Raw genomic sequence first — 57,671 nt, forward strand, 5'->3', positions numbered from 1 at the left:
AAAAGACTCTGGTGTTTCAGTACCCGACGACATTGCAGTAGCGGGTTTTGACAACATTCCCCTCGCCCCTTTTACCAACCCCCCGCTGACCACTGTCAGACAAAACACCAAACTTGCCGGTGAGTTGCTGGTAGATGCGTTGGTGAATCAAATTGAAGGTAAACCCTGCAACAGCCATCTCATTGATGCTGAAATCATCGTGCGCCAGAGTTGCGGCGAAAAATAAGAAGATACAATCAAACTACGGCAGCATCGTGACTGCCGTAGTCTTTTAGCGTCAAGCTTCCCGCACCCGCAACGTTAACAGACCGGCTATCGCCATACTTACTCCGGCAATCAATAATGCATAGATGGGTTCACCACCGAAAATTCGGGTGATCATAAAGCCTAAAATGCTGGCAGCAACCAATTGTGGCAAGGTAATAAAGAAGTTAAAGATCCCCATAAATATACCCATTTTATTTTGTGGCAATGAGTTTGCCAGCAAGGTATAGGGGATCGACAATATCGACGCCCAGGCAAAGCCAATTCCTATCATGGAGTAAATCAGATAGTCGGGGTTATCGATAAACATAAAAGAGATGAAGCCAATTGCGCCAAGGTTCAGGTTGATTAGGTGAGTAACTCGTAAATTAGTGAACCTGACCAGGAGCGGAATTACCACTGCAGCCAGCGCTGCAAAGGCAAATTGACCACCAAATAACACCCCTACCCAGTTGGCTCCATCGTTATAAGCTGTTGAGGCGGTATCACTGGTATTAAAATGGTGAGAAGTCACTGCGGCAGTAGTATAGATCCACATTGCAAACAAAGGGAACCAACTAAAGAACTGTACCCACGCCAGTTGTTTCATGGTGTCAGGCATATTAAACAAATCATCCATCATGGTTTTAAAGCCATTTTCAGTGCTGCCTTTTTTGGTCAACATCCCGGCAATAAGTTGCAGAACACCAAAAGAAGCCACTACCCCGGCCAGAATAAACAATTGTTTGTCCAGCGACGCCTTAAAAATCTGAATCACTGCCGTCATAATAATCCCGGCAAAAAGCCAGGCAAGACCACCCTGGGTATAGGCCAGCGCGGAGCGACTGACATGCGGTTTAATTTGTACTGCGTGCTCTATACCGCGTTTTTCTTCTTCTTCCGCCTCAGCCGCAGCAAATTCATCCAGTTCCTGCGGGCTGTACTCTTTGGTAGACCAGATAGTCCAGGCCACAGCAAGAAAGAAGGCCAACGCACCAAAATAAAATGAAAACTTAACCGAGTCCGGCACTACACCTGGCTCGGCAGTGTTGCTGACGTCCAGCCAGTTAGCCAAAATCCAGGGCATGGCCGATGCTATTGTACCGCCGATACCAATGAAAAAACTTTGCATGGAAAAACCGGTAGCCCGCTGATGCTTCGGCAACATATCACCAACAAATGCTCTGAAAGGCTCCATAGAAACATTGATGGCCGCATCCATGATCCACAACATACCGGCAGCCATCCACAGGTAAGGTGAGTTAGGCATGATGAGCAGTGCCAGGCTGGCAGAAATCGCCCCTATCAGGAAAAAGGGGCGACGCCGACCAAAGCGATTCCAGGTATTGTCACTCATGTGACCGATAATCGGCTGGACCACCAAACCGGTAATCGGTGCCGCAATCCATAAAATAGCGAGGCTATTGTAGTCAGCCCCCAGGGTCTCAAATATCCGGCTGACGTTGGCATTTTGCAAAGCAAAGCCCATTTGAATCCCCAGAAATCCAAAACACATATTAAATATCTGGAAAAAGTTAAGTTCCGGCTTAGCTTTGTTCATGCCTTTCCCTTTCGTTTCATTCTGTTTTAGTTATTTGATTAAAAGTAACACACCCCTCTGAATTTGCATTGCTAAAACAGAGGGATTTAGCAGGTGATTTATTTCTGAGCCTTAAACCTGATTGCCACACCTCCACTTTTCGCCATGCGTAATGTTAACTTTTGTCCTGCTCTGACTGGTTTGCGATAAATTTCCATCTCATAAGGATTGTTTAACCAGTCAGCCCTGGCACCATCCTGGTAGACCTGCATTTCGTATAAGCGATTCTTGTCCAGAAAATCGGTGCTGATCTCCACGACACGGGCATTTTCATCGGTCAGGCCACCTAAGTACCAGTCTTCAGCGCCTCGTTCCTTACGGGCAAACACCACGTAGTCGCCCACCTCACCGGCCAACGCCATACTATGCGACCAATCTGTGGGCACATCCAGAATAAACCGGAAGGCAGGCATATTGCTTTCATAGTGCCTTGGTAAATCGGCCGCCATTTGAATAGGACTGTACAACACAACATACAGAGCTAATTGCTTTGCCAGTGTAGTCTGCACCCGGTTTTCAGCATGCAAACCATAGGGTGCAAGATTAAAGATACCAGGGGTAAAATCCATCGGTCCAGATAACATTCGGGTGTATGGTAATACCGCAGTATGTTCGGGTGGATTAGGTGGCGATCCCCAGGCGTTAAATTCCTGGCCTCGCGCTCCCTCTCTGGAAATCCAGTTGGGGTAAGTTCGACGCAGTCCGGTATCTTTAATTGGCTCATGAGTATTGATGCTGATTTTGCGTTTAGCAGCTTCTAAAATTGAGTGAAGATATTCGTTTGCCATAAACTGACCGTCGTGCCATTCGTGTCGCACAACACCATTGTCGTCCACGCGTTTTATGTCACCACCATCTGCCACATACCCCGTCTTGATTTGTCGAACGCCCATTTTTTCATACAAATCGTAAGCGTCTTGTATTTGATTGCGGTAATTACTGACACTGCCAGAGGTTTCGTGATGCCCGACTAACCTGACACCTTTTTGCTGTGCATATTGCGCCAGCGCCGGTAAGTCAAAATCGGGATATGGCTGTGTAAAACTGAACACATCCCCATTGTGAAACCAACTGCCGTCCCATCCTTCATTCCAGCCCTCGACTAACACCCCATCGAAATTGTATTTCGCAGCAAAGTCGATATAGCGTTTGGTTTCTTCGGTTGTCGCACCGTGTTTATCGCCCGATCCCCAGGTTTTTTCGTTGACGTGCATTGCCCACCAAATCCCAACATATTTGCCCGGTTCAACCCAGGATACATCCCCTAACTTATTGGGCTCATTGAGGTTTAAGATTAGGTCGGAGTTTAATAATCCGGTGGCATCATCTGCCACCTGGATGGTTCGCCATGAGGATTTAAAGGGCGCACTGGTTTTAACCTTAATACCGTCATACCAGGGTGTCAGGTCGGTTTTTAAGGTGGTGCCGCGTCGGCGGTCTAACGTAAATGCCGCATAGTCCACCAGAGCTGCTTCGTGAATGGCCACATGAGTTCCCGCCGGCGTTTTTAGCGTAAAGGGGGTGTGAACTCTGTCAATCTCACTGAGTTGTGTTGTTTCGTAGATATACTCATACCGGTTCCAGCCTCTTGCCGGAATCCACCAGGTGGTCGCATCAGTTGCAAAAGCAAATTCAGTTTCTTCATCAACGATTTCTACCTGCGCAATATTTTTATGTGGTGAGACTTCATAGCGAAATCCAATCCCATCATCAAATACCCGAAAGCGCACAATAAATTCATAACCTTGTGGATTTTCAAACTCTATGGCTAATTCATTGTAATGGGATCTGATGTACTGCTTTTCGCCCCAGGGTTGCTCCCAGGTGTCGTTTTGTGTTTCTGTCCAGGACGCCGATATTTTAAAATCAGGACCAAATTCCGGTAAGGTTTTAAAGTTCAAACCCAATCTGGAAGCATTCAGAATGGTTTCCTGACCAAAATGAACACTGTATTGGGGGTTGTCATTATCGTCTGTAACGGTCACCGCCAATCGTTTATCCGGTGAACTCACCGTCAATGTTTCAGCATAGGCACTGATCGTTGATAAACCGGTTAGGGCAATGGAGACTGCAGACAGAGTAAATAAACGCGATGATCTGGTGTTGAACATATCTATTCCTGGTTTCTGATCCTGATTCAGGTTCCACTTCGCGGAACAATGAATTAACCTTAATTTAACAGGATTCTAAACAGCTATTCAGGGTTTAACCACTTACATACGTATGCAAACTTTCCATATTTGGCGAAGACACTACGAAAAAGCAGCAATCCTGTTGCGGCAACGGAGAAATTCACTAGAATAAAAAATAATCATGCAGAATCAATATGTTGTTTTATTCAATGGCGGTTAAATTGGGACAAAATTTATCGCAAAATGTGCGTTCAACTGGCAAGCGAATGTTACCCGCCATAATATTCCTGATCTTGCCCTTTTTTGCTCAACCGGAACCCCAGGTAATCAGCATCGCATCCAGCCTGGATGACTATGACATCAGTACCTATCTCGATGAATTTAAACAACAATCCGGGATAGATTATGAGTTTGTCGCGTTGGATACAGCGGATCTAAAAATGGAATTAATCATCCGCGCTGACACCAAAACATTGCCCGATGCGGTGCTGGTACCGGGAGATTTATTGGGGCTGGAAATGGTTAATTTCAGCGAAATCCCACAAAGCTGACTCAGTCCCGCCCTGTCCAGTAAAAGCTTACTACATAGCCGTGTTAAAAATCGGTTAATGGGTATCCCGTTTATCGCCGGCAATCACTTGCTTTTGTATTACAACAAACGTCTGGTATCTGAACCGGCATTAAACTGGCAACAATTAAGTGCTCAAAAAAACACAATACCGACAGGGGCTGATCTGATTGCCTGGAGTTACAATGAAATGTATTGGTTTATTCCGTTTCTGGGGGCATTTGAGGCACTCCCTTATGAAAACGGAAACGTCAATTTAAACGCTCAGGGTACTGCTACCGCTCTGGATTTTTATCGGGGCCTTGCGACATCCGGCATAGTGGCACCGGAATGTCATTATCAATGCAGTTTCGATAAATTCGTTGCCGGTGAGGTCGCTTACATGATCAACGGCAGTTGGGCGCTAAACGGATTTACCAAAGCGCTGGGCAATGATCTGGGTATTGCGCAATTGCCGCAAATCCAGGGAAAGGTTATGAAGCCCTACTCTTCAGTTTTTGCTCTGGCCTTTCCGGGCAATTCCGCAAGTTCAGAAAAACAGGACGCACTAAAGCAGTTAGCGATGTTTTTACAATCTGACCAGATTCAACGCCGAATCTGGGATGAGTACCAGTTTTTACCCGCCAACAGCAGTATTCAGAAGCAAATTCAGTTGCAGAGTAACGACAACATCAGCCAGTTTATTATGCAACTGGACAATGCCAGCCCATTGCCCACCGATCCGGAAATGTCGATTATCTGGGAAGCGTTGGTTATGGGCTTTAATCGTCATCAGGGTGGTGCATTAAATGCCAGCCAGGCTTCGGAATATATGCAATACGTAGCAGAAAAAACGCGGCGAGAATTATATTGAAGCATCAAAAGCCCTCGATTCACAAAATGCTGCTGTTTTCAGTAACGACAATTATCGCCGTTCCGCTGCTGATTTCCTATGGTTACTTCTTACGGGATTCCTACCAGTCGGGAATGGAAAAAGCCCAGTTTTCGGTGCAAAAGGAACTGGACCGTGAAGCCTATGAATTACGTAGCGCTTTATTTCAACTGCAATATCAGGTTGCCTCATTCACCCGAAATAAAGCCATTGGGGAGCTGGCGGTAAATATATTGTTTGCCCAATTTGCGCAAAAGCAAATGCAACGGTTAGTTGAAGATAATTCTTTTGTTCGTGCTGCGTTTATCACCGATGGCTCCCCATTTATTATCGATGGCTATCCCAACAGCACTTACAGAATAAATGCCTCAGGGATTAAGGAGATAACCCAGGACATCATGGATAATGGTCAGGAGATGGAATTGCCCTTGCTGTTAACTGTCAGCAATGAGCTGCTGGGTGAGCCAGATTCTGCTGCTAATCACACCCGGTTGTTCTTTGTCATGCCATTAAAAAAAGAAACCGGATCAATAGTTAACCCCTATCGAGTCACATCGGCGTTTTTCGTGGAAATCGATCTCAATACCGCAGAAGCATTATTTGATTCGCCAAACACACAGTCCACCTTGTATTTTGGTTCAACGGTGGTATTGCAGCACGGCGCGCTTCCTGCTGGAAAACTGGTCAGTGCCGGTCAGACTATTTTTGGCAGTAATCTGGATTTTCATAAAGGCAGTGAACTGACCCTACAAATCTCGTTATCGCAGCAGTCCTTTTTGCAGCGGTTTCAGGAAAATGTATTTTATACCTTGCTGTTTACCATACTGGTCATCGCTATCTCTGTGGCTTTGATAATGCGCCTGTCTAATCGGGTAAAATATCCGCTGGTGGAGCTTACCCGTACCGCGAATAAGTTTGACCAGGGCGATTATCAACCCTATTTGAAAGATCAGGAGTTTGTCGAATTTGAACAGGCGATCAATGCCATGAACAGCATGGCTGCCACAATAAGCCGACAAATCAGCAGCCTGAAAGAAGCCAAGCTCACCGCCGAGAAGTCAGAACAAATCAAAACGCAATTTTTGGCCAATATGAGTCATGAGATCAGAACGCCCATGAATGGCGTTTTAGGATTGCTGGAAATTTTAGACAACAAGGTCAGCGACAAAGAACACAAACAGTTGGTACAGCGCATCACTGAATCAGCTAAGACCTTACTGACAATTGTCAATGACATACTGGACCTCTCGAAACTGGAAGCCGGAAAGCTACAAATAGAATCAATACACTTCAATGTAAAGCAACTCCTGCTCAATGTCGTCAGAACCTTTAACCACACAGCCAAAAGTAAAGATATAAAGCTGACCTTGCGCAGTAAGGATATCAGCCAGGACTGGTGGCAGGCTGACCCCACGCGAATCACCCAGATTCTCAACAATCTGGTATCCAATGCCCTGAAATTCACCGAACAGGGCTCTGTGAGTATTGCCGTAGAAGAGCTGAACCAAAACGACAACCTGTTTTTGCGATTTATTATTACGGATACCGGTATCGGGCTGAGCGACGAGCAGCGTTTGCGGCTGTTTAACAAGTTTGAACAGGCCGATAACTCCACTACTCGCAAATATGGCGGCACGGGCCTGGGACTGTCGATATGTAAATCGTTAGTGGAAATGATGCAGGGTGAAGTATCAGTGCAAAGCACACCAGGCCAGGGCAGCGAATTTAGCTTCACGGTGCAGGTGGAAAAAGGCGAAGCTCAACTGGCGGAAACAGAAGCAGCAGATGCCCCGGACTTTAGCAGCTTCAACGTACTGGTGGCCGAAGATAACCCCATCAACAAAGATATTTTGCGCTACCTGTTGAGCGAAACCGGCATCAACGCGGTATTCGTCGACAATGGAGAGAAAGCCGTCGACGCAGCTAAGCAATTAAGCCCTGATGTGATTTTAATGGACGTGCAAATGCCCGTCATGAGTGGCCGGGACGCCGTCATCGCCATCAGAAACGCAGGCCTGACTATGCCCATCATTATGCAAACAGCCAACGTAATGACCGAAGAGGTGAATTCTTATATCCAGGCCGGTGCTCAGGCTCATGTCGGTAAGCCAATCGATAAGCGAACCCTGTATAAAACCCTGTCCCAGTATTTACGGACGCCCCAAAATTAACAGATACCGGTCAGCGCCGTTTCAACACCACTATGGTTGTTCTAACTCTTCCACATAGCGTTTTGGCGTCTTATCAAACTCAGCTTTAAAACAGCTTGAAAAGTAAGACGGTGAATTAAAGCCAACATCGTAAGCGACTTCGGTAACCTGGCGTCCTGCCAGCAACAAATCCCGACTTTTTTGCAATCTGTACTTGCGCAGATATTCAGAAAAGTTGTAATCCACCAAAGCGGACAGCTTGCGGTTGAGTTGTCTTTCACTCATCGCTAACTGACTGGCGGCCTGGGTACGAGTGAAATGCTCATCCTTGAAATGCTGTTCAACAACTTTTTCAAAACGATGAAAAAACTCCTTGTCGCGTTTACTCTGAAAACTAATGGCCTCCTGATTTTTCGTGGCTAAACTGTTGTGAAGTTCAGAGGTATGCTTTTTACGTAAAATATCCCTAATGGTAAGCAACCTGGAAATTCTCAGTTTAAGCTCTTTTAATTTGAAGGGCTTCGTCAGGTAGTCATCAACATGCTCTTCCCAGCCTCTCATTCGGCTGAGATCATCCCCTTTCGCAGTCAGTAAAATGATAGGAATATGAGACGTTGCCATGTCAGAGCGAATTGCATTGGACAATTCGTAACCGTCCATTACCGGCATCAGGATATCCGACAGAATGAGATCCGGAATATTATCCTGGGCTTTTTTGAGTCCCAGCTCACCATTTTCAGCGACGTCTAATTCATACTCCTCAGAAAGTGATTCAACGATAAAATTTCGCAAATCGGGGTTATCTTCTACCACCAGAATTTTGAACTTTTCACTATTGTTTTCACTGCTGTTCTGCTGCTTGTCTCCTGTAATGGCTGAATCCATTGACTGAGGTGAGGTGACATTAAGTTCTGAGTCCAGAACCTGAACCTGTGACACCTGGGTTACGGCTTCGTCTTGAGCGACATTGTTTTGAAAGCTCACTGTGAAAGTGGTCCCTTCGCCCAACTCAGATTGCACGGCAATAACACCATCATTGCTTTCGACGATTTGTTTAACCAGTGCCAATCCAATGCCACTACCTGGTATATTTTCACCAGCATCGAAACGCGTAAATCGCTGAAACAACAGCTCCTGATTTTCCTCGCTAATTCCCTTACCATTGTCACTGATAATTAAATTAACCCGTTGCTCATCCTGATTCGCAGAAACACTTATTTCAGTACCAAATCCGCTGTACTTAATGGCATTTGAGATCAGATTCGACACAACCAATTCCAGTGTATCTTCGATAAGCTTTAGCCGGACAGGTGCTATGTCATTGATGATCAGTTGCTGTTGATTGTGTTCCAGTAAACTGGAAAATGAGGACGCAATTACCTCTACGGAGGCTTTAAGGTCATAGACCTGTCTGGGTAACGAGCTGCTGGTTTCAAATTTGGCCAGTTCTAAAATTTGATCAACCAGACCTTGCAGACGAGCCGTATTTCGGCGCATCACGGCCACATGATTTAACGATACCGGCTCTTTTAGTTTTTCTGCGATTGCATCCAAAGGCCCGGAAATCAGAGCCAGAGGCGTTCTGAACTCGTGGGAAACATTGGCGAAAAAAGTCTGTTTTTGCTGTAACAATTTTGAAATCGTATTGGTTCGCTCCCGGACTTTCTCGGTTAATTGCTCGTTAATTTCCAGTAGCTTTTTGTTGCGATACCAGGAAATAAAGTAAATCAGCGAAACTAACAAAACCAGATAAGCGATATAGGCCCAGACAGTTTTCCACCAGGGCGGGGTCACATTTATGGTTAAAGAGGTGGTAGGTTGAATTGCATTGCTTCTTGGATCAACAATTCTGGCCTGAAACTGATATTCGCCGGGCGGCAACGTAGTATAAGAAGTACTATGTTTATTGACTTCAAGCTGTTCCCACTCATCACTTAAGCCTATCAGACGGGTTTCGTATTTTAATCGCCCTTCTTCAAAAATATTATTGTGGCTCAGATGTATTTGCAGGACTATATTGTCATAGGGAATGTTCAATGCGCTGTTGAGCGTTTCCTTACTGTTGGGTGATACACCTTTGTGATCACTTAATATGTAACTTAACTTAGTTATTGTGGTCTCAGTTTTTGAACGCCGTTTTAGCTCAAAAAATGCCTTCGCTTCTCTCGTGTCAATTCTTACAATGCCTTTGTTTCCTGGTAAAATAATTTCCTCATTATTTAACATTAAGGAAACGTCTGAAGAGAACTCGGTACTAAATATACCTTCGGATTCTGTAATTTTAGACAGGTCCTGTGACTCCAGGTCATACAAAAATAGTCCTCTGCTTGACGCTATCCATAAATTGTTAAATGTATCAACTTCAGCTGTTCGAACATTTCTGATTTCTGTAGTACCGGGATGGAACTCTTGATATGACATAGATTCAAGATCAAATAGGAAGGCTTTGTTTCGCCGTACACAGATTAAAAACAAATCTTGGCGAAGTTGCTCAATGCAATCCATAAACGCATTTTCAAGTGGAGATGGAGCATTGATTATTGAATTCTGCCTTAAGTCGTAAATGAATACTCCGTTATAAGCAGTTAATATTAAGACCTGTTCATTTTCCATTTCGAGCATTTCTATGACAACTATATCGTCAATCACTTTGCTAAACTGGGTGTCAAAACTCCCTATATAAACCCCTTTTTCCTGGCCAAAATCTGTACCTAACAGATAATTTCCATTTTTTAATTTCAATATTTCTGAATAGTTAGTTTGAGGTGTCGAAGGCAATCCTGTGACTTCAATACTTTCATCAAGAATAGTGCCTGTCTCATCTAAAACAAAAAGACCTTTTTCATAGGTACTTACCAGAAATTTATTATTGTAGTATTCAACAAAATAAGTGTAACCGGCACCTTCTAAAAAAAGATGTACTTCATTAGAAGTAACGTCAAAGGTGAACAAACTATTATCATCTGCTATAAAAAACTGCTCTCCAACTTTTTCTAAGAATGAAATAGTCGAAGTTCGAATATCGTCACCAGTAAAATATGAAACAAAACTATGCTCATAAGGCAACATATAAATCCCAAATTCTCCGGCCCCTACTAGTATGTATCGCTTATTATCCGCAAAACTAATGGTATTTACGTCCCCAAACCTGCTATCGAGCAATAACGGAAACAAATGCTCAGGCCTTTTTAATTGATCGTGCGAAACATCATATTGATGCAGCCCATGCGCAGAAAATGAAATAAGGTAATCGGATGTACTAAGGGGAAATACTGTATTTACATCTTCATCCCAAATTAAACCGTTCACTTTTTTACTCAGTTTTTTGAGTTTTTTTGATGACATTTCTATAACATATGCACCGTTTGTGCCGGCGACTAATGCCTCACCATTATAACCAATAGTAATGGCATTAACCTGTTCAGGCTTAGTGGAAACAGCATCAAGCTTAAATTTGCTAATGTCGAGCCGATAAACCCCCTCTCCCCAGGTTCCAATTAAAAAAGAATTTGATTTCTCAAATGCTAATGTGTTTACGCTTATTTTCTTTAATCCCCTTTCATGCAAATTTATCAGCTCTTTGTCCTGAATATTGAATAAAAAAAGTGTATCGTTGCAGGCAATTAGTAGTTGGTCGGTAATATCATTCTTCGCAATATCAGAGCAATTAAGGTGTGGTAAATACGTGATGTCCTGTAACATACCGTGTTGCATGGTAACCGGATTTACATAGAATACGCCTCCACCAATTATCGATGTCCAAACAGTACCCCTGGAGTCTATTGCTATCCCTGAAACCTGGTTAGCAACGGTGTAACCATTATAAGAATTAAATATTCGCCTTTCGCCGGGTTTTAACATTACCAATCCGTTGGTTGTCCCAACCCAAAAAGTAGAATCATGTTCAATAATATTCATTGGAGTCATACCAATTTCATCAACAGAATCAATTGGTTGAAAATGCATTTCTATGGAGGCAAGAGCACTAAACTGAACGGGAGTCAAAATCAAGAGCAACACTCGGGCAAAAGTCAATGTCTCTATATTGCTATTAATGTTCTTAAATTTTAAAGAATCAAAGCCAATGTTGTTGCTTAATAGAGATTCAACAAACAAATAGGAGAAATTTAGAAATGAAACTGACAGTTGAAGTACAAGCACTAACACAACCTAAACACTTATCCCAAGTAATTTTTACGGCGTTATTATGTACCATAGCCATGTGTACAATTTTAGGCAAGGCTAACTTAGGAAAAATATACCTTACAGATGTAAAGCAGGAATCTCCCAGCAAATGTAGGGACAAGAGAGAAAAGTGTGATATTAGTGCAGACGACATCTTAGGAAGTCTAATTTGGCTAAGTTGATTCTCCGGGTTTATATATTTGTGTTTAGCTTTCTTTTTGCGACAAAGTATAAAAGCAGCCATGACACTAACAATTGGCCCCCAAGTATCCAGTCAAACTGCCAGTACTGCAGTTGAGCGATGTGAATATGCAATAGCACATCCATAATCAGGCCCAAGGTGATCAGGGGCTTGATGGCTTTCAGGGGCCAGAATCGTTGCTTTTCCCGCAGGGAAAAACGCGCGGTTAACAGCACAAAACTCACTAACGCCGGAAGGCCAATGACAAGGTGGATATAAAGTAAGAAAAGCTTCGGATAGAAGATCCCAAGCAGTGTTTCGGTGTTACTGCCGTAGCTGGAAGACAGCGCGATGATAATGTAGCCGCGCAGCAAATAAACAATTGAAAAGTATAATATTTTTGGTGGTTTTAAATACCCATCTTTATCGTAATAATGCTCAGGATAAATAGTGAAATTTCGATTTTCTTTGGACAAAATATTAATGTCCTAACACATTTGCAGGATTAACTTTTGCAGCTTTAAAAGCGGGATATAATGTCGCTAAAACACTTAAAATTAATGCCGTAAAGATGGTCACTAATACATCTTTTAAATTCAACATTGATGGCAAGAAATCTATAAAATAGACATCATCCGACAATATTTGAAAACCAAACAAAGTTTCAAAGAAACTTGCGATCCCGGTTAAATTATTCGCAGCCAAAACGCCAACAATGCTGCCCAGGGTCACCCCGATCAAGCCATTAATGATACCCTGCCACATAAACGTAGCGATAATAAGTTGGTTACTGCCCCCCATGGTTTTCAGCATCGCGATCTCGGCCTGTCGCTCGTTAACCGCCATTACCAATGAAGATACAATGTTAAAACAGGCAACAGCGATCACCAGGGTCAGTGCGATATACACAACAAAGCGCACCAGTTGAATGTCCTGATATAAATGTCCCTGCGTTCGGGTCCAGTCGCTCATGTAGGCATGCTGATTAAGTCTATGCCCTAACTCTCTGGTCTTTGCGGGAGCAATAAAGGGATCGTGGTAGGTTAACTGAATCCCCATTGCGCCGGTACTCACATCCAGGGTATTTGCCGCCGTATTCAGATGCATATAGCCTACGAAGCTATCCAGCTCCCCGCCCAGATGAATTTCACCCAGTAAAGTCAGCCAAATGGCATCTGGTGAAGACAGCTTCCCGGCACCGGTTTTCGGCAATAACACCTGAACCTGATCACCGATTCTCAGATTGAGCTTTTTAATGATACTACGTCCCAGGATAAGGCCTTGTTGATTAACCTGAAATTGTGCCCACTGTGATGCTTCAACCTTATCGGGTAGTGCTGAGTGCTTTGCCAACTTCGGTGATATTGCAGTTAACTCTACCGCTTTGTTTGCCTTTCCTTTTTGCACCAGGCCCGTGGCGGTAATGTAAGGCTGAACCAGTTTTACATTGGGATCTTTGCTGAAGACGTCGACCATGGTTTCCCAGTCGTTCATTCCCTGTGGGCTGACTGCAAACAACTCCCCATGGGGAATATAGGCTAACAAGCTGTTTTTTAGCTCCTTTTCAAAACCATTCATGACTGACAACATAATGATCAGCACGGCGCATCCGAGCCCAATGCCTACTGTGGAAGACGCTGAAATAAAGGAGGTAAACCCGCTTTGCTTTTTACTCCGCCTGAAACGCGACGCCAGTAACAGTGGAAGTGACGTCATGGTTTGTCCCCGGTCAAAACACCGTGTTTGAGTAACAGGGTTCTGTCCAGTTTGGCCGCCAAACTTTTATCGTGAGTTACCACGACAAAACTGGTGGAAATGGTTGTTTTCAACGACACCAATAGCTGGTAAATGCTCTCCCCCGCCGCATCGTCGAGGTTGCCTGTGGGTTCATCTGCCAGCACCAACTGAGGTTCCATCACTAAAGCCCGTGCGATAGCAACCCTTTGCCGTTCACCGCCTGATAAGGCCGATGGTTTATGTTCTAAACGCTCAGACAGGCCGACTTTTTCCAGTAAAATTTTCGCTTTTGCCTGCGCCTCAGACTTGCTCATCCTGGCAATCAGACACGGCATGGCGACATTTTCCAGTGCGGTAAATTCAGGAAGTAAGTGGTGCTGTTGATAAACAAAACCCAGGCGTTTGTTGCGAAACTGAGCCTGCTGCTTTTCTGTGAACTGGAAAATATCCTGATCCTGAAAAATAACCTGGCCTTGTGTTGGTTGATCTAATGCGCCAAGAATATGTAACAAGGTACTTTTTCCTGAGCCGGATGCACCGACAATGGCCACCTGCTCCGCCTTGTTGATAGTAAAATTCACATCTTTTAAAACCTGGACGTCACGATCGCCATCGACATAGGTTTTACTGATGTGTTGGCATTGCAATAAACTACTCATAACGTCTTATGTGTCCTGTTGTTTCGGTGACCATGAACAAATCGGCTCATTCGTAACGCAATGCGTTGGCGGGATTAACCTTTAACGCACGCCACGCCGGAATAATTGAGGCCAGTATGCACAAGCCTAATGACGTACCAATCAGCACGCTGATTTGGGTAACATCCATAACAATGGGTAACTCTCCCTCCGGCAGGAAGTTCACTATAGGTAAATTTAACCAATGTATGATGTTATTGATTTGACTGGTTATCAAAATGCCCAGCACCGCTCCGATGAGGGTTCCTTTGACACCGTTGTATATACCATTGACCAGGAAAATCTGCATCACTTGCCAGCGGTTCATACCCTGGGTACGTAAAATTGCGATGTCGCCCTGTTTTTCATTCACCACCATTACCAGTGCCGAAACAATATTAAACGCCGCCACCGCCACAATCAGTAATAACATGATCAACATCATGTTTTTTTCCATCTTAACCGCATCAAACAAAGCACCCTGGCGCTCACGCCAGTCTGTCCACTGCAAATCAAATTGTGTTAATACCTCCCTGACTGAGAGATACTGAAATGGGTCCTGCATAAATAAGCGGGTATTTGTGATGTCATCCGGCTTTTTGCGTTGCAATCTGGCAAGGTCGGTCAGGTTTATGAGCGCCACTTTGTCGTCTAACTCAGAACCCACATCAAAAATACCGCTGATAGTAAACTTGCGTTGTGCCGGAATACGGCCCAAAGGGGTATAAACAGACGAACCTGCAATAATGACCCGAACCTCATCACCGACGGTTAAATTCAGGCGCATTGCCAAAAGTCGCCCAACCACAATGTTGTAGTCACCGGCCACCAACGTATTCAGATTCCCCTGCACCATGTTGAGTTGAAATTGTTGCGCTTGTTTTAAGGCACTGCCATCCAGCCCCTGGATATAAACTGGTTTCAAACCTTCCTGAGCCTGAATGACGGCTTCGTTTTCACTGTAGGGCGCATCGCTAATGATCCAGGGCTGCAAGGCATCGCGTGCCTTATCGGGTAGTTGCCCTTCAACGATAAAATGCGGAGCCAGGCCTAAAATCCGGTCTTTGAGTTGTTGTTCGAAGCCGTTCATCACTGAACTGGTGACAATGAGTGCCAGTAAGCCCAACGCGATACCCGCCACTGAAAACGCATTGATAAAGGCGATAAACTGATTGCTCTTTCGGCTATTGCTGTAGCGAAAGCCAATAAATACTGACGCGGGTAGTGACATCCATTTTACCTGGTGTAAGTCTTCAATTGCGCTATACCGGAGGCTTAACGCGCTGTGCTCAATTAGCCACTAAAATAAGGGTTTTGTATTAAAAATAAAGGCTCTTGCGAGCCTTTATTTCAATTTCTGTCATTTAGACTTTTTGGCGGCGGGCTTTTTGGGTTCATCAATCACCCATTTATTGTCCTTAAACCAGGCTGTCCACCCGGTCGCTTTACCCTTGTCATTTTCGGAAGAAACATATTGTTGCTTCGTTTTACGACTAAACCTTACCAGAGTCTTGTTGCCCTCGTTATCCTGTGTGGGAGCATCCGCCAGATAACGCAACTTCTCCGGCAGTCTGTCTTTAAAACGCAACAACTCTTCCACCAGTGGCGCCCGTGTCTCTCTCGACTTAGGGAAGTTATGTGCGGCTAAAAAGATGCCGGAGGCGCCGTCTCTGAGCACAAAATGGGCATCAGATTTAGTACAGGGTAATTCAGGTAAATCCACCGGATCGGATTTCGGCGGAGCCACTTCACCATTTTTCAATAGCTTACGGGTGTTGCCACAGGTTTCATTGGTACACTTGAAATACTTACCAAAACGACCTGTTTTTAACTCCATCGGGGCTTCACAGCGATCGCAATCAATAACCGGACCGTCGTAACCTTTGATTTTAAAGTTGCCCTGCTCTACTTCGTATCCGGTACAGGTCGGGCTGTTGCCGCATATGTGCAGCTTGCGCTTTTCGTCGATAACATAACTGTCCATTGACGTACCGCAAACGTGGCAACGGTGGCGCTTTCTCAACACCTGAGCTTCTGCCTCGTCCTCTTTGTCCAGATCCACAACTTCATCGGCAGAAGTCAGGTTCATGGTATTGGTACAGCGCTCTTTGGGCGGCAGGTTATAACCCGAGCAGCCCAGAAACTGACCGGTTGATGAGGTGCGGATCATCATTTCGCGATCACACTTATCACACTTAATGTCAGTTTCAACTGATTTATTGCTGCTCATTCCGCCTTCTTCGGCAGGCAACTCAGCGGCTAACAACTTTTTATAGAAACCACCGTAAAACTCATCCAGTACATCTTTCCATTTGAGTTTGCCTTCGGCAATTTCATCCAGATGTTGTTCCATGTTCGCGGTAAAATCATAGCTCATCAGATCATTGAATTTTTCCAGTAATCTGTCGCTGACAATTTCCCCCATTTTTTCCGCATAAAAGCGACGTTGCTCGAGGCGTACGTAGCCGCGATCCTGAATGGTAGAAATAATACTGGCGTAAGTAGACGGTCTGCCAATACCCCGCTTTTCCAGCTCCTTAACCAGGCTGGCTTCACTGAAGCGCGCTGGTGGTTTGGTAAAGTGCTGTTTCGGGTCCAGTTTCAGTAAATTGAGAACTTCGCCTTCCTTAACATTGGGTAAGTTGTTGTCTTCTTCGCCTTTGCGCTTTATCTGCTCCTGAACACGGGTCCAACCATCAAATTTTAATACCCGGCCTTTGGCGGTTAAATCAAAGTCACCCGCTTTTACCGTGATCGTCGTGGCGTCGTATTTGGCAGGTGTCATCTGACAGGCCACAAACTGTTTCCAAATCAACTCATAAAGCCGCTGAGCGTCTTTTTCCATATCATTGAGGAATGCCCCCAACTTATCAACGTTCGTTGGTCTGATAGCTTCGTGGGCTTCCTGAGCGCCTTCTTTGCTACCATAAAAGTTAGGTTTCTCCGGTAAATAGGCGTCACCGAACTGAGATTCGATATAGCCACGGGCACTATTCAATGCCTCAGCACTCAAGTTGGTTGAGTCAGTTCTCATATAGGTAATGTGGCCAGCTTCGTACAATCGCTGTGCCATCATCATGGTCTTTTTCACCCCAAAGCCCAGCTTAGTACTGGCAGCCTGTTGCAATGTAGACGTAATAAAAGGAGCGCCTGGACGACTACTGGTAGGTCTGGACTCGCGACTGACCACTTCATATTTAGCTTTTTCCAGCAGCGCTAAAGCACTGTCTGTTTGCGCTTTATTAACCGGTTTAAAGGTTTTGCCATGCTGTTTTGCCACCATCATTCTGAATGGTGTGTTAGCCTGATTGTTCACATCAGCGTGAACATCCCAATATTCTTCAGGAATGAAGGCTTTGATTTCCCGCTCGCGTTCAACCACCAGACGCACAGCAACCGACTGCACCCGTCCGGCTGAAAGCCCTCTGGAAACTTTTTTCCACAACAGAGGTGACAACATAAAGCCCACGACTCTGTCTAAAAAGCGTCTGGCTTGTTGTGCATTAACCCGGGCGGTATTGACTTCGCCCGGTGTTTCAAAGGCTTCTTTTATGGCATTTTTGGTAATTTCATTAAACACCACCCGATGAAAGGTTTTGTTTTTATTACCAATAATGTTCTGCAAGTGCCAGGCAATTGCCTCTCCTTCTCTATCCAAATCCGTTGCGAGATAGATATGGTCAGCATCTTTAGCAAGCTTTTTTAATTCATTAACGACTTTTTCTTTACCCGCCATAATTTCATAGTGGGCTTCCCAGTAATTTTGCGGATCCACTCCCATGCGATCCACCAATTTTTGATATTCGTAATGCTGCAAATATTGTTGCTTTGCATCTTCACTAAATTCTTTCAGTTCTTTTGCCGGTTTTTTGGGCGGAACTTTGCCTAATGCTTTCGTTGGCAGATCTCTGACATGCCCGACGCTGGATTTTACGATGAAATCCTTACCCAAATATTTATTTATTGTCTTTGCCTTGGCTGGCGACTCCACAATAACGAGCGATTTTGCCATATTATACGTTCTAACCTTTACCTGACTGGTATTCACAACGACCAGTGGAACATTACATTCATGCTGTTATTAAAATTTCCTATTTTTAGGTATATCTGCAAAGTGAATAGAAAACAAGATTTTCTTCATAGTTATCTCATTCATGCTCTGCAGCCCTTTAAAAATAAGGTCTTCAAGATTGGCACAAGCATTAAAACACGTATAATGGCGACGCGATGAAAGAACTCAAGGCGAATTCTTCAACTCTTTAGAGGAAACTAATGAAGCAATACGAAGTCAATTTTGATGGTCTGGTTGGGCCAACTCATAACTACGGGGGGTTGTCCTTTGGCAACGTAGCCTCTTCCAGCAATGCCCAGGCGACAAGTAATCCTAAAGAAGCGGCAAAACAAGGTCTGGTTAAAATGAAGGCGCTGGCCGACCTTGGCATGCAACAAGGGGTGTTAGCACCACAAGAGCGACCCAATGTGCATGCTTTAAGAAGAATTGGTTTTAGCGGCACCGACGCAGACGTGCTGCAAAAAGCGGCAAAACAAGCGCCTCATATTTTACAATCAGTGTGCTCTGCTTCCAGTATGTGGACAGCGAATGCCGCCACAGTTTCCCCCGGCGCAGACACTGCGGATGGCAAGGTACATTTTACACCGGCTAATTTAACCAACAAATTTCATCGCTCTTTGGAGCCAATGATCACCGGACGGATTTTACAAGGCACATTTCAGAATCCAAAATACTTCCAGCACCATATGCATTTGCCCGACAACGATCACTTCGGTGACGAGGGCGCCGCTAACCATACCCGCCTGTGCGCAGATTATGGCCGCTCAGGTGTAGAGCTGTTTGTTTATGGTAAAGAAGCCTTTGATGTTTCAAAGCCTGCCCCCCAAAAGTACCCCGCTCGCCAAACCTTAGAGGCATCTCAGGCCATTGCGCGGTTACACGGACTGAGCGAAGAAAATGCGGTGTTTATGCAGCAGAACCCGGCGGTAATCGATCAGGGTGTGTTCCACAATGATGTAATTTCGGTTGGTAATCAAAATGTACTCTTCTATCACGAAGATGCGTTTATGGACACAGAATCGAAATTTGCCGAAATTCGCGACAAGTTCAACGGTGATGACCTACATTTTATCAAAGTTGCTCGTGACGATGTCAGCGTACTGGAAGCGGTAAAAACCTATCTGTTCAACACCCAAATACTCACTTTACCGAATGGTGAAATGGCGATTATTGCCCCTACAGAATGTCAGGAAAGTGAGTCTGTAAGTCGCTACCTGGATAAGTTAGTTACACTGGGAACACCGATAAAACAGGTGAAATATTTTGATGTTAAGCAGAGTATGCGTAACGGCGGTGGCCCTGCCTGTTTGCGCCTTAGAGTAGCATTGACCGAAGACGAACTGGCGGCGGTAAATCAACACACGCTGATCAATGATGGCTTGTTCGCCCGATTAAACACCTGGGTTGAAAAGCACTATCGAGACCAACTGTCTGTAGCTGACCTGGCCGATCCGCAATTGCTCAACGAGTCGCGCTCTGCACTGGATGAGTTAACGCAAATTCTGAAAATTGGCTCGGTTTACACCTTCCAGCAGGCGTAACACAGACTGACTTTACGAAGGGAGCGATAAGCTCCCTTTATTATTATTAATAATCAGAAATTAAAACTGAATCGCATCAACAATCGCCCGTGACACTTCACCGGCGGCACTCAACGTTGATTCAGGCTCATCGGCATCAGTTCCGGAGTGTTTGGTACTGACAAAGGGCGCTACTTCGGCAATATCCCCGGAAGTGATGTTTAGGTGTTTAGCAAACATCTCCACGGCCATTACAGCTTCATCAGGTGACAAACCGTCAGGTTCAGGGGTCCCGGTGGCACTCACGTATTCTGCACCAATCGCATCAATATCAAAGGTCAGGTAAATCTCGTCGATACCTTCCTGTTTAAAGTGCTCAATAGTTTCCGACGCGATGGCTTCTATACCCCGATTTTTAACATCATAATTCCAGTACTGTTTAACACCGTATTTTTCCTGCCAGTGCTCTTTCGGTTTACCGCTGGAGCGAATGCCAATTTGTACAACGTGGAAGGGCCGATCCAGGTCGTTGAGAATGTGATAAGTCCAGGAGCCGAAGCAGATGTCGATACCCAACCGCTGTTGCAGTAAATCCGTATGGGCATCAAAGTGAATGATACCCACTTTCTTACCCAGTTTTTTTTGTTGTTCAATATAGGCTTTGGTTAGCGGATAGCTGATGGAATGATCACCGCCTAAGGCGAAAAAACGCGCCCCCTGATTGAGTTCATAGGCACAGCGCACAACCTCATAGGCGATGGATAACGGGCTCACTGCCAGCTCAAGGTGCTCGTTGTCATAGAGTGCCGAGCGGCAGCTACGTACAGTGGCAGAATTCAAATATTTATCCATGAGCAAGTGTGGAATAACCCGAATATCGCCAATATCGTAGGTGATACTGTTTTTACTCATTCTGTCGTACAGGGCTTGTCGCACAAATAGCGGCCCCCAATTGGCACCGCGTAAAATGCCACCACCGGTGTCATGGCAAATACCGAACACCAGGGGTTTATCTACCTTGTAGTAACAATATTCCTGTAACTTTTTTCGCCAGGCTTTGTTAGCATCGTCGCCGGTGACGCCATACAAACGCTGGTGCAATACTTCTTTTTTGTCTTTCGCAGTTTGGACGGTAAATACCCCATTTCCCGGTGCACAAAGGTAATGATTGAGTTTTTCTTCAGGCGTTAATGACACAAAACAGTCCTCGCGATCTTGATAGTATATCTTCTACCAAGAATAGCACTGAGCGCATTATTTGCGTAAAAGCCAGTGATGAAAAAGGCGACCTGGGGTCGCCTTTAACGTTACTACAACGTATTGGTGCAGGAGTTACCTGAGCCAAAATCATTGTCATTAGGCGGCGTACTTTCAATGGTGGCATCTTCTGCGGAAACCCCCAGGGTGTGGAACAGACTGCTTCGATTTTCAGAGCCTGCCACCGGGGTGCTGGCAACAATTTTTATGGTTGCCCAGGCGCCGAAATTCTTCGGATATCTGAAACTAAATCGCGCCTGACCATTTTGATCCGTAATTACGTTGCCATCAATGGCACCCACATTACCCGGATCTATCTCACCATTGCCATTGGTATCTTCGCCGCTGTCTAAGATAGCGTCATCATCAATGTCCTCGTTAGAACAGGCAGCAGTATAAACAGCAACCCAATATTCAAACGCATCAGCGTTGGGGAATGGTTCCCAGTAGCCTTTGTAATAAGCCGGTCTTCTGACCTGATAATTAGCATCACCAGGTTCGGCGTTGGGGTCTAATAATTCGGTGTATTTTACCGGTGTACCGGAAATCGTAAGTTCCACATTAGGAACCGGGTTTGAGTTTGCATCCGTCACAAACAAGGTAAATTCTTTTTCATAGCTATCTCCTGTCGGTGACAGAATTTCATTACCGGTGCCAATAGAGATAAATAAAGCGCGATTAGCAACAGCAATATTGGTGGAGGCCGCTATCCCCGAGGTATCTTCGGTTGCCGTAATCACGATGGCATCTTCACTGGTTACCGTATTAGAGGTAAATACTGTGGATGCCAGGCCATTACTGTCAGTTACCGCAGCGGGAGGAAACAAACTCCCGCCACTGACATCTTCAGCAGTAAATCCCACAGTAACACCTTTCACCAGGTTACCGATGGGATCCCGCAACACCGCCGTAATGGTACTTTTTTGGCCACCCGGGCCGATAGAGTTGGGACTGGCAGAAACGATAATAGAGGCCACTTCGGTGGCAATGAACTCCACTTCAATACGCGCAGAAACTTCTCCATCATCCGAATCGGTGCCACGCGCACTGATGATTGCCGGGCCAGCAGTATTGGAACTGGCGGTAAAGGTAACCTGGCCATTTTCATCCGTAACGGCTGCATTAGTACTCAGGGTGCCGCGGGTGGTGGTTAATACTATGTCCCCTCCCTGATAAGGGGTATTGTCTTTTAACCAACTAATGGTGATGCTTTCCTGCGTATTTAGCGGCACATCTTCTACCGTAGCTCTGGCAAAACTAAACTCGTCCTCCTGAACAATAATACTCTGTGATGCGCTGGCATTCAGCGCCGTTGCGGTAATCACATCAGTGCCAGACAGCAGAGCATTGTAAGTCAGCGTAATTAAACCCGTTTCATCGGTTACCGGGCTGGTATCAGACAGGGCTCCTTCTACTTGCGAAGACAAACTAACCTGCTGATTTGGAATACCGTTACCATCAGAATCTGCCACTATGATGCTGATATCACCGGTGTCATTAAGAATCACCGAGGTCGGAGCATTAATATTCACGACGGTCCCGGTAACATCAACCGTTAACGTGCGGCTCAGGCCACCGGCCCTGGCGGTTAAGGTAATGGTGCGGTTCTCCGGGTTATTCTGTGAGGTCAATCTGGCCCTTGCAGTACCATCAGCCTGTGTCGTGCCCTGTATGATACTGAGTTCACCCGAATTAGAAGAAAACGAGACATCAATGCCCTCCATCAATATGTTGTCTTCATCTTTTACCAATGCGATAAGTTCTACCTCATCAGAACCACTGGAGGCCAGTAATAAGGAGCTGGTGAAAAAGTCCAGGGTCGCAGGCTGCTCTTCTACCACCTGCCCATCACCGGCTGAATTGAATCCGATATCTTCCTGCTCTGCAGTGTTAAGCGTTGCTATAACCACTCCGGACCCCGCCACCTGACCAACCCGTAAATTGATAGTGGCAACACCAGAGTCTTCCGTTAGTGCCGTGGCACTGGCAGGATCAAAAAAAGCCAGAGCGTCATTTGACAGCGAAAATGTCACCAACTCATCGGAAATTGGCGCGCCTGTCTGGTCGGTCACTGAGACTTCAACCCGCAATGGGTTAGCAGATGCCAGATCGTTATCCTCTTCGCCTGATACGGTATTGAGCAATCGCATGCTGATGTTTTTGCCGGTTACACTGGCATCGCCCAGTGAGCTAAAACCGATTTGCGCGCTTTCTCCTGTTTGCAATTCAGCCGTAACCAGCCCATCTCCCTGAATAGAACCAACCAATAATCCGATACTGGACACCCCTTGTGCATTTGTTAAAGCCGTGCCATTTTCCGGAGAGAAGCTTGCCAGTCCGGCCTGGTTAAATGAAAAGGTGACTAATTCGTCATCGGCGGGATTGCCATCGGCATCGGTCACAGTTGCAGTGATCGAAAGTGGTGTTGTCAGGCTTAATTGGTTACTGGCGGTGCCGGTTTCCGCCTCCTGAATTGTCAACTGGACGGACAAGGAGGTAGTATCTGGATCGGTTGGATTATCGTTATTATCACGACTTAAGCCGCCACCACCGCCACCACACGCGGTTAGCGTAAACAAAGCCAACAAGGTTAAAATGTGTTTGGACCAGATAGCCATCAGAAGATCCCTTATCGTTTTTATACTGAGCACGCGACTTCCCCACTTTTAAATTTTTTTATTCAGCTTCGCAAACAATCTTGTTACGCTTGTCCCAAATAATAAATAAAGCAAATTCTATGGAACAAACTAACAAAAAATATAGCCTCACTGCCCGAGTTTTTATCGGCATGATAGCCGGAATATTGACCGGGTTTTTCTTACAGTTACTGTTTGATGATAGCGGAGATTTTACCTTTAGCCTACTTGGCTTGGAATTTTCAACGTATGGATTTTTCGTAGAAGGTATTTTCAACATTATTGGTCAAATCTTTATCGCCAGTTTAAGAATGTTGGTTGTGCCTTTGGTGTTGGTTTCATTGATTTGCGGAACATCAAATCTCAGTGATCCTTCTCAATTGGGCAGACTGGGCGGTAAATCAATTGGTTTGTACGTTGTTACCACAGCGATTGCCATTACCATAGCGATTAGCATGGCGCTGATTGTCTCTCCTGGTGACGGCGTAGAACTCTCTGCAGACACCACCTTTACAGCCAATGATGCCCCGTCACTGCCTCAGGTCATCATCAATATGTTCCCCACCAACCCCATCAGTGCAATGGCTGACGGTAACATGTTGCAAATCATTGTTTTTGCGCTGTTGTTTGGTATTGCGATGTCGATGGCCGGTAAAGCGGGTGAGCGTTTGTCTGTTATCATGAATGACCTGAACGAAGTCATCATGAAGCTGGTTACCATTTTGATGAACCTCGCCCCCATTGGCGTATTCGCTTTAATGGCAAAACTGTTCTCCACCATTGGCTTCGATACGATATTGGCCCTGTTTAAATACTTTTTCCTGGTACTGGCCGTTTTAGCTATTCACGCCATGGTGGTGTACCCGCTATTACTCAAAGCCTTAACCGGATTGAACCCCGCTATGCTTCTCAGAAAAATGCGTGAAACCGCCCTGTTTGCATTTTCCACCTCAAGCAGCAGCGCGACATTGCCGGTAACCCTGGAAACCGCCCGCAACAAGTTGGGCGTACACAACTCGGTTTCTTCCTTTACTATCCCGCTGGGTTCTACCATCAACATGGATGGTACCGCCATTATGCAAGGTGTCGCTACGGTGTTTATCGCCCAGGTATTTAGCGTTGATTTGACGATCTCAGACTATCTGATGGTTATTCTTACAGCGACATTAGCGTCAATCGGTACTGCCGGTGTCCCAGGAGTTGGTTTGATTATGCTGGCAATGGTGTTGCAGCAGGTTGGACTGCCCGTTGAAGGTATAGCGCTGATCATTGGTGTGGATCGGTTACTGGATATGACACGTACCGCCGTCAATGTAACGGGAGATTGTACTGTTGCCTGTATCGTCGCAAAATCAGAAAACAAACTGGCCGAAGAGGTATTTAATAACCCCGATGCAGATAATGACAACGAAGAAATCGACATGAAGTCTTATCACAAACTGGGTAACGACTAAATCAGCCACGCCCCATTAAAAAAGCCAGTCATCGACTGGCTTTTTTATTTGTGCTGCTACCTATCGAAACACCGACTGGCGCCAATTCCCCAATTCGGTCAGGGTATTTTTCATGGTCATGCTGGCCGCATCGGCCAGTTTGTCCGCCAGTTTTTTGCGCGGTTTATATTTAATCGAGAAGATCTCTTTATCTTTAACCTGCGCCAGCAGGTAGTCATCAGAGGTCTGAATTTCGTCCACCAAATCCAGCTCAAGCGCTTTTTTACCTATCCAATGTTCACCTGTTGCCACTTTGTCAATATCAACAACACTGCGAAACTCCTGGATATGTGACTTAAAATAATGATGAATCTCTTCTAACTCAGCCTTAAATTTAACTCTGGCTTCATCAGTGTTTTCACCAAACATCGTCAGAGTGCGTTTAAACTCACCAGCTGTGTGTTGCTCCCACTCAACGTTATTGTTTTTCAGTACTTTGTTAAAGTTAGGCATTTGGGCGATAACGCCAATGGAGCCAATATAAGCAAACGGCGCCGAGATAATTTTATCTGCAACACATGCCATCAGGTAACCGCCACTGGCCGCCACTTTATCAACCGCTATGGTTAACTTAAGGCCACGGTTTTTAATGCGAGCCAGTTGCGACGCAGCCAAACCGTATCCGTGTACCGCACCACCCGGTGATTCAAGCCTGACTAACACTTCATCGCTGTCGGCCGCGACAGTCAGTAGTGCGGTAACTTCCTGACGCAAACTGTCCACTTCTTTTGCATCCATTGAGCCGTTAAAATCTAAAACGTAAAGCTTCGCCTCAATTTCACCTTCTTTGGACTTTTTATCCTTTTCTTTGCTCAGTTTTTTCTGCGCTTTTTCCCAGCTTTTAAACTGCTCTTTGCTGAATACCGTTGCCTTTGCTTTATATTCCAACTCCTCAAGTTTGTCGGATATAGAACTGATATCCAGCTCGCCTTTGTCCTGTTTTTGCTTTGATGCGATTGAGACAAGTCCGCCGAATGCAAACAACAAGGCCATAACAATAGTAACGGCTTTTAGTAAAAACATGCCGTATTCGCTTAAAAATTCCAATTAACTCTCCTGCTGGTTGGGAATGCGTGTTTTATCCGTATATGGGGGTGTTTATACTAATACCAATTTCGCAGAGAAACTACTACTTAACCCATACCACAGATAGTAAAAGGCCGGCATGACAGCCGGCCTGTATCAGCTTAAATCGCCTTAACTTTTGCTTTTGTGAAAGGCGCTGTTAATACGACGCATCAAAAAGTTGCGATGTATCTTTGTGGCCTGATCACCGCGTTTGAGGTTTAACTCATCCACAATCTGCTCAAGTTCGTAGGTCGCTACTGCCTGTGCAAAATGCGGATAGGCACTCTTGGCCTCAAGACCTGATATATTCAGCAGGCGATCGACATAAGCTACCTGCAGATTCTGACGGAAGCTGTTGACACTACCTTTCATATCGTCCTCAAAGATTGCGTCAGTTAAATCGGCAAACACGACTTCTAACGGGTAATCGTTGCCGTATAACGCGGTATCAACGATGCGCTCAACGGTGTTTTTATGCATCACATGAGCAAGAACCCCTTGTTGCGCTTTCAATACCATTTCGTGTACTTTTGGATCTTCGTTTTTGCCGAAGTTCTCAAAGTCACGTCGTTGTTTTTGCATCTGGTCATAAAGGGGTTGCATACCGTCAAAGGCATTAGGTGCAAACAGGTTGTCTCTTAGTGAAGACATCGCTGCTTTTTGAGTCACGGCTGGGGTTGGAGTAAAAGGCTTGGTGGCCCCTTCCTGCCCAACCATAGCACGATCCACATAAACCCCGCCGATGTAACGTGAGGTGACATTTGCCTGGCGTGAAAATTCAGTGAAAACAGCATTAACTCCCACAACCAGATCATTATAGGAATCTCCTGGGTTTAACGCTTTCTCAGTCATTTTTCCCCAGGTATCCCGGATTAGCTCAAAGCGATCTTTGGCGTAAGCAACAACATCCCCTGACATATCAAAAATGTTAACTCTGGGATCAATATGTCTGCCCGGTGCGCGCATATCATCGGCATCGTTACCAAATGCCAGTTCCGGCTGTGTCGAACGATTGAGAATTTCGGTTAATCGGGCTTCTTCCGCAGCAGCATCGTCAAGTGCTTCGGAATAACCATATTCAATAACCCAGTCATCATAGGGTCCTGGTTTCTCCGTGTAAAAATCCCCCTGCTCTTTACCCGGAGGGGCGAAGTTTACCGACGGATAATCCATCACTGAACCCGCTAATATGCCCTGAGTAACACTTTCGTCATGCACCACATCGTTGTCGTGCAGTTGCGTGGCACGCATATTGTGGTTCAACCCCAACGTATGTCCGACTTCGTGCAAAATCAGGTAATACATGGTTTGCTTTAACATCTTGTCTTTTTCAATATCACCCATGCCCTGGGCCATCGCCGTTGCCTGACCAAACAACAGGTTAGCATTCATGGCATGGCCTAAAGAGCAATGTAAACCCTCTTGCTCAATATCCACAGTGTCTGTTTCTGAATAACCATCACTCAGGAAATTAGCCTGAATCCAACGGCCTTTCATAAAGGTGTATTCCAACATGATATCAGCGGCAATAATTTCGCCGGTGTAAGGGTTCGCAATACTCGGTCCATAGCCACCAAAAGGCGGTCTTGGCGAACTGGTCCAGCGCAACACATTGTAGCGAATGTCATCGGCACTCCATTCAGCATCATCTGGCTGAACTTTTACTTCAATAGCATTGCTGATACCGGCTTTTTCAAACGCAGAATTCCAGGCCAATGTGGCATTTTTAATGGTCTCACGCCACTCCATTGGTGTGGTATTTTCAATCCACCAGGTGATCGGTTTAACCGGGTCAGAAACTTTTGCGCCAGGGTTTTTCTTTTGCAGATCCCAGCGATTAATCACATCGCGATAATTGGCGGTGCGATCTGAGGTCATATCATCGAATTGTTGCAGGAAATATCCCACCCGAGGGTCGTCTCGTCGTGGTTTAAAGTCATTATCGGGAAGCTGCACAAAGGAATGTTGCAATTGCACAGACACATAGCGCGGATCGGCAAGTTCATTATTACCGGCATTTTTAGGATTAGCGTCCTCAAAAACATATTCTACGATCATGTCGGTATTTTCTGGAAAGTTGTTAATTTCCAGAATGCGCGATTTACCACCGGTAAACTTACCCAATTTAAAGCGCTTAGAATCTTTATCTGCAGCCGGGTTAGGCCAGGGCGATACCTTGTGAATGCTTTCGTTGAGTACTAGGTCAGCCAAAGAAACGGCATACTTGCCCTCCTCGTCCATTTCAATTTTTGTTGATACCAGTACTGCTGAGCTGATGTTTGCATCTGCCGCACGACTGATGGCATTACTTTGATCAAAGTAGTAACGTGGGTTTAGCGCAACGACATCGATGCGATCAAAGTACTTACGAAATTCGATCAATTTGCCATCGCGATAGGCCCCTTTAAAGTGACCAGCGTCAAGGGCACCATTGACCGTATGCGCCATGTAAAGAATGGGCTTGTTTAACATATCATCAGTAATTACAACAAACCCAGAGCCGTCTTTTTCGTCGCGATAAACATCCATTAACCCCGGAAATGCTGCTTTTTCTGCCAGCTTTTCAGTCATGGACTTTTCTTTTTTCTCTTCCGCCGCTACTTTGTCTGCGCTTTCAGATTCTGCGGGAGCGGCTTCACTTTCCTGCATCAATAAGAGTTTGTGCTGTTCGCTTTCTGCGGCCTGAGCATTAATTGCGACTGATATTGCAGCAGCCAGCAAAGTAATTCGAATGTTCCTCATATCTCATCCTGTCGTTTTATTATTGGGTATTAGTTGTATTGCCATTAAATGACAAAAGCAGCAGAGTTTATATCAAAAATGCAGAGGAATTGCTTTTAGAAATGCTTCGTTACGAATTAACGAGGTAAAGACGGGACGCTATGCCTTGTCGGTTATTTGTCGGTACTTTTGTGCGGTACACGCCAATCCTGAATCACACCGACGTCAGGAGCCAGTAACCGCCAATGACCCAGGGCTAAACTGATTTCAACCCGCCCTGAGGTCACAAGATTAACCGGTTTACCTTTGCCCGGACATAGCCAGTCAATCAGGTCGTTAAATCCGGGATTGTGGCCAAACAGGTATAGCCGTGTAATATCATCGCTCAGCTCACGCAGAATCGCGACCAGATTGTCCCGACTTGCTTCAATTAATCGCGGTTCCATACGCAAACACTGATAATCCCAGCGTTGTGCCTGAAAGTAACATACTGCAGTTGACCAGGCCCTGACAGCGGGAGAACAAAGCACCATGTCAGGTGCCTGCTGACTGTGGCTGGCCATTTCAGGTGCCTGCATCAGGCCGCGCTGATTGAGTGGTCGATAACAATCCTCGGTGGCGTATTTCCAACTGGATTTGGCGTGTCGACACAATATCAGTGTTTTCATACTTTATACCAACTCCATTAAATGCCAGTTAGTGCGATGGTGTTTGTCTGAATATCGATGCCACAAACTGGGCGACTAATGCGGCGATCACTTCAGGCTCTCTGTTCAACTTTAATTGCGCTTTCAGGCCCATAATTTGCGCCTGAATAATGATTGCCAAACCTTTAGCCTGTGCGGAGATTTCTTCCGGGCTTTTCCCAAGCTCCGCCAATACCAACTCTGTTTGCTGCTGCAATTCATCACGCACTTCCAACAATGCGTTTCTGGCATAGCTTACTAAATCCGGTTGGCGGGTTTCTAATTCATTCACGGTTTTCACCAAAAAACACAGATCCGAGGGTGCGCTGTTGTCAGTGAAAATAGCCAGCGAAATGGTTTTTGTTAAACCTTCAATCGCAGTATCAGACCCGGCCATAGTAGTCTTCATTTTTAACAGCCATTGCTTTTTATAGCACTCAAGTGTTCTGAGGTATAAGGTGTCTTTGTCTCCGAAAGCCCCATAAATACTGCCCGGCCTCATGTCCATGGCATGCTGCAACTGCCTCATTGTTGTTGCACCATAGCCGTTCATCCAAAACAACTGCGTTGCCTTTTCGATGGCAGTGTCAATATTCACCCGAGTCATATCTGTTTCCAATCAAATTTGAACATTTGTTCAAATTTACCTTGAACAAGCGTTCAATTTCAAATAAATTTAAATGGTAAATTCATTACAGAGGACTAACAAAGATGACTGATTTCACTCTCCACACTCTGGAAAGCGCACCAGAAGCAGCAAAACCTTTACTCAAAAAAAGCCAACAAGACTTCGGCATGATCCCAAATCTGCATGCCGTAATGGCTGAATCACCAGAAGCCTTAGAGGCCTATCAGCAATTGCACCGGTTGTTTACTCAAAGTTCATTGAATAAAGATGAGCTGACGGTCGTCTGGCAAACCATTAACCGCGCCCATAATTGTCATTATTGTTTGCCGGCTCATAGCCTTGTGGCGCAAATGATGGGCGTTAACAGCGAGCTAAACGACGACGTGAAAAATGGCAAAGTACTGGCAAATGCGAAACTCGAAACTTTGCGAGTAACCACGCTGGCGATGGTGGAGCAACGCGGTAATTTAAGTGCAGAGCAAACAGAAGCCTTTTATCAAGCGGGTTATTCTAATCAGGACATGTTGGCCATTATTTTAGGCATGGCGCAAAAGGTAATGAGCAATTTTACCAATCACATCGCCAATACGCCGGTGGACGACGCATTTAAAAAGTACATTTAATTCCATATTTTTAATATATCAAAGTTGCAATAATAAAGTTATTGCAACTTTTCTGTTCCTGATCCCAACTCAAAAATAGGAAAATATTCAATAGTTTGTAATTTCCTTTTTATATTCAACTGCGCAAATTTTAAAAATATGACGGTTCATACTGGTACAAATTAGATTTTATACAATACTGAAAAGACTAATTTGAAATAACGTTTTGCACCACTATGCTTAACCAACTGACTGTAAAAACAAAACTCCTTTCACTTTGTGTCATTCCCTTATTCGCTTTTGTATTCATGAGCTTGTTTATGATCGGTATCATGGAAACACTGATTCGCGGCATCGACAGTCTTTATGATGATCGCATAGTTCCACTAAAACAAATAAAAGTAGTTTCGGATAATTACGCGGTAAATATTGTCGATCATTACCACAAATATCGCGCGGGTTTAATCGATAAAAACAAACTACTTAGCGATATAAAACAATTTAGAAAAACCGCCGATGAAAACTGGCAAAAATACCTGCAAACAAAATTGACCAGTGAAGAAAAAAGGCTCACTGAAGTGTCTGCCAGAGAGTTGCAAAATGTCGTTCGATTGATTGAATCCTACGAGCGAAATATTCAGACCTCGGCAAACAATCCATTGCAGGGAGATAATTTTGTTAAAGAGCTCTATTCCGTATTTGATCCTTTAAGTGCCAGTTTTAATGACCTGATTGATTTACAACTGAATGAAGCCAGTAAATTCAAAGCTGAGTCAGATGCTGAATTTGAAACCACGGAAACACTGCTCTACATAACGTTATTTGCATTAATCATAGGAATGATCGTGCTGGCATGGCTTGTTTACCGCAGTATTCAATTTGCATTGCGAGCGCTCAGAGACACCATTATTAATATTGCAGACACTGCCGATTTAAGACTGCGAGCCATTGATGACGGCGGTGATGAAATTGCAGAAACCGCCGCAGGTTTTAACAAAATGTTAGAGCGCCTTGAAAACCTGGTCAGAAACGTCTCTAAAGCAACCTATACCTTGTCTTCTTCTGCGGAAGAAATGAGCAGTATCAGTACTCAGGTTGCAGCCACAGCCACTGAGCAAGAGCAGCAAACCACCATGATTGCCACAGCAATCACAGAAATGAGCACGGCCATTCAGGAAGTGGCCAATAATGCCAATAGCTCCTCTGTAAAAGCCAATGACGCCAATGGCAACGCTGCCATTGGCATTGAGAAGATACAGGACAATATAAAAGGCATTAACGAATTGTCGAATGTCGTGAATGAAAACGCACAAAAAATCACCTTATTAAATCAGCAAACCAATGAAATTAATCAGGTGGTGTTGATGATCCAGGGCATCGCTGAGCAAACAAATTTACTGGCCCTAAATGCGGCAATTGAAGCTGCCCGGGCCGGTGAATCAGGCAGAGGATTTGCCGTAGTTGCCGACGAAGTACGCCAGTTAGCTCACAACACTCAGGAGTCTACCACCAAGATCAACGATATGATTAGCAAACTACAGATGTCAGCCAAAGAAGCGGTAGAATCAATGTCTACAGCGCAGGACAAAGCCAGTCAAAGTGTGGAACACGCCAAAGATTCATCTAATGTTTTGCAGGAGATTGTCACTGCTGTGATGGAAATTTCAGATATCAATGCACAAGTCTCGGTAGCCACAGAAGAGCAAACTGCGGTTGCCAATGAAATCAGTGAAAATATCAATGAATTCACTATCAGTACCGGGATGGTGGCTGAAAACGCCAATCACAGTGCAGTAGCCAGTCAGGAATTGGCCAAGCTGGCCAGCGAACTACAGAGTCAAATTCAGATATTTAAAACCAACCAGGCGTAACCCCTTACGCCAGAGTGTGATTGTAAAGATTTGTCAGGTTTTCTAAATAAAAGTAAAACCTGCAGCGAGGTACGGTGCTAAATGCTAACATCCGCGTCTAATTCGCCCTATAATTTACTCATTCCACATTAAACGGAAGTACCATGAAAGCCAAGACACTCTCCCTCTCGCTGTTATTCAGTCTGATTTCCTGCAGCGAAGTTAAACCCCCGCCCGAGCCTGCAATTCGCCCCATCACCTGGGTGCAGGCTGAACCGTCATCTTTCAAACAAATTCGCAGATTGTCGGGAACCATTCAACCGGTAGAGGCCACCAATTTAAGTTTTGAAGTTGGCGGCAAAATCAAAACCATCGATGTTGATTTAGGGGACAGGATTCAAAAGGGTCAGATTATTGCGAGACTGGACCAGCGCACCTATCGGTTGTCGCTGCAATCTGCAGAAGCAAACTTACAACAGGCCAAATCTTCGTTAAGTGAAGCACAGAACGAATTTACGCGCTACAAAGAGCTTATCGCAAAAGGACTGGTGTCGGCGTCGGGGTTTGACAATGTCAAAGCAGCCTTTGAGTCTGCAGAATCAGCCGTCAATATTGCGCAGGCGCAACTGGATATCGCCAGAAAAGATCTGGCAGATACCGAATTAGAAGCTCCCTATGATGGCACGGTGACTAAAAGACTGGCGGAACCGTCCATGCAGATATCACCCGGTCAGGCAATTTTCGAAATTGAAGGAACAGACGGCCTGGAAGTAAAAGTAATGGTACCAGAAACCTTAATTTCCCGGCTGAACAAAGAAGTTGATGTCGCCGTGAGCTTTCCGGCATTACCAGGCATGAGCAACACGGGAACAATTACCGAATTAGGTTCCCGAGCTGAATCAGCGAATGCCTTTCCGGTCAATGTTTTTGTGCTCTCGCCACCTAAAGAACTCAGAGCAGGTATGACAGCTGAAGTGGACTTCTCGTTTCAGGGGGCGGGACGGACCGGCTATTCTGGTGACATTTTCAGGCTGCCCATTGCCGCCATCATGCCTGGTCAGGGTCAGACAAGTTATATATTTGTGTTTGACCCAACCAGTCAAACAGTCAGCAAACGCTTAGTGCAAACAGAGAACATTTACGACAATCAGATATTGGTAAGTACGGGCCTTGAACCGGGCGAAATTGTTGCCACAGCCGGGGTCAACTACCTACAGGATGGACAAACAGTCAAATTGCTCGATAAGCATGTTCAGCAGTATAACTAAGAGGTGAACATGAACTTAACTGAGATAGCTTTTCAGTATCGCAAGCCGGTATTGATGATTTTGGTACTATTGCTGATCAACGGCCTATTTGCCTATTTTACCTTGCCAGCCAAAGAAGATCCGACCATAACCATCAGAACAGCAGTGGTCAGCACCCGATTTGAGGGAATGTCGCCAGAACGTGTCGAACAGTTGATTACTAAAAAACTCGAAGAAGAAATTCGCAAAATACCGGAAGTGGAAAAGATTCGCTCTACCTCTTCAACAGGACTTTCCACAATTCACGTTGAAGTATACGACCGTTATTTTGATCTGGAACTTATCTGGCAGGATCTGCGCAACAAGGTAAAACAAGCCCAGGCAAATTTGCCATCTGGCACCCAAACTCCGTTTGTTAACGATTCTTATGGTGACGTGGCTGTAGCCACCCTCGCCCTCACTTCAGATGACTTTTCGCCGGCAGAAATGGCCGACATCAGTACCCATATCCGCGATATGTTGTATTCGGTACCCGGTACAGAAAAAGTGGACATTTCGGGCACGCAGGAAGAACGAATATTTTTGGAAGCCTCAGGGGCCAAATTATCGCAATTGGGCATTTCTCCCTACACATTGAGCGCGGAATTATCAAAGCAAAATATAATCATGCCCGGAGGACAGATTGATACTGGCAGCAAAGCCTTTGTGGTAGAACCTACCGGAAACTTCAATTCAATAGAGGATATCAGTAACACCCATATCTCTATTCCGGGCAATGAAGAAACCATCGCATTGAAAGATATTGTCACCATTAAAAGAGATTATCGCGATCCTGTGTATCAACCCGCTTACTTCAATGGCAAGCCAGCAATTATGTTTGCTATCAATATGGCCAGCAACTACAACATATTAGAATATGCGCCACGGCTTAAAAGCACTCTGGACAGAATCCTCAATACACTGCCTATTGGTTACAACATTGAAGTGGCAACCTGGCAAGCAGACCAGGTGGACAAAACCGTATCCAATGTCTCAGTCAGTGTGTTGCAAACCTTGATAATTGTCTTGCTGGTGGTGATATTCTTTCTCGGTAAACGTACAGGGTTGATCGTCGGCTCGATCATTCCCTTCGTAATGCTGGTCACGCTGGCTATTATGCAATTCAGCGGCATGCTGCTGGAACGCATGAGTCTGGCTACCCTGATAATTGCGCTGGGGCTATTAGTAGACAACGGTATTGTCGTAGCCGAAGATTTCAAACGGCGACTTGAAACAGGTGTTGCGCGAAAGCAGGCTATGATTCAGGGAGGCAAAGAGCTAGCGATGCCGCTACTTAGCTCCTCGCTGACCACCATTTTATTCTTCATTCCTCTGATGATGGCTGAACACGCGGCCGGTGAATATACCCGCTCAATTTCATTGGTGATATTAATTACTTTGTTGAGCAGTTGGCTACTGGCACTGTGTGTGACTCCGGTCCTGTGTTATTACTTCATTAAAGTAGACGACACCGCAAGCAATTCGGACAACAACAGTGCCCTTCCAGCGAGCACTATGTTGGGCAACATTCAGCAGCAGTATCGCGATTTCCTGCATTGGATATTAGCGCACAGGGGCGTATTTGGCGGCATAATGTTGGGCCTGTTTATACTCAGCCTTTTGAGTTTTAACTTTGTTTCAAAACAGTTTTTTCCCGACTCTGATCGCAATCAACTTACCGTGAATATTGAAATGGCTAACGGTACCTCGTCCCGCACAACTAACAAGCAAATGCAGGACATTTTTGCCTGGTTGAACGACAAAGAACAATTTCCGGAAATTGAGCGTTTCACCGGTTATGTTGGGTTTGGCGGGCCACGCTTTGTGCTGTCACTCAACCCTATCGATCCCGCTGATAACAAAGGATTTATTGTTATCAATTTGACAGATGCAGAGACAGTGGATGCCATGCAACAACGCTTGCACAAAGGTTTTATCGAAAATTTCCCCGATGTTTTCGCCCGGGTGGAAAAAATGTTTCTTGGTCCTTCCGATTCCAACACCATTAAAATTCAGGTGAAAGGCCCGGACAAAGACATTATTTACAGCAAGGCTCAGGAGGTCATGGCGTTATTGCAATCAATACCTGATACCGTGGATATTCGTCAGGACTGGGAAAACCTGATTGTTAAGGTTCAGGTGCAGGTTGATCAACATAGGGCAAGACGTGTCGGCATTACTTCAGAAGACATCGCCAATGAGCTACAGGGCTTTTTTTCCGGTTCATTAGTAACTGAATACCGCGAAAATGAAGATATTATTCCGGTGATGTTTCGCGCGAATGAAAGCGAGCGCTTTAATCTCGACAGGCTGCGCACTGTGTCCATCTACTCCAGTAAGTTAGGACAGGCCGTCCCCTTGTTTCAGGTGGCTGACTTCGGGCCTGTATATCAGTATTCAAAGATTCAACGCGAGAATTTATTTCGCACGGTAAGTGTTGAAGGACGCAACCTGATGATGTCTGCAGAGGATTTAAAGGCGCTGATAGATGCCGATATCCAGGCGCTGGCTGCCGATCTCCCCTTAAACCACTATATCGAATACGACGGAGTTATTGTGGAATCTGCCGGTGCTGCAGAAGCACTCAGTGCCAACATGCCACTGGCGATGGCCATCATTGTTATTCTATTGGTACTGCAGTTTAACTCGTTCCGACGCGCCGGGATTATTCTCCTCACCATCCCGTTGTCTGTTATCGGTACCGTTATCGGACTGCTGGTGATGAATGCCCCCAGTGGTTTTATGGTAACGCTGGGGATCTACAGCCTGGCGGGGATTATTATCAATAATGCCATCGTGCTGATAGACAGAATTGACATCGAACGGCAGGAAGGAAAAACAGATTTTAATGCTATTGTCGATGCCTGCATTACCCGGCTTCGTCCAATAACGATGACCACCATCACCACTGTGATGGGATTGCTGCCTCTGATAGTGTTTAAAGATCCGTTGTTTTACGGCATGGCGGTGGTTATTGCTTTCGGCCTAGCGGTGGGCACACTGCTGACCCTGGGCGTAGTTCCTGTCCTCTATGCGGTATTTTATCGCATCAACACCGTCGCAAAGTCGGACTAAGAAATGTTTTCGGGAATGTCTGGTGACATTCCCGCCATACAGTCAGGGTCTGTTGAACTATGCAGAATGTATTCTGTTCCAAACAGACCTATTTTAGTCGCGAAACCGTCACTGCTAAATCTGGAATTTCTTCATTTCTGACTGCAACTCTTCTGACGACTGCCTGATTAAATCCGCTTTGTCATGGGCACTACGTGATACCTGTGCGGTGTCACGACTCATTTTGGAAATATCGCTGATACGTAGGTTGGCCAGTTCCGCTAATTGCAATTGCTGCTGTGAGGCCACGGCGATATTTTGGCTTTTTTGCGCACTGTCTTCAATAAGCGTAAACATTTCATCCAGTGCTTCTCTGACCTGAGAAGAACAAGAAACACTGTGCTCACTGGTTTTAATGCTGGTTTCTACTGAATCGATCGCGTCTCTGGCTACTTTTTGTAAACGCTCAATCATATTGTGAATTTCCTGAGTGCTTTCCGAGGTGCGTTTTGCCAGATTCCTGACTTCATCAGCCACAACAGCAAAACCTCGCCCTTGTTCACCGGCCCTGGCTGCCTCAATTGCAGCATTAAGTGCCAGTAGATTGGTTTGCTCTGCAACACCTTGTATAACATGCAGCACCCCTTCAATCCCTTGTACTTCCTCACCCAGTACGTGAATACTCTCACCGGCTTTTTCGATTTGTCGTTCCAGCTCTGTGATGGTCGTTGTGGATTCCTGTGTGAGTTCGCTGGCTTCATCACCTTTTTGTTTTGCCGCATTAATTGCCACCGCTGTACTGGCCACGTCTTCGTTTACTTTTTGTGCGGTTGTGGCAATCTCTTCTATTGATCTGGCTACCGTTTCAGTTTCACTGTTAAGCGAGCCGGTCAACTTATCCAGGTGCAATGACTGCTCTTCTGAATCTTTTACCTGCTCTTTCAATACCCGGGATACACCGTTGATGTTAGTGACAACATCGGTCAGCGCTTTTCGCATGTAAGTAATCGAACCCATTATACTGTCCGGGCGAAAATCGAAATCAAAGCTGTCGTCTTTCAAATCTCCCTTGGATACACGACTGACCGTGGACACTACCTGTTTAATCTCGGCACCAAGGTCTTGTTGTAAACGGGTGCCAAAATAATAGAGATAAAACGCGATTCCTATGGCAATAAGCGTAGACAACCCCACTAACCAACGGGCAATCGACCAATATCGCTCATCCACTTCTTTGAAACTAATACCAGTGCCCACATACCAGCCCCAACCCGGAGTGCGTTGCACTACAGAGGTAAGTTCCACCACTTCACCATCGCGTTTAGAAGTCCAGTCATAATTAACCATCTGGCCGTTACCCCGCATCGCTACCCGCTCCACTAAAGCACCAATGCTGTTGCCTTTGGCATCTTTAAAGTCGTTGAAACTGGTTCCCACCAGTTGCGGGTCGTGCGGCGCGGCAATAAAATCCAGGCTTTCATCAACGACATACACATATTCCGAGTCGTGATATTTGTTTTCCTGTAATATTGACGCGGCAATCATCTTGGCCTGTGTCTCCTGTAGCTTTCCGGATACAGTAAGCCGCTCTAATTGAACAATCGCAGAATAAGTGCTTTTAAATAACTGCTCAATGCGAGCAATATTATCTTGCTCACTGGCGATTTTTAACGCGTGTAATCCCAATAACGCGATACTGGACATAGATGCAGTGATCACAATAACCAGCAACAGTACTTTGGATTTTAGGGTGATTTTTGCAAACATAGTGGCGCTCCAAACAAATATCATCAGCACGCAAATAACGTACAAAAAACCGTTACTGTTGACTAATTATATTCACAATAATTAACTGTAAATAAGTTATAGTCCAATTTGACAACGCTGTCATTTTGTTGTCAGAGCAGTTTTCCTGATGAGTGTATTTTCATCAACCTGTCTGAAAAAGAAACAATATACGGATATGACAACGTTGTCATTTATTAACTAAAAGATCAAGGAAAAATAACAAATCTGCAAAATTACTTTGCTTTGAGGGGATGTTTTGAGTGATATTTTATCCCAGACAGGCTTCAAAATGACTTAACACTGCAACAAAGCCGCTATCTTTGACCAGCCCTTTGGCCAGCGCAATACTACACCAATGCCGGTTGCGATGATTCTCCTGCCAAACCTGTCTGGGTAGTACCTCAGTGACTTCCAACGCAAAGGTGTCTACGGTGCAGGTAGCGCCCCATTTAGGGACTTCAAACTGCCCCACTCGTTGGCCTAATACCCCCACGACGCCACCTTCGCTGCGCGCTTCTATTTCAGCGGTATATTCCGGGCTTTCACCCGGCTCCATCACCCCTTTAGGAAAACCCCAATAGCGATTCTGGTTAGACGTAATTAACATGACCTGAAGTTGTCCATGTAATCTGCGCCACGGGATTACACCCGCCTGACGATAATAATAAGCAGGTCGATCCCGCTGCTCGGTTCCGGCATCAGTTTCAAAAGTAAAGGTTTTGGGTAGTGCGGAAGATGGGATACAGGTGGCAACTTTTACCGCTAAGTTGGTCATGTTGTTGTGCTTTAACGCAATCAAACAACAACACTGGGCCTGAAGGCTTTCCATTTCTGCGGCGTCGTGCTCATCTAAATTAAGTCTGGGCGCCAACATTTTAGCAAACCAGGCATGGCTCAAGCACCAGACCGTGACACCCTCACCTGGCGTTGCCGGGGATACGTTCAGCACCTTATCTACGCAAAGTTCAGGGTTAGTCAGCAATGTCACCTGATTTCCGGAACCACCCGCGGCGGTCACCAGCTTAATGGCCAGTGGCTGTGTGGGCAGTTCAGCAATGACCTTTTGAATGCGGTCACCTTGTTGTTCTATGTGGTGTCCAAGTCGCTGCGCCTGGCGTTTAATGCTTGTCCAGGGAAGTTCGGCAGATTCGGCGGGTTGCGTAACAATTAAATGCAAGATAGAAATTCTCCAATACAACGGGTGACTGCACTGCAACTTCGCAAAGTGTGCGCTATCACGCTCCGGATTACAATCCGCCGGTTTAATCGGGTTGGTAATGTTAAGGCTCAGAGTTTGACGCAGTGCAGCTAGTACATCGAGCAGAGCCGGTTTTCCCCTACTTTATCCAGCCATTTATCTCGCAGTAATTTCAACTTTCCGGACTCGCGCCATGACGTCAACACCCGATCGAACGCTTTTTTATGCGACAGATGCTCCTCTCTTAACCTGGAGAACGCCAGATATAACGGTTGAACCGCAAGATAGGGTTGCAATACTTCGACATTATCCTGAAACGCGATAGCTTCATCGCGCTCCATATGTTGCGAAACACTATAATTAACCACGACAGGATCAGCGACGATAAAGTTTATTCTGCCTTTTTGCAGTTTTTTAATATTGGTCCAGTCGTCAACAGCAGGGTTGGTGTGAAAGTATCCCTCTTCCATCAAGGCATCAAATTCCGGTGAATTTTCATATCCGGCAACAACACCGATAGTTTGGTTTTTAAGGCTAAGCAAATCACCATTAAAATCAAAAGCATGATCTTTGCGCTTTATCAGCGCGACGTTCCCGCCGGAAAACGGCTCCGATAAGAGCAGCAGTTCGTCGCGATTCTTAGCGGGAAAGATATCTGAAGGTGCATTCGGTGCGATAGCATATTCAGGGTACAAGATATCTACCGAGCCTCTTTCAGCCATGGCTACAGCACGCTTCCATGGAACAAAATAACTGTGCACCTGATAATCAAGCTGCAAAAAAATACCAACAACTAGTTGCTGTACCCATCCTTGCCCACAGGCATTTTCTCCAATGTAAGGTAGCCAGTCCAGCGTTGCCATAGTAATGCGTTTTTCCGCATCGGCATTAAACACCCAGGCACCCCGTGCATTTTGGTAGCCCTGATATTCAATCATCTCACCATCGCGCTCAATTTCTACAATCGTGGCTAACGCTAAGCCCGGGCTGCTGACCAACAGCACCAAACAACAATGAATAATGTAGAAAGTTGGCAATCTCATTCGCTTTCCCGTTTCCCCTGTCAATAGAGATAATTCTAGTCAACTTTCAAGGTATCGTGGTTTTATGACTAAAATAAGATACCGGTGGCAAATTATCCTGCGAACAAGACTTTTTACCCAGGTGGCAGCCAGTCTTCCTGACGAAATCGCTCAGCCAGAAAATCAACCAACACTCTGACACGATGAGACAAGTGTTTGCGGTGCGGATACAGTGCATAAACACCGTATTGATAAGCTTCATATTGTTCAAATAACGGGACGATTGTATTGCATCTGATATCGTCTTTAATCACATACATTGGGCACAAGCCTATCCCCAGGCCGGACAACACCATACGTCGCATGGAACCGGGAGAGTTAGCTTCAAAGTTTCCCCTTACATCGACTTTGAATACCCGTTTGTTTTCCAAAAATCGCCAGCTGCGACCTTGTCTGAGGTTATGATCTACAAAACAATTATGGTGTGCTAATTGTTCAGGGTGAGCCGGCCTGCCATAGCGTTGAAGGTATTCAGGGGCTGCACACACCACGATGCGCATCGCGCTTAACTTACGGGCAATCATTGTTGAATCCGGCAACTCACCAATTCTCAATGCCATGTCAAACCCCTCTTCGACCAGAGAAACACGGCGGTTAGACAGGTCGATATCGACACTGATACCCGGATATAACACCAAAAAGTCCCGGATTGCCGGCACCAGATGCAGTTCACCAAACGACGTAGGCGCTGAAATACGGATACGCCCTTTGGGAGCACTGTGAGTCACTTTTATTACTGATTCAAGCTCATCAATTTGCTCGAGTAAATCAACACATTTTTCCAGGTAAGCGGTGCCGGTATCATTCAGCGTCACTTTACGGGTAGTGCGATTAAATAACTGTATCCCCAGTTCGTCTTCCAGCGCCTTTACATACTTACTCACCGTCTGAACTGCAATATTGAGTTCGTTGGCTGCTCTGGTGAAGCTGCCATTGCGCGCCACTACCGAAAACACCCGCATTAATTCAATCTTGTCCATAACTGCCCTTTATCCACATTTTATGGATTGTGTTTTGTTGTTTAGCTAATTTATCTCCAATACACATAAATTTAAACTCTGTTCTACATTGACAACACAGAGAGATTTATGATGAAAATTTATGATTTTGAATTGTCGGGCCATGCTCACAGAGCAAGACTGTTAGCCAGTTTGCTAAACCTTAATGTTGAACTTATCGCGGTGGACCTTGCTAACCGGGCTCATAAACAACCAGATTATTTGGCTAAAAACCCGTTTGGACAAGTACCGGTATTAGAAGATGGTAACAGGGTAGTTGCAGATTCAAACGCCATATTGGTGTACCTCGCAACTCAATATGACCAGGACCGTTCATGGTATCCAGATACACCTGAACTGATGGCGCAAATTCAGGTTTGGCTTTCAAAAGCAGCCAATGAATTAGTACATGGTCCGGCAGCAGCACGCCTTGTCACTGTATTTGGTGCGTCACTGGATCACGGCAGTACATTAGACAAAGCAAGTGCGTTACTTTCCATTATGGAGCAACATTTAACCGGTCGAAATTGGTTAGTCGGGGAAAATCGAACCATCGCGGATATCGCGCTCTACAGTTATACAGCCCATGCCCCGGAAGGCGGTGTTGATTTGTCTGGATTTCCGCAAGTCTGTGCCTGGCTGTCAAGAGTGGAACAATTGCCCGGATTTGTCGCTATGCCGACAACTGAAACAGATGCAAAGAAAGCGCTGTAATTAACCAACGATACCGCAATGAATGCAAGGTCAGTAGCAAAGTTCAGTTGTACAACAATGCTTTGCTGCTGACCTGACATTTAAAATAACTGCGGCACAGACAAAGTAAGCAAAAATGCCAAAGGAGTCTCTGATGACCACCTATCCATTGTTTCACCACGGTGAAATCAGCGTTCAGGAAAAGCTGGGTGTTGCAGAATCAGTTGCCCGTACCAGTGAAAGAATGATACGGGATCATATGCCAGAACAGCACCGACTGTTTTATCAAACACTGCCAATGGTATTTCTGGGACACCAGGATATCGATGGTCAGGTATGGGCTTCGGTACTCTGTAACCAGCCCGGATTTATGCGAACGCCCTCGGATAAAAAGGTGGTTTTAAATGCAACTCCGCTAGCAGGAGATCCATTAGCAGAATCCCTGAAGCTGTTTAATGAGTCAATGATGGCTGAATTTCCGGTTGGCTTACTGGGTATCGAGCTGGAGACCAAAAGGCGGAATCGGCTATCAGCGATGGTATCCGACATCAGTAGCAAGCAAATTAGCCTGAATGTTCTGCAAACTTTTGGCAACTGTCCGCAGTATATTCACACGCGCACCAGGCAAGCGGCCCCGGTAAAAACCCAGGCAGTAACATACCGGTTTAATCAGTTTAATGGCGAGATAAATCAGATTATTGAGCAAGCAGATACGTTTTTCGTAGCCAGCTCAGCCGGGCGCTCCATTCAAAACGGCGTGGCCTACGGTGCGGATGTCTCACATCGGGGCGGTGTCCCCGGGTTTGTTCGAACAGAAGACAACACGACCTTGTTGATTCCCGACTTTAGCGGCAACAAGGTGTTTAATACCCTGGGAAATTTTCAAATCAACCCTGCGGCAGGACTTTTGTTTATCGATTTTGCCTCCGGCGATGTACTCACTATGACCGGAAACGCAGAAATATTATGGGAACACCCACTGCTACCGTATTTTGACGGTGCAGAGCGATTCTGGCGATTTAATCTTGCAACCGGATTATTGATAAAGCAGGCTTTTCCCTGGCGCTTCACGCTGGAAAATCATTCACCCAATAATTTATCGACGGGTACCTGGCAACAAGCGGAATCCGCTGCAACAGGTAATGAAAAAGCTGAGTGAGCCGCCTGGCTCACTCAGATACAGCTTAGAAGAAGGTGTAAACCAAAGTGGCTGCTGTTTCTGTATCCAGATTATCAACACCGTCATCAACTTCAGAGTTGTGCTTTAAGATAATTGAAAACTTCATAGAAAGCGCATCGGCAATCTTGGCCGAAACAGAGGTTTCTGACTTAGATTTAGTGTTTTCGCTACCGACTTCCGTGCTCACCTTTTGCTTAAAGTTTGCTGAGTTGGAAATCTTCCATGAATAGTCAAACGCACCCCGGACGATAAAGCCACTGGCGTCTTCACCATCCACCTTTTCTGCGAAGGAATAACCCGGACCGATACTGTAGGTCAGCTTTTGTGTTGAAGACTCAAAAAATACACTACTCCAACCGGCGGCTACCGTTGCCTGATAATCAAAGCTGGTAAATCTGTCATCTTCGTAGGAACCGAAGGCAAACAAGCGGTTTTGCGGGTTATCCAGTTTATAGTTACCCTGCGCTGACAAGAAATAACGCTGTGCGGAAGTCTGGCTTTCATCCTCACCCAGATCGTTTTCCACTTCCTCTTCTTTGTATAGACCTTCGATTAGGTATTCATTACTCCACATTTCCATTTCATGGCTGGCACTCAGGCGCCCTTTTACCGACGTAGTTTCTGTGTTACCAGTAGTAAAAATAAGGCCTAGTTCCCCGTCCAGGGTAAAGGCTTTTTGCTCGTCATCATTGGCGTGTGCATAGCCACAGGCAGCCATCGCAGCGACTAATAATAGTTTTTTCATTGTGTTTACTCTTTTAAAAAACGAAAGGGAACGTTCAATGTTCCCTACAGAAGATTAATTTTCAGTTTTATGCAGATATACATCCATTTGTGGGTACGGGATGGTGATGTCGTTTTCATCCAGTTTAATTTTTATATTTTCAATAAGGTGCCAATAAACTGGCCAGTAATCCGGTGTTTTTACCCAGGGGCGTACAATCAGATTAACCGAAGAATCTGCCAACTCACTCACAGCAATAGTCCAGGCCGGATCTTTCAGTACCCGCTCATCACTGGCCACTAACTCTTCAATAACCGATTTGGCTTTGCGAATATCTGCGTCGTAGCTGATACCAATAAGCAAATCCACTCTTCGCGTTTCCTGCGTCGAAAAATTGGTAATGGCATTTCCGGTAATAGACGAGTTCGGCACAATAACAATTTTGTTGTCTGGCGTTTTAAGTTTGGTGGCAAACAACTTAATTTCCATGACGGTACCCATACGATTGCCCACTTCAACAAAGTCACCCGCTTTGAAAGGACGCAGAACGACAATTAATACACCCGACGCGAAATTGGACAATGACCCCTGTAGCGCCAGACCAATCGCTAAACCTGCCGCACCGATCACGGCAACCAGCGAGGTTGTGTCGATACCCAGCTGCGACATTGAAGCAATTAAGACGGCCAGTAGTCCGATAACATAGATAATGCTACCGGCGAAACTAACAACGGCAGCATCTACCTGTTTTTTGGCAAGCGCTTTTTTCACCAGGTTTACAATGGTCTTTGCGATAAAGTTACCGACGACAAGGATAACCAGTGCAAGGCCTATTTTTATGCCCCAGGCCATCAATACTTCTTGTTGTATTTCCATACTTTCTCCCAATTGTTTTGTATTTTCTCGTGTTCCAGCGGCCATTATCCATAAGATTTTTTAAATTCAAATTAAACTTTTGACTAATTGTTATAAATAGTACCGATAAATTTAAAAGAATCACTTAACAGCTGTGCACTGTTTGTTTACTCTTGCACACCTGCAAGGAGTAAAAATGCCAAATGAAAACAATTGAAAAGTCCAATAAACTCAACAATGTATGCTACGACATTCGTGGCCCCATTTTGAGTGAAGCCAAACGATTAGAGGATGAAGGTCACCGTATATTAAAACTCAATATCGGTAACCCCGCCCCGTTTGGTTTTGAAGCACCTGAGGATATCCTCAAAGACGTTATTCACAACCTGCCCAGCTCGCAAGGTTATGCAGATGCTAACGGACTTTATGCCGCCCGCGTGGCAGTGATGCAATACTACCAACAACGCAATATTAAAAATATTGCCATAGAAGATGTGTTTATCGGCAATGGTGTCAGCGAATTGATAGTGATGGCCATGCAGGCATTGCTTAACAGCGGTGATGAAGTGTTGTTGCCTTCTCCGGATTACCCGCTTTGGACTGCTGCTGTAAGCCTGAGTTCAGGGACGCCGGTACACTACCGCTGCGATGAAAAATCCAACTGGTTTCCGGACATCGAAGATATCCGCGCCAAAATAACCAGTAACACCAAAGCTATCGTAATCATCAACCCAAACAATCCAACGGGTGCGGTTTACAGTAAAGATCTGCTTTTGGAGATCATTGAACTGGCAAGGCAACACGGGTTGATGATATTCAGTGATGAGATTTACGACAAAATTGTTTACGACCGTGCCAAGCACATCTCCATCGCCAGTTTGGCAGATGATATCTTTTTTGCGACCTTTAGCGGGTTATCAAAAAATTACCGGGTAGCCGGTTTTCGCGCCGGATGGTTGTTTCTGAGTGGCAATAAGCGCCTTGGACGCGGGTACATAGAAGGCTTAAATATTCTTTCGTCTATGCGTATGTGTGCCAATGTACCCAGTCAACATGCCATACAAACCGCTCTGGGAGGCTATCAGAGTATTAATGAATTGATAGCTGAGGGGGGACGATTGCGGACTCAGCGAGATATCGCTTTTAAAATGCTAAACGATATTCCTGGCATCAAATGCGTAAAACCCAAAGGTGCTATGTATTGTTTTGCCAAAGTGGATGAAAAGAAATTTCAGATCCGCGACGATGAACGGATGATCCTGGATTTATTGCGGCAACAAAAAGTACTGTTAGTCCATGGTAGTGCCTTTAATTTCTTTGAAGGTATCTACTTCCGACTGGTATTTTTGCCCCATCAGGATCAACTGGTGCCCGCGATAGACGGTATCAGAGAGTTCTTTTCCACTTACATACAGGATTAAATAGTTATATGCATACAAAAAGCCACTTTTTCGCACACATGGCCAGAATGAAACTCATCCAACGCTGGCCGTTAATGCGCAATGTTCATCAGGAAAATGTGCAGGAGCATAGTCTGCAGGTAGCGATGGTGGCACACGCTTTGGCACTGATCAAAAACCGTTATTATGACGGCCAGGTAGACCCAAACCGGGTAGCGACCATCGCACTTTTTCACGACGTATCAGAAGTACTAACCGGGGATTTACCCAACCCGGTCAAATATTTTAACAACGCCATAAAAGAAGAATATAAAAAGATTGAAAAAATAGCCGAGCAGCGCCTGATTGATATGGCACCGGAAGAATTCCGGGAAGACTATGCGGCTTTAATTGACCAGCAACACCACAGCAGCGAAGAAGCATTTTTAGTCAAAGCCGCAGACGTGATTTGTGCTTACCTGAAAACGCTGGAAGAGCTGGCTGCAGGCAATAAAGAATTTAAACTGGCCAAAAAACGTATGGATCAAACCCTTAAAGATTATCACTCGCCGGAAGTTGAGTATTTTCTGGAAGCGTACGTGCCCAGTTTTTTACTTAGTCTGGATGAAATCACACTGGAACTGGAATAACTCACGCCATTGCACGTGACTAATTTCCCGCCAATAATATCCAATCCCCCTCTTGACCCGCTTGTTACAGCACAGTAACGTAAACAAAAACGCAAGAGGGTTTGGATTGGACAATCAATGGCTTGAGAGACGGTTTGATAACCGTACTGTGCGCGAAGGAGATCACCGCACGCCGTTTCAACGAGATAAAGCTCGAATTCTACATTCCGCAGCCTTTCGTCGACTGCAATCAAAAACTCAGGTATTGGGCATTGGTATTGGAGACTTCTATCGCACCCGTCTGACCCACTCGCTGGAAGCATCACAAATCGGACAAGGCATTGCAGCACAACTTCAGATGAAGTATCCACAGCTTATGTCTGAGCTGGCGCTGGACCCAATCTTAATAGAAGCACTTTGTCTGGCCCATGACATCGGGCACCCTCCCTTCGGTCATGGTGGCGAAGTAGCGCTCAATTATATGATGCACAAACACGGCGGCTTTGAAGGTAATGGACAAACATTTCGCATTGTTACCCGGCTGGAACCTTATACGGCTGAGCACGGCATGGATCTGTCCCGCAGAACCTTACTTGGCCTGGTTAAATATCCTGCCACTATTGCACAACTTCAGGGCAGCTATCCAACCGATAACCTGAAAGATTTTCGCAGTGTAAAAGCAGGCGACTGGCATCCTCCTAAAGGGCTTTATGATGATGATAGTGCTGCTTTAGAGTGGATGCTTGATGTGCTCAGCAGCGAAGACAAACGCTTATTGCAACAGAGCAAAGAAAGCAAAAGCCCTAATTCTCACCAAAAAACTCAGTTCAAATCGTTTGATTGCTCGATTATGGAATTGGCCGACGACATCGCCTACAGCATTCATGATCTGGAAGATGCCATTGTGATGGGTATCGTCAACCAAAGCGCTTTTGAAAAAGAACTGGTGGGACCCATCATGGCGATTCAAGGCGCCACCTGGTTAAACGAGCAGCTTCCCAGATTAAGTGATCTGTTGTTTAGCGAGCACCCACATGAGCGCAAAAATGCTATTGGTGCCCTGGTTAACGCGTTTATTACCAAAATTGAGGTAACGCAAACCCATGAGTCTTTTGCTGAGCCCCTGTTGAAATACAACGCCAGCTTTCCTGAAGAGTTTGAGCAGGCCCTTGGCGTCTTTAAAAAGTTTGTGTTTCAAAGGGTCATCAAAAAATCAGAAATTCAGCAGTTGGAATACAAAGGGCAACTGGTGGTTATGGAATTGTTTAATGCTTTTGCATCAGATCCTGAGCGGCTGTTACCAGAAAATACCCAGAAAAGATGGTATAAGGCCAAAGAGCGCGGTGCTGAAACACGGGTGATTGCCGACTATATTTCCGGCATGACAGATGAATTTGCATCAAGAATGCATGGCAATTTGTTTTTACCTAAAATGCAAGGTATCAATCACGGCCAATTTTACTAAACTTAATGGAGCGTGTTGACCTTTGCAAGGGGCAAAAAGCGCTAATAATCCGCTGTTTGTTAAAGATATTTCAAAATCGGCGGATGAATATAAAGAACAACATGGTTTACCTATTATGGCTGAAGCAGAAAGACAACAAGACGTAGAATTTGAAGATGCATTCTTCAATGATGCAGGCGATGACAACGAGTCACCCGAATTCAGCCTTGAAGACGATAATGACTCAGATATTGGTGATGAGTTTAGCCTTGAAGAATCTGACGTTCTGGACGACGACATTAAGCAGGAAATCAAGCAGGACATCACGCAAATAGCCGAGTCACCCGAGCAGGATGCCCCTGAAAGTTCAGCAACACCAAAAACATCCCGCCAATCTATTGCCTCCAGTTACTCTGATGACATCCTCAGTGATGCGCAAGCCGAGGATACTCAAAAAACCAGTGACAACGCCGGGCAAAACACAGACGATGAGTTTGAAGAATTCGAATATTCAACTGACATTGATATCAATCACTCAGCGGGACTGTTGCACTCACAACAAGCTCATCAGTTAGAAATGTCTCTGTTAGAGCGCATAGACGATCTCATACAGGTGCTGGAAAAAAGAGCCAAAGGCAGCACACCTGAGCAGTTGCCGCACAAGCAATTTGCCACCGGAATCCACTATATCAAACACGAGAAAAATCACTATCTGGGCGCAAAGTGGCTACGCAAAGCGGCAATGCAAGGACATGGCAAAGCACAACTATACTTGGGAATGTTGTTTCTACAGGGCAATGGTGTGCCAAAAAGTCTTTTTCATGCCTATGCTTGGTTTAGTCTGGCAGTATGTCAGAACATTGATGAAGCTGTTGATGCCCGTAAAAAGCTGGAACGCCATTTAACCGCCAAAGATATCAATGCAGCGTTGAAATACGCCGCCGATATTCTGGATAAAATTCACTCGCCATTATAAATTTTTACCATCTTCAGAGATTTTTTTAAGCCAAAGCGGGTCTCATACGTAAACAGCTAACCTGTAAACCGAGCAGCGTTTGAATATGGCAAAACTAAAAACAGTAGATCAACCACTAACAGAAAACAACGTCACCAGCGAATCTCTGTTTAAGAACCGACGTAACATTCTGAAATCCATGGGCTTTGTTGGTGCCGGTGCGCTACTGACAACACCGCAAAGTAGCACTGCATTTAGTTTGTTTGGCGATGATCCGCAATTTCAGACAAGGGCATTACCCCACAAGAAAAACAGCAATTATATTGCATCGGATGCCATAACATCAGAAGCAAAAGCGACCTCTTACAATAATTTTTACGAATTTGGCACAGGTAAAGACGACCCTAAAGACAACGCTCAGGGGCTGACCGTAGATCCCTGGTCACTTATCGTCGACGGTGAAGTCGAAAAACCCCTGAAACTTGATTATGACGCCCTGTATAACAGCTTTGATATCGAGGAGCGCATCTATCGATTTCGTTGCGTAGAAGCCTGGTCTATGGTTATTCCCTGGCTGGGCTTTCCATTACATAAATTACTGAACAAAGCTCTGCCAACATCCAAAGCCCGCTATGTTGCCTTTGAAACCCTGTACAGACCGGAAGAAATGCCAGGGCAGAAAAGCCGTTTTGTGGGAGGAGGTATTGATTACCCCTATGTAGAAGGTTTGCGTCTGGATGAAGCAATGCACCCGTTAACACTTATGTCGGTTGGACTGTATGGCAAAACCTTGCCACCGCAAAACGGTGCCCCGATACGCCTGGTTGTCCCCTGGAAGTATGGCTTTAAAAGTATCAAGTCGGTGGTCAGAATTCGATTAACGTCAACCCAACCGGCAAACACCTGGAACATACTGCAACCTCGTGAATATGGCTTCTATGCGAATGTTAATCCAAAGGTATCACACCCGCGATGGTCGCAGGCGACAGAACGGCGGTTAGGAAGTGGTGGATTATTAGGCAGTCAACGAATCGCCACACAAGCATTTAATGGTTACAGCGAAGTTGCATCATTGTACAAAGATCTGGATTTGAGTAAGTATTTTTAGAAGAATGATATTACGCGTAACACCTAAAAGTATTGTACAGCTTAAGATTGTCATACATGTCACTAACCTGGCGTTTATCTTGACCTGGTACTATTGGGCTTTTACCGATGCGCTGGGTGCAGACCCGGTGAAGGCCTTAATTCACTTTACCGGTATGGGGGCCATTAACCTACTGTTACTGACGCTATTGGTTTCGCCAATAGCCAGATTTACGCGCCAGCCACAATGGATAAAAATTAGGCGTTTACTGGGTTTATATAGCTTTACCTGGGCAGTGCTACACCTTTCAAACTACGTTGTTTTTGATCTGCAGTTGGCCTTTGATACCTTGCTGGAAGACATTATTAAGCGCCCCTACATCACTGTAGGATTTAGCGCCTTTCTGATTCTGACATCGCTGGCCGTTACTTCACCCAGAGCAATGCAACGCACTTTGGGTAAACGATGGCAAAAACTACACAATCTAATCTATCCCGCCAGTTTGTTGGTGATCCTCCATTTCATCTGGTCTGTGAAATCATTCGATCCAGAGCCAATACTATATGCATTGCTTTTACTTTTAATGTTAAGCACTCGATTCAAAGTGGTACAACAACGCCTATTCAGCAAATCAGCTGGCCGGCAAAAATAATTCTGGCCGACACTATGCTATCCAACGATTATTTCCCATGTTCAAACTTTATGCAAATTTAACTTGACTGGATTGAAATACAGTATTACTGTTTTCCTATACAGTATTTTATACAGGTATTCGTTATGTTTTTAATCGAGTCGAACAACGCTCCACAGAGCACCAGCTTATCTGAATCTATTGATGTGCAGGTCAGCCAGCCAAAACACTCAGCCAGAAGTGCTAATGCTAATACCCCTTATCAGTTTGATGAAATGGCAAAATTACGGGCGCTGTTTCTGGGTCTTATCCGACAAAAGCGCTGGATATACTTTCTCAACGATGAAATTAAACTCAGGGCTGCACATTTACCCGTACTACAGGTCAAATTAAAAGAGCACCATTGCCAGTTTGAGTCATTGCAACGCATTATATTATCTGGTCATTGCAGTGCTGTTGTGGTTGAAAAAAATAAGCTGTCGGAAGCCCAGTTTGAATATGTTCAGAATTTGAGTCACAGAAACAAAGTACAGGTGATCTTGTTGGAAAACATCCGTGACAATGAGACACTGCATTGATTTAAATTGCCGGATATATCAATGCAAAACTGTTTCTGTTGTAGTGGGGAAAAAATTGAGTTGTGTTGTGGACCATTCCTCAACGGAAAACGAACGCCACAAAATGCTGAACAGTTGATGCGCTCCCGGTTTTCAGCTTATTGCACTAAAAACTACCAGTATATTCTGGAAACCTACGGTAACGAGCAACGCATAAAATTGAACATTGAGGGCCTCAGTAGTGCCGCCGAAAACACCCATTGGATTGGCTTAAAGGTGCTTAACTTTACAGCGATATCAGACAACTTCGCCCAGGTAGAATTTATCGCATTTTATAATGAGGCAGGCACGGTATACCAAATGCACGAGATTTCTGATTTTGAGTTGCAGGACAGTCAGTGGAAATATACAACCGGCCAGATGCAAAGTGACTCAGGCAAGATTAAATTATCCAGAAATGCGCCCTGTCCCTGCACCAGCGGGAAAAAATTCAAACAGTGTTGTCTGAATAAAGTCAGTTGAGCTAATCGAGTCCTTTCTCCCTGACTTCTCTAACCGTATCGTAAAGTAGTGTTTCATCTACCTGTATATTTTCACTCTGCAATCCTTTTATTTTCAGTTGTGTAAACATATCGCAGTTTGACGTTACATCATCCGGGATTCGTTTAACATCGTTATACAGGGATAAAGGCGTGGGATGCATATAGGCCAGCAACTTTGCCGAAGGTAGGTCGTTGCGCTGAATAGCCCCTGCAAACTCCTGTTGCCATAAATAGTGTTGTTTCTCTGTTTTGAGCGGAACTTCGGGATAGAAATTAAATTTTTCTATTGGGATTAAGCCTACCGGCTTGTCTTCCGTCTCCCCTTCGACTTTCAGTCTTTGCGTTATATCCTGCTGCATCATAGACAGTAACAAGGCAAAGTCACTTTGCGATCCGTGACGCAGCGCCCGGCCAAGTCCGGTCTTAAACTCGGTCTGCCTGATTTCCGGATTTACGGTTGTTTTTTGGTTATTGTCCATCACACAAAACTGAAACTCTTCAACGCCTTGTTATCGGCAAAATAGGGATAAATCTTTAAAAACAAAACTTATTATGACGAAATGTTTACAGCAGCAATTTTTCTGCTAATATACGCCGCTCTTTTGGAGGGGTTCCCGAGTGGCCAAAGGGATCAGACTGTAAATCTGACGGCTCCGCCTTCGCTGGTTCGAATCCAGCCCCCTCCACCATCTTTATATTAATTGTCTGATATCACACACAGATTTGCCCACATAGCACATCGGAATACAAACCCGGCAGTTCACTGGTGCTCACGCCTTATTTTTGAATAATTGCCCGAAAAAACAACAACATTGGTGGTTTTCCTTGCTTTTGACGCAGTTCTCATTCATTTTTAAGGACTACATTCTGAATTAGCACTTTCGCTTGTAATGCCCAAATTAAATCTGACAGACAAGAGAGTTATTATCGTTGACGACCAACGACCTTTTTTGCTCATGTTAAAGGGGATTATCTCTAAATTGGGTGTGCGCTCCTTGCGGATCGTGCAAAGCGCAGAGGGGGCAATCGCAGACTGCAAAAAGGAAAAGTTTGACGTTGTCATCGCAGATCTGCACCTGGGCACCAACAAAAAGAATGGTTACCAGTTAATTGAACAACTCAGAATTCAAAAACTCACCCGTGCCGACACCGTCTATATGATGGTAAGTGGCGACAGCCACCGTCCGATAGTGCTGGGCAGTATAGAGCGCAACCCGGACGATTACATCATCAAACCCTTTTCTCAGGCACAACTCCTTAACAGACTGGCTAAAGCTTTCGAAAAAAAACAGGCCCTGCGCAGTATCCACCTGGAAGTTCACAAACAAAACTGGGAAGGTGCCATTGTAGCCTGCAAAACCTTGTTAGAAACCGCCACAAAATACCGCCAGAGCATCATATTATTGATGACTGAATTATACTGGCGAGTCGATGACTTTGATGCCGCCCACCAACTGTTACAGGAAGTATTGGAACAGAAAAACCTGCCCTGGGCACAAGTCGCCATGGCCAGAACCAAATTATTAATGGGTGACTATGAAGAAAGCATTAAACTGGCCAGACAAATAGTGTCAGCCAGACTTTTAGCCCTTGAGGGGCATGATATTCTGGCGCAAAGTTATATGGCGCTGGAAAGATACACCGATGCCATGGCCCAGATACGGCTCGCTTTAGATATGTCTCCCTACTCTATTAACCGCCAGTATTTAGGTGCGGCCATTGGTCGTATCAATCAGGATTATGAATTCGCCAAACAATGTTGCAAAGAACTGTTTGAGCAAAGTAAACGCTCTGTGCACAGGGATCTGGCGCACATGTGTAACTTTGTGCGCTCAATTATTGATGTGGCTGAAAATGCCGATGACAAAGGCAAAAAGAATAAATACCAGCAAGAAGCCATGCTGACACTGCAACGTCTGCGCTCTGATGAACTGGTGATCCGTTCTGGCGATGAATTCAGCTTCGACGCATTTGCCAACTTAATCACTGGCCGAATCAATTCATTAGATGGAAAATCCGTTGAAGCCAAAAACAACCTGAGCGCAGCTCAAAAAGAGATCGAACAAAAATTTGAAGCAATGCCAATGGTATTAGCGCCAGACACCATCAGTTTATTGGTAAAGGTTGGCGAATTCGATCAGGCAAAAATACTCACTGACGACCTGCGAGCCAGTGATTACAGATTAGATGACAACATTGAGTATATGTTGGAACAAGTAGGTAAAGAAATAGAATCCCAAAGCGGCAAATTTGAGCACTATAATCAGAAAGGTCTGGACTGCTTCAACGGAGGCAAATACCAGGCAGCCTTTGAGGCCTTCGGTCACGCATTAAAGTACTCACAAGTTAATGCCGACGTGGCACTCAATTTACTAAATTGTTCGACACGTTTGATGGAACAAACAACAAAACCGGATTTGGTAACTATCGTAGAATCAAAAAAGACCATCAAAATACTTGAAGGCATCGCACTCAGTGCACAACAGTCCACTGAATTTTTAAAACTAAAATCTGACCTGAGTCAGTACATGGAACTAAAATGAAAAATATTCTGCTTGCCGGCCTGGCAACATCATTGCTACAAGGTTGCATCGTTCTGGAAAACAAACCCTGTGAGGATATTCTGGAAGTTAAGCGCCAGGAAAAAATGTGTCAAACCTTGCGTAAACAAATGAACGACAAAAGCCACCCTCAGGCGGCCTTAACCGCAAAACAACGCTATGAAGAAGCCTGTGTGGACTTGCGCTATTACCGGGATGATTACGATACTATTTGTCATAGTGACGAGCGCCCGGTAGGAAAACAGTAAAGCCTATTTAGCTTTTTTTCTGCCCAGCGCTGTTAGCATTGAACCAGATACAACCATAAACGCCCCCACATATGCCGTTTTAGTGAGATCAGAATAGTCAAAAAATGTCGGGTATAGAGCTACCGCGGCGCTGGTACTTAAAATGGTAAATATCGGCGCCAGGGCGATCACCGCACTGACTTTTGAGGCTTCCCAAATAGACATGGCCTTGGTAAAGCTGCCATAAGCGATCAACGTATTTACACAGCAAAAAAGTAAAGCCAGTCCACTTAACCAGGTCAAGGCAAAAAGATCGCTGAGTGTTGACATAGGCAACAACATCAAAGCACCGAAACCATAAAAAATAAGGGTCATCTGTCTGGCCGTAAAATGAGTTAACAAGCTCTTCTGCAACAACGCATACACGGCCCAGGCGATTGCCGCGAACAACATCAACAATACGCCAACGGTGTACCCTGTTGAGCCACTAAACAGCAATTGCCATTTATTGTCGAAGAAAAACACAAACCCCGAAAGCAATAACAAGGTTCCCAACAGTTGCAAACGCGTAAAGCTTTCTTTGAAAAACCAGAAGCCCCCCAGCATCAACAAAAAAGGCGCGATCTGAATGATAACCTGCGCCGATTCCGGGTGCAGATATTCAAGGCTTTTAACATATCCGACATAGTTTGCAGACAATGCCAGCCCAGCCAGAATCACCAGTGCGCCACGACGCTGTTCAAACTGTCGTTTTATTGGCCATTGTTTACGCCAGCTAATCATTGCAGCAACAAATGCAAAGGCAAAAACAAAGCGATAAAAACTGACTGTAATGGGGTCCATTGTTTGCAATGCCAGTAACATAAAAGCCGGCAAGACACCCCACATCACCGCGGTCAGCAGTGACAAAGCAAATCCAAACAGAGGACGATATTCCATGGCAAATGAGAGATAAAGAATCGGGACGCGAAGTGTACTCTTATCGCTCTTTCTGAACCAGTTGTTTTAGGTATCTTCTGTTAGCTCATTGAGGTCTTCGATATAACCATCAATTTTTCTGAATAGTCGTAGCTTTTGTTTTTCCGTCAGTATGGCATTAACGTCTGCAATCAGCTGCGCAAACACCTGGCGATTGTGTTGTGCATTTTGCTGGTAAATGGCGTGTTGAAACTGTTCCGGCGCATTTAGCAAAGCGCTAAATTCTTCGACAAACAGCGGGTTTTCAGCTCTGTTGACTAACAGCGCTTGCGCGTTTTTTTGTACTTCCCTTTTATACCTGATCCATTCAACGTGATTAGAAATCACCTTGCTGGCAGCGTCGCTTACAAGCATTTTCTGCGCCTCGGTTAATCGGCCAAAATAATCACTTAACCTGTCGATATATTGCTCTTCAAATAGTTGCTGTTGTTCCTGTTCATCCATTGCCAGGCGTTCTTGCTCATCGTCAACATTCTTCTCTTCTAACGCTGCAAATAAGGACGCTATCTGAGCATCACTGAGTTGCACCGCTAATGCCGCAATATCTGGTGTCAGTCTTTGCCTTAACCTCTGCCAATGCCCTCTGACCTGCTCGAAATGCTGTTGCACTTGCTGCGCAGTCATCGCTTCGCCTTGTAACTGCAATTTTATTGCTTGCAATTGCTCGGTGTAATGCCGGAGTTCGTTTTCCCGATGCCAACTGTGCCAGTTGGCAAACTGAGCATCGAAAAGCCCCTTCTGGCTTTTATTGAGATCAACGTAATCGTCCAGATACCAGTGAATAAGCCAGTCCAGATTATTGTAGGCAAATTGAGAGCTACAGGCAGTAAGTAGGAGTGATAGACATAGCGCTGTCAACTTTTTCATAGCGTTGAATCCCGTTGCTAAGGTTTTTTCAGTCTACACCTGAAAAGACGGATATTGAGAAAAAAACACGCTTTCTTAC

The 57,671-nt window shown here is 45.1% G+C and carries 45 protein-coding genes and 1 tRNA gene; 23 read left to right on the forward strand and 23 right to left on the reverse strand.

Annotated features, from left to right (window positions below; all coding sequences use genetic code 11):
• A partial coding sequence (locus LJ740_RS02275) for a substrate-binding domain-containing protein (RefSeq protein WP_229527427.1) occupies positions 1-226 on the forward strand: 226 nt, incomplete at its 5' end.
• Positions 227-277: 51 nt separating this feature from the next.
• On the opposite strand, the gene LJ740_RS02280 is transcribed toward LJ740_RS02275, so the two are convergent.
• Both LJ740_RS02280 and LJ740_RS02285 read right to left on the reverse strand, forming a co-directional pair.
• Positions 278-1,804: an MFS transporter gene (locus LJ740_RS02280; RefSeq protein WP_229527428.1), complete on the reverse strand. Its 1,527-nt coding sequence runs from the start codon at positions 1,802-1,804 to the stop codon at positions 278-280.
• Between the two features lie 98 nt (positions 1,805-1,902).
• Complete coding sequence (locus tag LJ740_RS02285) at positions 1,903-3,954, reverse strand: glycoside hydrolase family 97 protein (protein ID WP_229527429.1); 2,052 nt, start codon at positions 3,952-3,954, stop codon at positions 1,903-1,905.
• A 215-nt stretch (positions 3,955-4,169) separates the two neighbouring features.
• Between LJ740_RS02285 and LJ740_RS02290 the strand changes: the two genes are divergently transcribed.
• Genes LJ740_RS02290 through LJ740_RS02300 form a run of 3 tightly spaced genes read left to right on the forward strand, consistent with a single transcriptional unit; the run spans position 4,170 to position 7,585 of the window.
• On the forward strand, positions 4,170-4,526 hold the full coding sequence (locus LJ740_RS02290; RefSeq protein WP_229527430.1) for a hypothetical protein: 357 nt from the start codon (positions 4,170-4,172) through the stop codon (positions 4,524-4,526).
• A 12-nt stretch (positions 4,527-4,538) separates the two neighbouring features.
• Complete coding sequence (locus LJ740_RS02295; RefSeq protein ID WP_324255594.1) at positions 4,539-5,396, forward strand: sugar ABC transporter substrate-binding protein; 858 nt, start codon at positions 4,539-4,541, stop codon at positions 5,394-5,396.
• Positions 5,393-7,585: an ATP-binding protein gene (locus LJ740_RS02300; protein WP_229527432.1), complete on the forward strand. Its 2,193-nt coding sequence runs from the start codon at positions 5,393-5,395 to the stop codon at positions 7,583-7,585. The genes LJ740_RS02295 and LJ740_RS02300 overlap by 4 nt, the downstream gene beginning before the upstream one ends.
• A 30-nt stretch (positions 7,586-7,615) precedes the next feature.
• Here LJ740_RS02300 and LJ740_RS02305 read toward each other — a convergent pair whose 3' ends face one another.
• The 6 genes from LJ740_RS02305 to topA all read right to left on the reverse strand — a co-directional run bounded on the left by LJ740_RS02305 (position 7,616) and on the right by topA (position 18,356).
• The gene (locus LJ740_RS02305) at positions 7,616-11,482 is read right to left on the reverse strand and encodes a hybrid sensor histidine kinase/response regulator transcription factor (RefSeq protein ID WP_229527433.1); all 3,867 of its coding nucleotides are present in this window, start codon (positions 11,480-11,482) and stop codon (positions 7,616-7,618) included.
• A 459-nt stretch (positions 11,483-11,941) separates the two neighbouring features.
• Positions 11,942-12,406: a DUF2919 family protein gene (locus LJ740_RS02310; protein WP_229527434.1), complete on the reverse strand. Its 465-nt coding sequence runs from the start codon at positions 12,404-12,406 to the stop codon at positions 11,942-11,944.
• 4 nt (positions 12,407-12,410) lie between these two features.
• Complete coding sequence (locus LJ740_RS02315) at positions 12,411-13,646, reverse strand: lipoprotein-releasing ABC transporter permease subunit (RefSeq protein ID WP_229527435.1); 1,236 nt, start codon at positions 13,644-13,646, stop codon at positions 12,411-12,413.
• A complete protein-coding gene (lolD, locus tag LJ740_RS02320) occupies positions 13,643-14,326 on the reverse strand; it encodes a lipoprotein-releasing ABC transporter ATP-binding protein LolD (protein WP_229527436.1) in 684 nt (227 codons plus the stop codon). The genes LJ740_RS02315 and lolD overlap by 4 nt, the downstream gene beginning before the upstream one ends.
• 46 nt (positions 14,327-14,372) lie before the next feature.
• Positions 14,373-15,575: a lipoprotein-releasing ABC transporter permease subunit gene (locus tag LJ740_RS02325; RefSeq protein WP_229527437.1), complete on the reverse strand. Its 1,203-nt coding sequence runs from the start codon at positions 15,573-15,575 to the stop codon at positions 14,373-14,375.
• Positions 15,576-15,704: 129 nt separating this feature from the next.
• Positions 15,705-18,356, reverse strand: a complete 2,652-nt coding sequence (topA, locus tag LJ740_RS02330; RefSeq protein ID WP_229527438.1) for a type I DNA topoisomerase — start codon at positions 18,354-18,356, stop codon at positions 15,705-15,707.
• A 260-nt stretch (positions 18,357-18,616) separates the two neighbouring features.
• On the opposite strand from topA, the gene astB reads away from it, so the two are divergent.
• A complete protein-coding gene (astB, locus tag LJ740_RS02335) occupies positions 18,617-19,957 on the forward strand; it encodes an N-succinylarginine dihydrolase (RefSeq protein WP_229527439.1) in 1,341 nt (446 codons plus the stop codon).
• Positions 19,958-20,017: 60 nt separating this feature from the next.
• On the opposite strand, the gene LJ740_RS02340 is transcribed toward astB, so the two are convergent.
• Positions 20,018-21,133, reverse strand: coding sequence for an arginase family protein (locus LJ740_RS02340; RefSeq protein WP_229527440.1), 1,116 nt, complete (start codon positions 21,131-21,133; stop codon positions 20,018-20,020).
• A gap of 113 nt (positions 21,134-21,246) precedes the next feature.
• Positions 21,247-23,811 carry an Ig-like domain-containing protein gene (locus LJ740_RS02345; RefSeq protein ID WP_229527441.1) on the reverse strand — a complete coding sequence of 855 codons (2,565 nt, stop codon included), beginning with the start codon at positions 23,809-23,811 and terminating at the stop codon, positions 21,247-21,249.
• Positions 23,812-23,930: 119 nt separating this feature from the next.
• On the opposite strand from LJ740_RS02345, the gene LJ740_RS02350 reads away from it, so the two are divergent.
• Positions 23,931-25,283, forward strand: a complete 1,353-nt coding sequence (locus tag LJ740_RS02350; protein ID WP_229527442.1) for a dicarboxylate/amino acid:cation symporter — start codon at positions 23,931-23,933, stop codon at positions 25,281-25,283.
• A gap of 60 nt (positions 25,284-25,343) precedes the next feature.
• Here LJ740_RS02350 and sohB read toward each other — a convergent pair whose 3' ends face one another.
• From sohB to LJ740_RS02370, 4 genes are all read right to left on the reverse strand, one after another.
• Positions 25,344-26,369, reverse strand: a complete 1,026-nt coding sequence (sohB, locus tag LJ740_RS02355) for a protease SohB (RefSeq protein ID WP_229527443.1) — start codon at positions 26,367-26,369, stop codon at positions 25,344-25,346.
• Between the two features lie 150 nt (positions 26,370-26,519).
• The gene (locus LJ740_RS02360; protein ID WP_377307055.1) at positions 26,520-29,123 is read right to left on the reverse strand and encodes a zinc-dependent metalloprotease; all 2,604 of its coding nucleotides are present in this window, start codon (positions 29,121-29,123) and stop codon (positions 26,520-26,522) included.
• A gap of 161 nt (positions 29,124-29,284) precedes the next feature.
• Positions 29,285-29,779, reverse strand: a complete 495-nt coding sequence (locus LJ740_RS02365) for a SixA phosphatase family protein (RefSeq protein ID WP_229527444.1) — start codon at positions 29,777-29,779, stop codon at positions 29,285-29,287.
• Positions 29,780-29,807: 28 nt separating this feature from the next.
• Complete coding sequence (locus LJ740_RS02370) at positions 29,808-30,404, reverse strand: TetR/AcrR family transcriptional regulator (RefSeq protein ID WP_229527445.1); 597 nt, start codon at positions 30,402-30,404, stop codon at positions 29,808-29,810.
• Between the two features lie 104 nt (positions 30,405-30,508).
• Between LJ740_RS02370 and LJ740_RS02375 the strand changes: the two genes are divergently transcribed.
• From LJ740_RS02375 to LJ740_RS02390, 4 genes are all read left to right on the forward strand, one after another.
• The gene (locus LJ740_RS02375; protein ID WP_229527446.1) at positions 30,509-31,048 is read left to right on the forward strand and encodes a carboxymuconolactone decarboxylase family protein; all 540 of its coding nucleotides are present in this window, start codon (positions 30,509-30,511) and stop codon (positions 31,046-31,048) included.
• Positions 31,049-31,263: 215 nt separating this feature from the next.
• Complete coding sequence (locus LJ740_RS02380) at positions 31,264-32,898, forward strand: methyl-accepting chemotaxis protein (RefSeq protein WP_229527447.1); 1,635 nt, start codon at positions 31,264-31,266, stop codon at positions 32,896-32,898.
• Between the two features lie 143 nt (positions 32,899-33,041).
• The gene (locus LJ740_RS02385; RefSeq protein WP_229527448.1) at positions 33,042-34,145 is read left to right on the forward strand and encodes an efflux RND transporter periplasmic adaptor subunit; all 1,104 of its coding nucleotides are present in this window, start codon (positions 33,042-33,044) and stop codon (positions 34,143-34,145) included.
• A gap of 9 nt (positions 34,146-34,154) precedes the next feature.
• Positions 34,155-37,238, forward strand: coding sequence for an efflux RND transporter permease subunit (locus LJ740_RS02390; protein ID WP_229527449.1), 3,084 nt, complete (start codon positions 34,155-34,157; stop codon positions 37,236-37,238).
• 114 nt (positions 37,239-37,352) lie between these two features.
• On the opposite strand, the gene LJ740_RS02395 is transcribed toward LJ740_RS02390, so the two are convergent.
• The 4 genes from LJ740_RS02395 to LJ740_RS02410 all read right to left on the reverse strand — a co-directional run bounded on the left by LJ740_RS02395 (position 37,353) and on the right by LJ740_RS02410 (position 42,265).
• Entirely contained in the window at positions 37,353-38,984 is a 1,632-nt protein-coding gene (locus LJ740_RS02395; RefSeq protein ID WP_229527451.1) for a methyl-accepting chemotaxis protein, read from the reverse strand.
• Between the two features lie 289 nt (positions 38,985-39,273).
• The gene (locus LJ740_RS02400; protein ID WP_229527452.1) at positions 39,274-40,182 is read right to left on the reverse strand and encodes an NUDIX hydrolase; all 909 of its coding nucleotides are present in this window, start codon (positions 40,180-40,182) and stop codon (positions 39,274-39,276) included.
• Positions 40,183-40,313: 131 nt separating this feature from the next.
• A complete protein-coding gene (locus LJ740_RS02405) occupies positions 40,314-41,246 on the reverse strand; it encodes a substrate-binding periplasmic protein (RefSeq protein WP_229527453.1) in 933 nt (310 codons plus the stop codon).
• A gap of 113 nt (positions 41,247-41,359) precedes the next feature.
• Entirely contained in the window at positions 41,360-42,265 is a 906-nt protein-coding gene (locus LJ740_RS02410; protein ID WP_229527454.1) for a LysR family transcriptional regulator, read from the reverse strand.
• Positions 42,266-42,373: 108 nt separating this feature from the next.
• Here LJ740_RS02410 and LJ740_RS02415 point away from each other — a divergent pair, with 108 nt between their 5' ends.
• Both LJ740_RS02415 and LJ740_RS02420 read left to right on the forward strand, forming a co-directional pair.
• Positions 42,374-42,997, forward strand: a complete 624-nt coding sequence (locus tag LJ740_RS02415) for a glutathione S-transferase family protein (protein WP_229527455.1) — start codon at positions 42,374-42,376, stop codon at positions 42,995-42,997.
• A 133-nt stretch (positions 42,998-43,130) separates the two neighbouring features.
• Positions 43,131-44,135, forward strand: a complete 1,005-nt coding sequence (locus tag LJ740_RS02420) for a pyridoxamine 5'-phosphate oxidase family protein (protein WP_229527456.1) — start codon at positions 43,131-43,133, stop codon at positions 44,133-44,135.
• A gap of 25 nt (positions 44,136-44,160) precedes the next feature.
• Here the strand turns inward: LJ740_RS02420 and LJ740_RS02425 are convergent, their stop codons facing one another.
• Positions 44,161-44,901: a DUF481 domain-containing protein gene (locus tag LJ740_RS02425; RefSeq protein ID WP_229527457.1), complete on the reverse strand. Its 741-nt coding sequence runs from the start codon at positions 44,899-44,901 to the stop codon at positions 44,161-44,163.
• Between the two features lie 54 nt (positions 44,902-44,955).
• Entirely contained in the window at positions 44,956-45,756 is an 801-nt protein-coding gene (locus LJ740_RS02430) for a mechanosensitive ion channel family protein (protein WP_229527458.1), read from the reverse strand.
• A gap of 182 nt (positions 45,757-45,938) precedes the next feature.
• Between LJ740_RS02430 and LJ740_RS02435 the strand changes: the two genes are divergently transcribed.
• The 8 genes from LJ740_RS02435 (at position 45,939) to LJ740_RS02470 (ending at position 52,939) form a co-directional block, all read left to right on the forward strand.
• The gene (locus LJ740_RS02435; protein ID WP_229527459.1) at positions 45,939-47,156 is read left to right on the forward strand and encodes a pyridoxal phosphate-dependent aminotransferase; all 1,218 of its coding nucleotides are present in this window, start codon (positions 45,939-45,941) and stop codon (positions 47,154-47,156) included.
• A gap of 8 nt (positions 47,157-47,164) precedes the next feature.
• Complete coding sequence (gene yfbR / locus LJ740_RS02440; RefSeq protein ID WP_229527460.1) at positions 47,165-47,764, forward strand: 5'-deoxynucleotidase; 600 nt, start codon at positions 47,165-47,167, stop codon at positions 47,762-47,764.
• A gap of 106 nt (positions 47,765-47,870) precedes the next feature.
• Positions 47,871-49,208 (forward strand): anti-phage deoxyguanosine triphosphatase, encoded by a 1,338-nt coding sequence (locus LJ740_RS02445; RefSeq protein ID WP_229527461.1) that lies wholly within the window; start codon positions 47,871-47,873, stop codon positions 49,206-49,208.
• 22 nt (positions 49,209-49,230) lie between these two features.
• Positions 49,231-50,163: a tetratricopeptide repeat protein gene (locus tag LJ740_RS02450; RefSeq protein ID WP_229527462.1), complete on the forward strand. Its 933-nt coding sequence runs from the start codon at positions 49,231-49,233 to the stop codon at positions 50,161-50,163.
• A gap of 85 nt (positions 50,164-50,248) precedes the next feature.
• Entirely contained in the window at positions 50,249-51,250 is a 1,002-nt protein-coding gene (gene msrP, locus LJ740_RS02455; RefSeq protein WP_229527463.1) for a protein-methionine-sulfoxide reductase catalytic subunit MsrP, read from the forward strand.
• A 4-nt stretch (positions 51,251-51,254) separates the two neighbouring features.
• Positions 51,255-51,881, forward strand: a complete 627-nt coding sequence (msrQ, locus tag LJ740_RS02460; protein ID WP_229527465.1) for a protein-methionine-sulfoxide reductase heme-binding subunit MsrQ — start codon at positions 51,255-51,257, stop codon at positions 51,879-51,881.
• Positions 51,882-52,006: 125 nt separating this feature from the next.
• A complete protein-coding gene (locus LJ740_RS02465; protein WP_229527466.1) occupies positions 52,007-52,438 on the forward strand; it encodes a hypothetical protein in 432 nt (143 codons plus the stop codon).
• Between the two features lie 21 nt (positions 52,439-52,459).
• The gene (locus LJ740_RS02470) at positions 52,460-52,939 is read left to right on the forward strand and encodes a YchJ family protein (RefSeq protein WP_229527467.1); all 480 of its coding nucleotides are present in this window, start codon (positions 52,460-52,462) and stop codon (positions 52,937-52,939) included.
• Position 52,940: 1 nt separating this feature from the next.
• Here LJ740_RS02470 and LJ740_RS02475 read toward each other — a convergent pair whose 3' ends face one another.
• A complete protein-coding gene (locus LJ740_RS02475; protein WP_229528022.1) occupies positions 52,941-53,438 on the reverse strand; it encodes a VC2046/SO_2500 family protein in 498 nt (165 codons plus the stop codon).
• Positions 53,439-53,563: 125 nt separating this feature from the next.
• Here LJ740_RS02475 and LJ740_RS02480 point away from each other — a divergent pair.
• The 3 genes from LJ740_RS02480 to LJ740_RS02490 all read left to right on the forward strand — a co-directional run bounded on the left by LJ740_RS02480 (position 53,564) and on the right by LJ740_RS02490 (position 55,768).
• Positions 53,564-53,648: transfer RNA gene (locus tag LJ740_RS02480), tRNA-Tyr, on the forward strand.
• A gap of 201 nt (positions 53,649-53,849) precedes the next feature.
• Positions 53,850-55,502 (forward strand): response regulator, encoded by a 1,653-nt coding sequence (locus LJ740_RS02485; protein WP_229527468.1) that lies wholly within the window; start codon positions 53,850-53,852, stop codon positions 55,500-55,502.
• Positions 55,499-55,768, forward strand: coding sequence for a hypothetical protein (locus tag LJ740_RS02490; protein ID WP_229527469.1), 270 nt, complete (start codon positions 55,499-55,501; stop codon positions 55,766-55,768). Before LJ740_RS02485 ends, LJ740_RS02490 begins: the two co-directional genes overlap by 4 nt.
• 3 nt (positions 55,769-55,771) lie before the next feature.
• On the opposite strand, the gene LJ740_RS02495 is transcribed toward LJ740_RS02490, so the two are convergent.
• Together LJ740_RS02495 and LJ740_RS02500 are read right to left on the reverse strand one after the other, a co-directional pair.
• The gene (locus tag LJ740_RS02495; RefSeq protein WP_229527470.1) at positions 55,772-56,656 is read right to left on the reverse strand and encodes a DMT family transporter; all 885 of its coding nucleotides are present in this window, start codon (positions 56,654-56,656) and stop codon (positions 55,772-55,774) included.
• Positions 56,657-56,752: 96 nt separating this feature from the next.
• A complete protein-coding gene (locus LJ740_RS02500) occupies positions 56,753-57,592 on the reverse strand; it encodes a DUF6279 family lipoprotein (RefSeq protein WP_229527471.1) in 840 nt (279 codons plus the stop codon).
• Positions 57,593-57,671 lie beyond the last annotated feature (79 nt).

Source organism: Planctobacterium marinum (assembly GCF_020687805.1).
Lineage (GTDB): Bacteria > Pseudomonadota > Gammaproteobacteria > Enterobacterales > Alteromonadaceae > Planctobacterium > Planctobacterium marinum.

Excerpts from the sequence above, each read along its gene's own strand:
- LJ740_RS02280 (WP_229527428.1), bottom strand. The coding sequence starts at position 1,804 with ATGAACAAAGCTAAGCCGGAACTTAACTTTTTCCAGATATTTAATATG.
- LJ740_RS02285 (WP_229527429.1), bottom strand. The coding sequence starts at position 3,954 with ATGTTCAACACCAGATCATCGCGTTTATTTACTCTGTCTGCAGTCTCC.
- LJ740_RS02290 (WP_229527430.1), top strand. The coding sequence starts at position 4,170 with ATGTTGTTTTATTCAATGGCGGTTAAATTGGGACAAAATTTATCGCAA.
- LJ740_RS02305 (WP_229527433.1), bottom strand. The coding sequence starts at position 11,482 with ATGAATATTATTGAACATGATTCTACTTTTTGGGTTGGGACAACCAAC.
- LJ740_RS02315 (WP_229527435.1), bottom strand. The coding sequence starts at position 13,646 with ATGACGTCACTTCCACTGTTACTGGCGTCGCGTTTCAGGCGGAGTAAA.
- lolD (WP_229527436.1), bottom strand. The coding sequence starts at position 14,326 with ATGAGTAGTTTATTGCAATGCCAACACATCAGTAAAACCTATGTCGAT.
- LJ740_RS02325 (WP_229527437.1), bottom strand. The coding sequence starts at position 15,575 with ATGTCACTACCCGCGTCAGTATTTATTGGCTTTCGCTACAGCAATAGC.
- topA (WP_229527438.1), bottom strand. The coding sequence starts at position 18,356 with ATGGCAAAATCGCTCGTTATTGTGGAGTCGCCAGCCAAGGCAAAGACA.
- astB (WP_229527439.1), top strand. The coding sequence starts at position 18,617 with ATGAAGCAATACGAAGTCAATTTTGATGGTCTGGTTGGGCCAACTCAT.
- LJ740_RS02345 (WP_229527441.1), bottom strand. The coding sequence starts at position 23,811 with ATGGCTATCTGGTCCAAACACATTTTAACCTTGTTGGCTTTGTTTACG.
- LJ740_RS02350 (WP_229527442.1), top strand. The coding sequence starts at position 23,931 with ATGGAACAAACTAACAAAAAATATAGCCTCACTGCCCGAGTTTTTATC.
- LJ740_RS02365 (WP_229527444.1), bottom strand. The coding sequence starts at position 29,779 with ATGAAAACACTGATATTGTGTCGACACGCCAAATCCAGTTGGAAATAC.
- LJ740_RS02370 (WP_229527445.1), bottom strand. The coding sequence starts at position 30,404 with ATGACTCGGGTGAATATTGACACTGCCATCGAAAAGGCAACGCAGTTG.
- LJ740_RS02375 (WP_229527446.1), top strand. The coding sequence starts at position 30,509 with ATGACTGATTTCACTCTCCACACTCTGGAAAGCGCACCAGAAGCAGCA.
- LJ740_RS02380 (WP_229527447.1), top strand. The coding sequence starts at position 31,264 with ATGCTTAACCAACTGACTGTAAAAACAAAACTCCTTTCACTTTGTGTC.
- LJ740_RS02385 (WP_229527448.1), top strand. The coding sequence starts at position 33,042 with ATGAAAGCCAAGACACTCTCCCTCTCGCTGTTATTCAGTCTGATTTCC.
- LJ740_RS02390 (WP_229527449.1), top strand. The coding sequence starts at position 34,155 with ATGAACTTAACTGAGATAGCTTTTCAGTATCGCAAGCCGGTATTGATG.
- LJ740_RS02395 (WP_229527451.1), bottom strand. The coding sequence starts at position 38,984 with ATGTTTGCAAAAATCACCCTAAAATCCAAAGTACTGTTGCTGGTTATT.
- LJ740_RS02405 (WP_229527453.1), bottom strand. The coding sequence starts at position 41,246 with ATGAGATTGCCAACTTTCTACATTATTCATTGTTGTTTGGTGCTGTTG.
- LJ740_RS02410 (WP_229527454.1), bottom strand. The coding sequence starts at position 42,265 with ATGGACAAGATTGAATTAATGCGGGTGTTTTCGGTAGTGGCGCGCAAT.
- LJ740_RS02415 (WP_229527455.1), top strand. The coding sequence starts at position 42,374 with ATGATGAAAATTTATGATTTTGAATTGTCGGGCCATGCTCACAGAGCA.
- LJ740_RS02420 (WP_229527456.1), top strand. The coding sequence starts at position 43,131 with ATGACCACCTATCCATTGTTTCACCACGGTGAAATCAGCGTTCAGGAA.
- LJ740_RS02425 (WP_229527457.1), bottom strand. The coding sequence starts at position 44,901 with ATGAAAAAACTATTATTAGTCGCTGCGATGGCTGCCTGTGGCTATGCA.
- LJ740_RS02430 (WP_229527458.1), bottom strand. The coding sequence starts at position 45,756 with ATGGAAATACAACAAGAAGTATTGATGGCCTGGGGCATAAAAATAGGC.
- LJ740_RS02435 (WP_229527459.1), top strand. The coding sequence starts at position 45,939 with ATGAAAACAATTGAAAAGTCCAATAAACTCAACAATGTATGCTACGAC.
- yfbR (WP_229527460.1), top strand. The coding sequence starts at position 47,165 with ATGCATACAAAAAGCCACTTTTTCGCACACATGGCCAGAATGAAACTC.
- msrP (WP_229527463.1), top strand. The coding sequence starts at position 50,249 with ATGGCAAAACTAAAAACAGTAGATCAACCACTAACAGAAAACAACGTC.
- msrQ (WP_229527465.1), top strand. The coding sequence starts at position 51,255 with ATGATATTACGCGTAACACCTAAAAGTATTGTACAGCTTAAGATTGTC.
- LJ740_RS02465 (WP_229527466.1), top strand. The coding sequence starts at position 52,007 with ATGTTTTTAATCGAGTCGAACAACGCTCCACAGAGCACCAGCTTATCT.
- LJ740_RS02470 (WP_229527467.1), top strand. The coding sequence starts at position 52,460 with ATGCAAAACTGTTTCTGTTGTAGTGGGGAAAAAATTGAGTTGTGTTGT.
- LJ740_RS02475 (WP_229528022.1), bottom strand. The coding sequence starts at position 53,438 with ATGGACAATAACCAAAAAACAACCGTAAATCCGGAAATCAGGCAGACC.
- LJ740_RS02485 (WP_229527468.1), top strand. The coding sequence starts at position 53,850 with ATGCCCAAATTAAATCTGACAGACAAGAGAGTTATTATCGTTGACGAC.
- LJ740_RS02490 (WP_229527469.1), top strand. The coding sequence starts at position 55,499 with ATGAAAAATATTCTGCTTGCCGGCCTGGCAACATCATTGCTACAAGGT.
- LJ740_RS02500 (WP_229527471.1), bottom strand. The coding sequence starts at position 57,592 with ATGAAAAAGTTGACAGCGCTATGTCTATCACTCCTACTTACTGCCTGT.